The sequence below is a fragment of the Kribbella sp. NPDC026596 genome (genome assembly GCF_040638415.1).
Lineage (GTDB): Bacteria > Actinomycetota > Actinomycetes > Propionibacteriales > Kribbellaceae > Kribbella.
Genome location: NZ_JBEZYF010000058.1, coordinates 1 through 57,305 on the forward strand (window position 1 = coordinate 1; position 57,305 = coordinate 57,305).

The following is a 57,305-nucleotide window of genomic DNA, read 5'->3' on the forward strand; positions in this document are numbered from 1 at the left end:
CGAGCCAGCTGCTCGCGCTCACCACGAGCCAGCTGCTCGCGCTCACCACGAGCCAGCTGCTCGCGCTCACCACGAGCCTGCTGCTCGCGTTCTGCGCGGGGATCGCGCTCACCACGCGCCTGCTCGCGGTCGGCGTAGTACTCCGGCCGCTGCGGCTGATCGCCGTACGGCCGCGGCTGGTCGCCGTACCGCTGCTGCTGGGGTTGCTGCGCCGGCGGTGGCGGTGCGGTTGGCAGGTACGGCGACTTGGGCACGTACGGCTGCTGTGGCACCGGGCCACGCTCGTACGACCGCGGTGCGTTCGGCAGGGACGGAGACGGGTCGAGTCCGAGCCCGTTGGCCCGCTCCCGCCAGTTGTCGTCGCCATAGTCCCCACGACGCTGTTCTTCGGTTGTCCGGTTCTTCGGTCCGGTCCCGTACGGCGACGGCAACTCCTCGTCGTCACCTGGGGTACCGGCCGACAGGAAGTTGTCAACCATGCCTTCATCGTCCCACCGTTGCGGAGGGTGAGCGCCACCGCCTGTGGGTGAGCGATCGCTCACATCGTCGGCGGGCAGGCCGGAGCGGCCGGAGGGTTCCTCGGTGGAACCCCACGGAGTGTCGGTGGAAGGGCGGTACCGCCAGGAGTCGCTCAGTGCTCGGCTGCCTTTCGTGCGTCCTCACGCCACGCGCTGGTGATCGGCAGTCGCCGGTCCCGGCCGAAGGCCTTGTGGGTGATCTTCGGACCCGGAGGATACTGCCGGCGCTTGTACTCCGCACGGTCGACCAGCTGGATCACCTTCGTGACCAGCTCGGTGTCGAACCCGGCGGCGACCAGTTCCGCACTGCCGCGGTCCTGCTCGACGTAGTCGTCCAGCATGTCGTCGAGCAGATCGTACGGCGGCAGCGAGTCGGTGTCCCGCTGTCCGGGGCGCAACTCGGCCGACGGCGGTTTGGCGATCGCGTTCTCCGGGATCGGCGGCTGCTGGCCGCGTTCCTTCGCGTCCGCGTTCCGCCACTTCGCCAGCCGCCAGACCAGCGTCTTCGGGACGTCCTTCAACGGTGCGTAGCCGCCGACCGCGTCGCCGTAGATGGTGGAGTACCCGACGGACAGCTCGGATTTATTGCCGCAGGCAAGCACCAGGTGGCCGTCGGCGTTCGACAGGCCCATCCAGATCACCGCGCGGACCCGGGCCTGCAGGTTCTCCTCGGCCAGGCCGGTCAGGCCGAGCGTGTCCAGGAACGGCTGCACCATCGGCTGGATCGGCACCACCCGGTAGTTGAGCCCGGTCCGCGCCGCCAGCTCGGCGGCATCGTCCTTGGAGTGGTCGCTGGAGTAGACGCTCGGGTTCGAGATGCCGAACACGTTCTCGGGGCCGATCGCGTCGCAGGCGATCGCGGCGACCAGCGACGAGTCGATGCCGCCGGAGAGGCCGAGCAGGACGGACTTGAAGCCGTTCTTCTGGACGTAGTCGCGCAGGCCGGTGACGATCGCGCCGTACATCTCGGCCTCGTCTGCCAGCCGCGGCGCGATCGCGGAGTCCATCGCCTCGAACGGCGCCAGCGCGTCCTCGTGGAGCACGGTGTGGACGATCTCGATGCCCTCGTGGGTGCCTTCCGGCGTACCGGTCGCGGCGGGGAGGTCGAGATCGACGACCATGCTGCCCTGCTCGAACTGTGGGGCTCGGGCGAACACCGTGCCCTCGGCGTCGGCGATCAGCGAGTCGCCGTCGAAGACGAGCTCGTCCTGGCCGCCGATCAGGTTCACGTACGCGAGCGAGCAGCCGGCCTCGCGGGCGCGGCGGCGGACCAGGTCACCGCGGACGTCGTCCTTGTTGGCCTCGTACGGCGAGCTGTTGACGACGAGCAGGAGACCGGCACCGGCGGCCTTGGTGACGGCGACCGGGCCACCGTCCTGCCAGAGGTCCTCGCAGATGACCAGGGCGACATCGATGCCGTGGATCCGGATCACCTGCAGGGTGTTGCCGGGGACGAAGTGCCGGAACTCGTCGAAGACGCCGTAGTTCGGCAGGTGGTGCTTGACCGCGCTGGTGACCACCTGGCCCTGATGGATCACGGCGGCGGAGTTGGTCGGGGAGCCCTTGGGGCGGCCGAGCCGGTCGATCCCCATCGCCGTACCGCTGGCGCGGTCGAGGTAGCCGCAGACCACCACGATGTCGCCGAGGCCCTCGTCGGCCAGTCGCTTCGCCAGGGCCTTGATCTTCGCCTGGGAGGCGTCCACGAAGGACGCCCGCAGCGCCAGGTCCTCCACCGGATAGCCGGTCAGCGCGAGCTCCGGAAACGCCACCACGTGCGCGCCCCGCTCGACCGCGTTGCGGGTCCACGCGACGATCTTGTCCGCGTTCCCGTCAATGTCACCCACGGTCACATTGAGCTGAGCGAGGGCTACCCGAAGCTGAGGCACGGGAGCACATTACTGGTTCGTTGGCTCGAACCCACGCCCGATGTACTTCTTGATCAAATGCAGGTTCCCGCCGACCGGATCCATCGCGTCCACCGTCAGGTGTTCACGAGTCAGCGGCGGGTACTCAGACCGCGTCCGCTCGACGTGATCCCACCCCACCTCATGCCACCCGGGGATGCCCCGGGTGCGTCCTTCGAATCTAGCGACGAAGGTTCTGGGGGCGGGGACTTTCGTTGGATGTGGGTGCCGGGGGCAGCGGATTGACTGGCGGTATGGGTGGACCTACGGGGTTGAGTGAGCGGGCGCTGGGGCCGGACTTGGCTCGGGGGTTCATGTTGTTGTTCATTGCCTTGGCCAACTCGCATTACTTCATCTACGGAGACCGGGTGTTCGGGGGATTCCCGGTCGATGCGGGGCCGGTGGGGATGGTGATCTCGACGTTCGTCGATGGGCGCGCGTTTCCGATGTTCGGGGTGTTGTTCGGGTACGGCGTGGCGCAGATCGTCCGGCGGCAGCGGGAGGACGGGAAGGAGTGGTGGCCGATCCGGAAGCTGTTGTGGCGGCGGAGTCTCGTGCTCGTGGTCCTCGGGTTCCTGCACGCGATGCTGCTCTACATCGGCGACATCCTCGCGGCGTACGGCGTACTCCTCTTCCTCGGCGTGTGGGCGCTGCGCTGGAAGGACCGCTGGCTGTTCATCGTCGCCGCATTGGTGCTCGTACTCACGGCTTTGCCGAGCGATGACTCACTGGCGACCGCGTCCGACGCGGCGGATCCGTCGATGCTGCCCACGGACCTCCTCGGTCAGTTCGGCGATCGCATCGTGGTGCAGCCGTACATCGCCGGACTCGGGTGGATCGGGTTCATCACGCCGTTCCTGATCGGACTCTGGGCCGGCCGGCGACGCATCCTCGAGCGCCCGGCCGAGCACCGCACCTTGCTCACCACGACGGCGATCGTCGGCTTGACCGTCGCCGTGGTCGGCGCGCTCCCTGTCTCACTCGTCGTCGGCGGCATGATCGACCAGCCGAGCGACCACGCGCTCCGCATCCTCGGTCCGCTGCACGACGCCGCAGGTGTCTTCGGCGGCTTCGGGTACGCCGCCTTGATCGTCCTGATCGCACACCGGCTGAGCGATCGCCCGATCACCCGGGCGATCGCCGCCGTCGGCCAGCGGTCGCTGACCTGTTACCTCTCCCAGTCCGTGGTGTGGGCCGTCGTCTTCACGCCGTACCTGCTCGACCTGTCGCGCACGCTCACCACGACCACGACGGCACTGCTCGCCGTCGCGACCTGGCTGGCGACCGTGGTGATGGCCGACCGGATGCGGCGCGCCGGCTACCGCGGACCGTTCGAGCTGCTGATCCGCCGGATCACCTATCAGCCCAGCATCACCGCGGCCACGCGGTCGCGCAGTTCCGGCAGCCGCGCGTAGCGAGTAATCGGTCACGTTCGGGCTCGCGGTGTGGTGGATGACGATGTGGTCGGGTGCGGCGATCACCTGGGTGGCGGACTTGGGCGGGCGCGCCGACCATTCGGTGCGCGTGTAGCAGCGCGGTGCGGGAGCCGCGTGGGCTGCTGTGGTTGGGAGGGCGACGCCACCGAGCAGGACGCCGCCGGCGGCCGCGCCGCGCAGCAGGGTACGCCGGGACGGCAGCGCCGGATTCTGGGCACGTTGGATATTTTCTGGGGCGGTCATACATTGGAAAATTCCCTACCAATAACCCGTCGAAACCGAGGATGGTCTAATGACGGGCGTGACAGATGGTGTGCGGACGGGGGACGTCCGGCTGGGCCGAATCGGCAAGTGTGTCCGGGTCGGTGTAGCGGTCGTCGGGATCGGCCTGCTGATCAACGGATCGGTGCGGGCCTCCGACGACGCCTGGCCGTTCGGGCCGATGTCGCAGTACGCCGGTTCGGTCGCTGACGACGCCTCGATCACGTTCACCCGGATCAGTGCGCAGACAGATGCCGGTACGACGGTCGACGTACCGCTGAACATCGAGGGCGCCGGCGTCGCCCGGGCCGAGATCGAGGTCCGGATCGGCGAGATCGTCAAGGACCCGTCGTTGCTGCAGTCGGTGGCCGACGGGTGGGCGCGGAAGCATCCCGACCGGCCGAAGTACGTGAAACTCGAACTGATCCGGGACACCACGCAGCTGGTCAAGGGCCGGGTCGAGGGCCCGCCGACGTCCGAGGTCCTCGCGACCTGGGAGGTGCGCAAGTGAGCACCGCCCAATCAGACGCCCAGCCCGCCGACCAGGCCATCGCCCGCCGATCCACAGTCGGCCGGGTTGCCGACTGGTTCACCCCGAGGATCGCCGTCGCCCGGATCGCGTGGCTGCGGACGGTGCTCTACCTGTTCGTCATCCTGGACATGCACGCGTTCGTCCGCGACACCCGCGACAAGGGCGAGCACCCCGGCCTGTACCAGCCGCTACTGCTGGCCCGGATGCTCGACCTGCCCAAGCCGTCGGTGGCGAACACGACCACCTTGTACGTCGTCCTGATCGTGTTCTGCCTGATCGGCGCGGCCAACCGGTTGCCGCGGATCGCGGGCTGGGTGGTCGCCCCGGCGTTCACCTGGTGGGTGCTGATCGGGATGAGCGACGGCAAGGTCGATCACGACCATCTCGCCCTCGTCGTCGCGCTCTGGGTGCTGCCGACGGTGGCACCCCGGGGCCGCGGCTGGACGTGGCGCCGGGAGGTTTCGCCGTACGCGGACCAGACGACGTCCGAGGCCGCCGGCTGGGCGATCCGGTGCATCCAGATCTCGGTGATCGCGACCTACTTCCTCTCCGCGATCGCCAAGCTCCGTGGTGCCGGGTGGACGCTCGCCTGGCCGAACAGCGCGATCCTGACCTGGGCGATCGTACGGCGGCCGCACCCGGTCGGGGAGTGGTTGCTGCATCACCCGTGGATGCTGCACGTGATGCAGTGGGTCGGCATCATCGCGGAGTTCTTCTCGCCGGTGATCCTCTGGCTCAAGGGGCGGTGGCAGTTGCTCGGGGCGCTGTTCTTCCTCGGGTTCCACGCGGCGAACACGGCGATCCTGCTGATCCACTTCTTGCCGACCGTGGTCTGCTGGCTCGCGTTCGCACCGCTCGAGCGGGTGGTGCCGTGGTTCCAGCGGCGGCGGGGATCAGAAGGCGGACAGCCCGAAGACCAGGCCGAAGAGAGCCGGCAGGCCAAGGAGCAGGCCGGCGCGTAGCCGGAACCGCCGGCCGCCGGGGCCCGGTGTCCGGACGACCCGGGACAGCACGGCACCGGCGTACCCGAAGACCAGGGCGGCGAGCAGGATCTGCCTGGTCGGCAGGTTGTCGGCGTCGTGGTGGGTCAGCCCGAGCGTGACCAGCCCGGGGCAGCAGAAGGCGAACATGCCGAACCCGAGCTCCGGGATCGGCAGCCAGCGGCGGCCGAGTACGTCCCGCTCGGCGGGCCGCTTGCGCCGGATCGACTGGACGAACCGCGTCGTGCTGAGCAGCAGATCGCTCACACACAGCAGCGCGGCCACGATCAGCGCCACCTGGTAACCGGCGCCGAAGATCGTCTGCACAAGGGAACACGTTAGGCCCTGTGCAAGCTCATGTCCGCCCGAGCACGTAACGTCTGCTTAACAGAGCCAGGGCACACTGTGTGAGGGCTCCCCATAGGTATGCGAGAGGTGGACTGATGGACAAGCAGCAGGAGTTCGTGCTGCGCGCGCTGGAGGAGCGCGACGTGCGCTTCGTGCGGCTCTGGTTCACCGATGTGCTCGGGTTCCTCAAGTCGGTGGCGGTGGCGCCGGCCGAGCTGGAGGGCGCGTTCGCCGAGGGGATCGGGTTCGACGGCTCCGCGATCGAGGGGTTCGCCCGGGTGACCGAGGCGGACATGCTGGCCAAGCCGGACCCGTCGACGTTCCAGATCCTGCCGTGGCGGGGCGAGACGATGGGCACCGCGCGGATGTTCTGCGACATCAACATGCCGGACGGGTCCGCGTCGTTCGCCGACCCGCGGCACGTGCTGAAGCGGACCCTGTCGAAGGCGGCCGACCTGGGCTTCACCTTCTACACCCACCCCGAGATCGAGTTCTACCTGTTCAAGTCGCTGGTCGGCGCCGCCGGTACGACGCCGGAGCCGGTCGACTCCTCCGGGTACTTCGACCACACGCCGCAGGGGATCGGCAACGACTTCCGCCGCGAGGCGATCACGATGCTGGAGTCGATGGGCATCTCGGTCGAGTTCAGCCACCACGAGGGCGGTCCGGGCCAGCAGGAGATCGACCTGCGGTACGCCGACGCGCTGTCGACCGCGGACAACATCATGACGTTCCGGGTGGTCGTGAAGGAGGTCGCGCTGTCGCAGGGCATCTACGCGTCCTTCATGCCCAAGCCGCTGTCGGACCAGCCCGGGTCCGGGATGCACACGCACATGTCGTTGTTCGAGGGTGACCGGAACGCGTTCTTCGAGGGCGGCGCGCAGTACCAGCTGTCCAAGACCGGGCGGGCGTTCATCGCCGGCCTGCTGTACCACGCGGCCGAGATCACCGCAGTGACGAACCAGTGGGTGAACTCGTACAAGCGGCTCGCAGTCGGTGACGAGGCGCCGTCGTTCATCTCCTGGGGGCACAACAACCGGTCCGCGCTGGTCCGGGTGCCGATGTACAAGCCGCACAAGGGGCAGTCGTCGCGGGTCGAGTTCCGGTCGCTGGACTCGGCCGCCAACCCGTATCTGGCGTTCGCGCTGATGCTGGCGGCCGGGCTGAAGGGGATCGAGGAGGGCTACGAGCTGCCGCGCGAGGCGGAGGACGACGTCTGGTCGCTCACCGCCCGCGAGCGCAAGGCCCTCGGCATCAAGCCGCTGCCGAGCAGCCTCGCCGAGGCGATCAGCGCGATGGAAGACAGCGAACTGGTCGCCGAAACCCTCGGCGAACACGTCTTCGACTTCTTCCTCCGCAACAAGCGCGCCGAATGGCAGGACTACCGCCGCCAAGTAACCCCCTTCGAACTGAACAAGCTCCTCCCAGTCCTGTAGGAGCTTCCTTCCGACGGGTGCTCCGCCCGCGGGATGCTCGGGGGTGCCGGTTAGAAAGTGCGATTTGCCGTGTTGTGGCGGTGAATAGTTTCCTGCGGTGTCATCTAGTGGTTGCCGGGGTCGCGTGGGATCAGGGCCATGCGGCGGCTGCTGGTGGTTGCGGGGTTACTGGTTCTGCTGTTTCTGGGTGGAGCCTCGTCGGCTTCGGCTCATGTGATTGCGTCTACCGGCTACTCCGATGTGCACCAGGACGGCAGTCGGGTGACCTGGTTGCTCAGCTTGGAGTACGACGTACTCGCGCGGGCCGTGGATCTCGGTGCGCCGGCGACTGACGACGGTCAGCGGGCGCAGGCGCTGGACAACGCCAAGGACCGGATCGCGGAGTACCTGCACGACCGCGTGGTCGTGTCCGTGGACGGCGCCGCGTGTGAGTCGGCGCTCGAGACGACCGCGGTCGGTGAACGAGCCACCAAGGCGTACGCCGAGCTCGGGCTGGTGTTCGACTGCCCGGGATCGGCCGGCGCGTTCAGCCTGAAGTACGACGTCTTCGACACCGCCGAAGCGGTCGCCGACGATCACACCAACCTGGTCGAGTACACCTTCGGCGACACGTCCGGCCGGACCGTCTTCGACCGGTCGCATCACGACTTCACCGCCGGCGACAACACGATGGCCAGCTCCAGCCTGCAGTTCGGGAAGATGGGCGTCGAGCACATCCTGCTCGGACTCGATCACGTGCTCTTCGTTGTCGCGCTGATCCTCGGTGCCGGCAGCCTGCGCGGCCTGGTCCAGGTGATCTCGATGTTCACCGTGGCGCACAGCGTCACGCTGGTCTCCACGCTGCTCGGCGGGCTCGTCGTACCGGCGGTGATCGTCGAACCGCTGATCGCGCTCTCGATCGCCTTCGTCGCGGTGGAGAACCTGCTCGGCTCCACCCGCCACCAGCTCCCGGTGGTCTTCGGTTTCGGTCTTCTGCACGGGCTCGGCTTCGCCGGGTCGCTGCGGATCACCGACCAGGTCAGTCCGGAACTGCTCGTCTCGCTGCTGAGCTTCAACGTCGGCATCGAGATGGGCCAGGCGTTGCTGCTGCTCGCCGTGTTCCCGCTGGTCCTGATGATTCGCCGGACCCGCGTCGCGGTTCCGGTGGTTCGCTCGGCGACCGGGGTCGTCGCCGCCTTCGGCCTCTACTGGTTCGCAGGAAGGTTCTTCCTGTCATGATCCGCCTGTTCCACAGGTCGAACGATCATTCACCCGCCACGACGAAGTGGCACAAACTCTTGTACGGCGTGACCGGCGGCCTGGCCGTCCTGGTTGTCGCGGTGCCTCTTACCGGCGTGGTCGCGGACGCCGTTGACGGGCCTAGCGCCACCATCACCGGCACGGTCTTCGAGGACCGCGATGCCGACAACCGGATCGACAACGGTGAGGTCGGGATTGCCGGCGTCAGCGTGTCGGACGGTCAGCAGAGTGTCGTCACCGACGCCAACGGTCGCTACACCTTCTCGACGGCCGTCGAGCGTCGGGACGTCGACCTGGTGTTCGTCACCCAGCCGGCCGGCTACTCGGTCGGCACCGACGACAACATGACCCCGAAGTTCTTCCGGAACCTCGGTCAGCTGGCCGACGGCGCCGGCCAAGAGGTCAACTTCGGCCTCCGCAAGGACAAGGCGTCCGCGAGCGGTGGATTCACCTTCGCCAACGTCGCCGACCCGCACGTCAACGCGCAGCTGCCCGAGCAGATCACCGAGATCAACTCGACCCAGCAGAAGCTCGCCTTCATCCAGGTCAGCGGTGACCTGACGAACAACGCCACCGACGCGGAGTTCGACACCTACCAGCGCGGGACCGCGAACTCGAAGGTCCCGGTCTGGCCGGCCGTCGGCAACCACGAGTACGCCGCGGGAGCGACGTACGCCGCTCGGATCAACAACTACCGCAAGCACGTCGGCCCGGAGTGGTACTCGTTCGACTACAGCGACCGGCACTTCCTGGTCCTGGAGAACAACGGCGCCGCGCCGTTCGCCGAGCAGCTGGAGTGGGTCAAGGCCGACCTCGCCCGGAACATGAAGCCTGGCAAGCACCTGGTCGTGCTGACCCACCAGCCGATGAACGTGCCGTTCGGCTCGCCCTCGGTGTACGACGAGTACGGCAAGGTGCTCGAGCAGTACGGCGCCGAGCTGATCCTGGTCGGCCACGAGCACTCCAATGACGTGGAGCCGAAGAGCGACTTCGCCGGCATCGCGAAGCACATCCAGACGGTGTCCAGCTCGTACACGATCGACAACTCGCCCCGCGGGTTCCGCTTCGTGCACATGGACAACAAGGCCTTCGACAACCCGTTCCGGATCTACGGCGCGGAGAAGGACCTGACAGTGGTCTCGCCGGCCCCGGGCACTGCGGTCCCGCTGGACAAGTTCCCGGGGATCCAGGTGAACGCCTACGACACCACCGACAACCCGGTCCGGGTCCGCTATCGACTGGACAACGGCTCATGGTGGTCACTGCAGTCCACCGGCGAGTTCACGTGGTACGCCGACCTGCCGCACGGCACCAAGGCCGGCAAGCACCGCATCGTCGTCGAGGCCGCGGACAAGACCGGCGCGACCTGGACCCGGACGGGGGACTTCACCCTGACCGGCGAGAAGGCGATCCAGCCGATCGCCGGAGCGAACTGGTCGCAGCACCACGGCAACGAATCGCACAGCGGTGTCGCCACCGACGCGATCGCGGCCGGTCAGCGGCTGGCCTGGTCGTACCGCACCAAGCGCACCTTCCTCACCGGTTCGCCGGCGATCGTGGACGGCGTCGTGTACGCCGGAACGCGGGACGAGAACGGTGATGGCAACAGCGCGGTCCACGCGGTCTCGCTGGCCACCGGCAAGAAGCTGTGGAGCTACACCGTGCCGTCGTCGGTGCACGGGAGCGTGGCGGTGTCGGACGGTCTCGTTTACGTCCCGACCCTGCGCGGAACGCTGTTCGCGGTGGACGCGAAGACCGGCCAGCTGAAGTGGCGCCACGACCCTGAGGCCGCGCCGGAAGGCAACAACCAGCGCACCTACGGGTACTACGGCGTGACGGTTGCCGACGGCAAGGTGTTGTTCCCGTACCAGACGCGGTTCGGTGAGGCGGCGGCTGCTTTGCTGCTGGCGCTCGATGCCAAGACGGGCGAGCGGGTCTGGGCCGCACCGATGACCGGTGCCACGATGAGCGACGGCACACCGGCGGTCTCCGACGGACGGGTGTACGTCGGCAACGAGACCGCCGACCGGGTGATCGCGTACGACCTGAAGACCGGCGCGAAGCTGTGGCAGGGCACCGAGTCCCTCGGCGGCTGGCAGGACGGCATCCCGTCCGCGGCCGACGGCAAGGTGTTCATCGGCTCGAACAACGGCATCGTCGCCCGCGACGGTGCGACCGGCGCGACCTTGTGGACCTACACCAGTTCGCACCCGTCGCTGGTGAGCAGTGGCGCGACGCCGGCCGCTGCGGCGATCAAGGGCAACACGGTCTACATGTCCTTCCCGAGTGGCGCGGTCACCGCGCTGAACGCAACCACGGGTGCAGTGATCTGGGACCAGTTGCTGCCGGGTTCGCAGTACCGGGGTGGTTCGTTCACCTCGCCGGCGCTGTCCGGGAACACGCTGTTCGTCGGCGCCAACAGTGGCGGGTTCTACGCGCTCGACGCGCGGACCGGCCAGCCGTTGTGGTCGCAGGACATCGGCACCTGGGTGTCGGCCGGGCCGGCGGTCAGCGGCAACACCGTGGTCGCCGGCGCGTTCGACGGCAACCTGTACGCCTTCACGCCGGGCGGAACGACCGCCAAGCCGTGGCCGCTGGTGGCCGGAACGGTGAAGAACAAGATCACCGGTGCACCCGCGGCGAACAGCACCGTGCTGGTCGTGCAGGACGGTACGGCGGTCGGCCGTACGACGACCGATGCTGCGGGCAACTACCAGGTCGGTTTGTCGCAGGGCGCGGGCAAGTACACCGTCCAGGTCGCGCAGCTCGGCTTCGCGACCGCGGCCAAGGAGATCGAGGCCGGTGACAGCGGCACGTACCAGGCCGACCTCGAGGTGACGCCGGTCAACGTCGACGCGAGTATCGGCAAGCGGCTGCCCAGCGGTCTGGTCGAGGGCGGCGTCGGTGACATCGTGATCGAGAACAAGCACCTCGCGATGGCGATCGCGAAGGTCTTCCAGGACTCGCAGATGGCGCCGTCCACGCCCGGCAAGGTCGTCGACATGGCGATCACCGGACAGCCGGACCAGCTGGACTGGATCAACCTGCCGTACGTGAGCACCACCGAGCCGACCGGCGGCAGCGCGTGGCAGCAGTTGCAGGTGCGATCGACCGACGTACGGATCGTCGAGAACACCGGCGAGAAGGCGGTCGTCCAGGCCACCGGGACCTCGGCGGAGAACCCGAACCTGAAGGTGGTCACGACGTACACCGCGACCGCCGACGAGCAGTTCGTCACCGCGGCGACGACCTTCACCAACGCGACGGGTGCGCCGCTGACGGTGTGGGCCGGCGACGCGCTCGACCACGACGGTGCCGGGTCACGCTCGGCGGTGTCGGGCAACGCGCCGGTCACCACTGGTGGTCCGTTCGCCCAGACGCCGGACGCGAAGCGCTGGATCGGGCAGTCCGGGACCGGCGCGGACAACCAGACCTACGGGCTGGTGTACGGCGCCGACAGCGGAGCGTTCACCGGGTATTCGCAGGCGATCTGGACGATGAGCAAGTTCAAGCTGGATCTGCCCGCCGGTGGCGCACACACCATCACCCGGCGCGTCGTCGCGGTCTCCAACGGGGGCGCGGCGGACAAGTTCGCCGTACTGAACCAGTTCGCCTTCTGATCAACCGATCAGTACTGCGAGCACCCTGACGGGCTGCCGGGGCGAGGCCGCGATCCGGTCGAGCACCGGCAGCCCGTTGCCACCAGGCGTTCAGACCTTGGCCGGCTCCGGAGGTGCGTCGTCCGAGGCGTGCTGTGAGGTCCAGCGGGACGCCGCGGTGGAGTGCCGGTACGGCGCCTCGCCCGGGGCAGGAGGTGTGATAACCGGCAGCGGCGGCTCTTCCCTGGGTGCGATGACCGGGGTGCCGTCGGCGGCGAGGGCGTGCACTTCCTCGACCGTGAGCAGGCCGACCGGGCGGACCCCTTCGGTGATCACCACCATGCAGCCGGGGATCACCTGCTGGGCCCGGTTTCCCTTGCCTGGCACGAGAATCCCCTCGGCCGGCGTCCGCCAGGCTCCCGGCGCGAACCGGCGCAGCGCGATCCCGGCCTGACCGTCCTCCGCCGTCCGCGGCGGCAGGAAAGCGGTGGCTGTGTAGTCGTAGTCGTAGTCCGGCTCAGGCGGCCCGGACACTCGCCCACCCTGCTGGGGCGTCAACCAGACCACCGTGCCCCGCACCGCGAGCGACCCCGTCATCATGACCATGAGAAGCCATCATGCCGATTACTGAGCGAATCCGCTACACGACACCGTGTATTGACCGCAATCATCCCGCGATCTCTTCGCGATCTCATAACACTGAGTATGAGGGGTTCGGCAGAGGTTGAGCCCGGGCGCATCGGGGCGGGGGTGTTTGGGTAGCCTGCAGAGGTGGCTGAGGCTCGGCGGGGTTCGTGGGAAGGTCGGCTGGTTCGGCTCGGTTTCGCGGATCCGCGGCGGGCCGGGGTGATGCTGGAGCAGCTGGACGCGCTCGATGCCCGCAGCCCGATGGTGACCGAGCAGTTGATCGCCAGTTTGTCGGAGTCGGCGGATCCGGATCTCGCGCTGCACGGGCTGTGCGGGATGGCCGAGGCGCTGCATCGGCATCAGTACGACCTCGCCGCTTTCGCGCGCACGCTCGAGGTGGACGACGGTTTCCGGCGCCGGCTGGTGTTCGTGCTCGGCGCGAGTGAGGCGCTCGGCCGGCATCTCGGCGTACATCCGCGGCACTGGTACGACCTGGCGGACCCTGCGCTGGCGGGTGCCCGTCCGTCGGTCGAGGACGTCGCTGCCAAGCTCGCCAAGGCCGTCGACGCCGAGAACCCGGTCGACGCGCTCCGGGTCGAGTACCGGCGGCTCCTGCTCCGGCTGGCCGCGCGCGACCTGGCCGAAGGGCTGCTGGTCGACGAAGTGGCCGCGGTCCTGGCCGACCTGGCCGGGGGAGCGCTCGAGACCGCCCTGCACATCGCCCGCAACGACTACTTCGCCGCTCATCCGGGCGCCGCCGACTGCCGTCTGGCGATCATTGCCATGGGCAAGTGTGGCGGCCGCGAGCTGAACTACGTCAGCGACGTCGACGTACTCTTCGTCGCCGAGCCGCTCGATGGTGAGCCGGAGCTGCCCGCGCTCAAGACTGCGAGCCAGCTAGCCGCCGCAGCGATGCGGATCTGCTCGAACCACACCGGTGAAGGCACGCTCTGGCCGGTCGACGCCGCGCTGCGCCCGGAAGGCAAGTCCGGCCCGCTGGTTCGAACTCTCGACAGTCATCTCGCCTACTACCAGCGCTGGGCCAAGACCTGGGAGTTCCAGGCCCTGCTCAAGGCCCGTCCGGTTGCGGGCGACGCGAAGCTCGGTCAGCAGTACGCCGAGAAGACTGCGGAGCTGGTGTGGTCGGCGGCCGACCGCGAGGGGTTCGTCGGCGACGTCCAGGCGATGCGACGGCGCGTCATCGACCACATCCCCGCGGCCGACATCGATCGCCAGCTCAAACTCGGTCCCGGCGGTCTGCGTGACGTGGAGTTCGCCGTACAACTCCTGCAGCTCGTCCACGGCCGCAGCGACGAAGCGGTCCGCAGCGGTACGACGCTCGTCGCGCTGGAGTCACTTACCACGAACGGGTACGTCGGCCGCACGGATGGCGCCGTACTCGCGGATGCCTATCGGTTCCTGCGGTCGATGGAGCACCGCATCCAGCTGTACAGGCTGCGGCGTACGCATCAGGTCCCCGACGACGAAACGGACCTGCGCCGGCTCGGCCGCTCGCTCGGGTTCACGAAGAACCCGATCACCGAGCTGACCGCCGCCTGGAAGAAGCACGCGCTCGAGGTACGTAGGCTGCACGAGAAACTCTTCTACCGACCGCTCCTCGCAGCCGTCGCGCGGATCCCCGGCCAGGAGGTGCGGCTGACACCCGAAGCCGCGAAGCAGCGGCTGACCGCGCTCGGGTACGCCGATCCCGCTTCCGCACTGCGGCACATCGAGGCACTGTCCGAGGGCGTGTCGAGGCGATCGTCGATCCAGAAGGCACTGCTCCCGGCGATGCTCGGGTGGTTCGCGGAGTCGCCGGATCCGGACGCGGGACTGCTCGCCTTCCGGACGATCTCCGACTCCCTCGGGTCGACGCCGTGGTATCTGCGTCAGCTCCGTGACGAGGGCGCGTCGGCGGAGCGGCTCGCCCACCTGCTCGCGAGCGGCCGGTACGCCGTCGATCTGTTGCAGCGCGCGCCCGAAGCGACCGCGATGCTCGCCGACGAACGCGAGCTCGTGCCACGGACACAGGAGGCCTTGCTGACGGAGATGTCCGCGGCCGCCCGCCGGCAGGACGAGCCCGATGCCGCGGTGGCCGCGATCCGGGCGGTCCGGCGGCGCGAGCTGTTCCGCGTGGCCGCGGCGGATCTGTCCGGGTTGCTCGATGTCGAGGCGGTCGGGCTGGCGCTGACTGTGATCACGGCCGGAACGCTCACGACGGCGTTGGAAGTTGCGCGCCGGACGATTGCCAAGGGACAGCCGGAGCCGACCCGGATGGCGATCGTCGCGATGGGCCGATTCGGCGGCCACGAGCTCGGGTACGGCAGCGACGCAGACGTGATGTTCGTGCACGACCCGAAGCCGGGTGCGGACGAGAAGGCGGCGACCGACTTCGCCACTCAGGCGGCGACCGAGTTCCGGCGGCTGCTGGCATTGCCTGGCGCGGATCCGGCGGTCGCGGTCGATGCCGACCTGCGTCCCGAGGGTCGCCAGGGACCGTTGGTCCGGACGTTGGCGTCGTATGCGTCCTACTACGCGCGTTGGTCGGCGGTGTGGGAGGCGCAGGCATTGCTGCGGGCCGATCCGCTGTGTGGTGACGCGGATCTGTGTCAGTCGTTCCGCGAACTGATCGACCCGTTGCGCTACCCGGCGAACGGGGTCAGCGAGCGCGATGTGATGGAGATCCGCCGGATCAAGGCGCGGGTCGACGCGGAACGGCTGCCGCGCGGCGCCGACCGGGCCACGCACACGAAGCTCGGCCGCGGCGGACTCGCCGACATCGAGTGGACCGTGCAGCTGCTGCAGTTGCGCGAGGCACACCGGGTTCCGAGTCTCCGGACGACGCGCACGCTCGGCGCACTGCAGGCCGGGGTCGAGGCCGACCTGATCGACCCGACCGAGGCGGACATCCTCCGCCGGGCCTGGGAGATGGCCACCCGGATCCGCAACGCGATCATGCTCGTCCGGGCCCGGGCCAGTGACTCGCTGCCCCGTGACCCCCGCGACCTGGCCGCCGTCGCCCAGATCTGCGGTTACCCGCCGGGCGAAACCAGCCGCTTCTCCGACGACTACCTCCGCCTCACCCGCCACGCCTCCAACACCGTCGCCCGCCTGTTCTGGGACGACTAGGTCGTGCCTGGTGGTCCCGCGCCGTAGCGAGCAGGTGCTCGGTGCGGTGCATCGGCGTGCTGGAGCGAAGGTCACGATGCGGATCCATCATGGCCTTTGCTCCAGCACGGCGAGGTGCCGTGCCGAGTGCCGCGCAGTAGGCGCGGGGCCGCCAGGCACGACCTAATAGACTCCGGCTGGTGAATGCTGTGGATCAGGTCCGGCAGGAGGGCGTTTTCAGCCACGTCCGGCGGAGTGTGCGGATGACGGTTGGACAGCAGCGTGTCTGGGAGACGCACTGGTCCGAGCTGGGACGGCGGCTGGAGGAGTTGCCGCCGGGGCAGGTCGACCTCGCCGCCTGGTTCGAGCGGGACGCGCCGACCGTGCTGGAGATCGGGTCGGGGATGGGTGACGCGACGGCTCAGCTCGCGGTGGCGGCGCCGGAGCTGAATCACCTGGCCGCGGAGGTGTATCCGGCCGGGCTCGGCCAGTTGATGTTGTGGGTGGAGAAGTATGACCTCGACAACGTCCGGCTGCTGCACGGCGACGCGCTCGACTTCCTCCGGGACCACGTGGCCCCTGGCACGCTGGCCGGCGTACGCATCTACTTCCCGGACCCGTGGCCGAAGAAGCGGCACCACAAGCGGCGCCTGGTCACACGCGCGTTCGTCGCGCTGGTGGCGTCCCGGCTGCAGCCTGGCGGGACGTTGCACCTGGCCACCGATTGGGCGGACTACGCGGACCGGATGCTCGAGATCTGCGAGGCCGAGCCGCTACTACGCAATCAGTACGACGGCTGGGCCCCGCGACCGGAATGGCGGCCGGTGACCAAGTTCGAGACCCGCGCCCAGGCCGAGGGCCGGGAGTGCCGCGACCTCCTCTTCACGCGGGTGACGCCGAGCGACTCGTGAAGCTCCACTGCCCGGCCGGCACCGTGTAGATCGTGTAGCCGTCCTCGTACGCCGGCTCGCTCACCAGCGGACCAGGTACGGCGGTGACGTCCGAGGCAGCCGCGGACGGTACGTGGACCTCGGCCGTCGTACCGACCGGGACCTGGACCTCCACCGACAGCACCCGGCTCGTCCTCTTCCAGACGACCGACACCCGGCCGCGAATCGTCTCGGTCCGGATGCTCGCGGAGTCCACCTCGCCCCGCGCGTCCGGCCGGACCACGATCCGCTCCCAGCCGGCGTCGACGTTGCGGAGACCGGCGACGTTCTCGAAGATCCATTGAACGACGGTGCCCTGGAAGTAGTGGCTCCGTGAGCGGGAGTCGTCCTCCCACTTCTCCCACATCGTGTCCGCGCCGAGCTCGAACCAGTAGCCCCAGCTCGGATAGGTCCGCTGCAGCGCGACCTTCGTCGCCACCTCGCCGTACCCGTGCGCGGTGAGGACCGGCAGCAGTACGCCGACGCCCAGGCAGCCAGTGTTGAGATGGAAGCCTCGCGCCTCGACGTCGGCGGCCAGGTTGGCGGCGACCCGCTCGACCAGTTCGCCGGGCACCATCCCGGACGCCAGCGGTACGGCGTTCGACGTCTGCCGGTAGTCCGGGTCGTCGGCGGACCGATACCGGCCGGCCTCGCGATCCAGGAACGCACGGTTCAGACCGTCGGCGAGCTCGGTCGCTGCCTTGCGATAGTTGTTGGACTGCCCAATGATGTCGCCGATCTCCGCCGCCGCGAGCAGGGCCCGGTAGAGGTACGCCGTCCCCGTGAGCCGCCGGTCCTCCGGCGCCGGGCCCTTGCCGAAGCCCGGTGGGAGCCAGTCGCCGAGCACGCTGACGGACAGCCCGTCCTCGACCCGGTCGAGCTCCCACGACAGGTAGCGGGTGAGCGGTTCCCAGTGCTCACGCAGCAGCCGGTCATCGCCGTACGAGCGATGCATCTCGCGCAGCAGAAACGGGTAGACCGTCGGCCACTCGGTCGCGGGGGAGAGGTCGGTGAACCCCCAGCCGCTGGACGGGACGATCACCGGCAACTGTCCCGACGCGACCTGGCTGTCCCGGATGTCGCCGAGCCACTTGGTGAAGAACCGGGCCAGGTCGAACGTGGCCAGCATCGTCGGCCCGCCCACCTGCGCGTCACCGGTCCAGCCGTTCTTCTCGTACAACGGCGTGTCGGTCGGGATCCCGTGCAGGTTGCTCAGGATCGTCCGGCGCATCGCCTGGTCGAACTGCTCGTACGACGGCTGCGTCGAGGCGAACCTGGTCACCGTCGGAACGTCGGAGTTGACGACCCGCATCGCCACGTCCGGACGCTCCGCGAGTCCTTCGATCTGGACGTAGCGGAAACCCTTGTAGGAGAAGCGCGGCTCCCAGGTCTCCACGCCCTGGCCGGCGGCGATGTACTCGTCTCGCTGGATCCGGTCGCCCTCGACGTGCCCGTTGACCGCGACCACGTTGCCGTCGGCAACCGTCTCGCCGTGCGTCAGGCTGATCGTCGTACCAGCGGCAGCGGTCACGGTGAGCCTGGTCCAACCGGCCACGGTCCGGCCGAAGTCGGCCAGCCACACCCCGGGGCCGGCCTCGGTGAGCTCGATCGGGTCGACGGTCTCGATCACCCGGATCGGCTCGTGCGCCTGCGCGACCAGCTTGCCCTTCGGTGCGTCGACCACAGTGGCTGCGGACCACGCCGAGGCGTCGAAGGCGGACGTGTCCCAGCCGGGGAGCGCGCGGCGGGCGTCGTACGTCTCGCCGAGGTACAGGGAGTCGGAGAGCGTCGGGCCGCCGGTGATGCGCCAGGTCTCGTCGGTGATCACCTCGGCGGTGCGGCCGTCGTCGTACTCGATCACCAGGCGCGCGATCAGGCGCGGGTCGGCGGTCCAGGGGGTCTGGTGCCAGCGCCAGACGTTCGGGCTCGTCAGACCGAAGAACCCCCGGCCGAGCTCGGCGCCGGCCACGTTGTCGCCGGCGCGCAGCAGGTCGGTGACGTCGTGCGTGGTGTAGAGGACGGTGTGGTCGTAGGCGGTGAAGCCGGGGTCGAGGACCGCGTCACTCACCGCCTGGCCGTTGAGGCGGAGGTCGGCGTACCCGAGGCCGCTCGCGTACAAGCGCGCTCGCCGTACTGTCCCGTCGACCTCGAAGGCCTGGCGCAGGAGCGGAGCGCTGTCGACCGCGCCGCCGATCCAGCGGGCGTCGCCGAACCCCTCGTCGAGGAGAGCGGTCTCGAACCATTCCGGCTCAGCCCACTCGCCGATGCGGTCAAGGCCGTCCCACAGCCGCACGGTCCAGTGGTAGCGCATGCGGGCTGCTGTCGGGCCGTCGTACTCGATGCCGAAGGTCCGCGCCGACGCCACCTTGCCGGAGTCCCACACATCCGCGCTCTCCGGCGTCACCAGCTCCGGCGACGTAGCCACCAGGACCTGGTACGCCGATTGCGCCGCGCCGTACCCCGGAGCCGTGGCGACCCAGCTCAGCCGCGGCCTGGTCACCTCGATACCTAACGGGCGGACGGCGTACTCGGTCTTGAGGGATCGGGCAGTCAGCGGACCACCAGGCGTCCATCCGTCCGGCACGTGCATCAGGCGCTCCTCAAGCTCGTCTCGGCACCCCGAGGACCCTAGGCAGCCGGGTCGGGCGCTTTCAACATTCTGACCAGATCCGGACGATGATCGAAAATGATCGTTTGTCTCACTTCGCGATTTGTCGTCTCACATCGCGAAACCTGAGCATGTTACTCGACTTTGTCCGCTTTCATGGATGCATGCAGGTCACCTCGAACGCTCCCGGCGCCGCGCTCACGCGCCGCCGGCACGTCGACCTGCTGCGCGTGAACTCTTCGGGTTGTTGACCTCGGCGTAGGACCTTCCGCCTTCCGTCCGCGTCTCCTCCCGACCCGTAGGAGCAGCTCCGTGCGTCGTCTCATCCTGATCGCCTTGCTGGGCTCGATCGCCCAGCTCGTCGACGGCACCCTCGGCATGGCGTACGGCGTCACCGCCAGCACCGCCCTGCTGATCACCGGGATCACCCCGGCCGTCGCGTCCGCGTCCGTCCATCTCGCCGAGGTCGGCACCACCCTCGCCTCGGGACTGTCGCACTGGCGGTTCGGCAACGTCGACTGGCGCGTGGTCGCGCTGATCGGGGTGCCGGGTGGGGTCGGCGCGTTCGCCGGCGCGACGTTCCTGTCCAGCCTGTCGACCGAGTCCGCCTCGGTCTGGGTGGCCGGTCTGCTGCTTCTGCTCGGTGTCTACATCCTGGCCCGGTTCGCGACCGGGAAGGTGCGGGCGATCGTGGAGGGCCGGCCGGCTGGCAAGTTCCTCGGCCCGCTAGGTCTGGTGGCCGGGTTCATCGACGCCACCGGTGGTGGCGGCTGGGGTCCGGTCGCGAACTCGGCACTGCTCAGCAGCGGCAAGCTCGCACCCCGGCGCGCGGTCGGCTCGGTGAACGCCGCCGAGTTCATCGTCTCGGTCGCGGCCAGCGTCGGGTTCCTGTTCGGACTCGGCCGGCAGAACCTGCCGTTCAGCATCGTCGGTGCGCTGCTGATCGGCGGCGTTGTCGTGGCGCCGCTGGCGGCCTGGCTGGTGTCCCGGCTCGCCACCCGCTGGCTCGGTGTCGGTGTCGGCCTGGTGCTGATCCTGACCAACGCCCGGACGCTGCTGAACGGCCTCGACGTAGCCACCGCGCCGCGGTACGCCGTGTACGGCGCTCTCGTCCTCGGCTGGGCCGCGGTCGTCTGCTACGGCATCCGGTTCGCCGGCCGCCGCACGGTCGCCGAGGCTGAGCACGTTCTCGACGAGTACAGCCTCGATGACGAGCGTGACCTCGAAACCGTCTCCTGACCTGCTCTTTTTCTTCCGCCCGCGGCCGACCGGCCGCCCGCAACTGAAGGTCTACCTGTGAGCATCTCCAGCTTCCGTCCTGCCCGTCTACTCGTCGCTGCCCTGGCCCTCGCGGTCGCCGCCGCCGGCTGCTCCCGGGCGGACAAGGACGAGACCCCGGCCGCCTCGTCCGACAAGGGCCCGGCCACCGAGCTCCGGCTCGGCTACTTCCCGAACGTCACCCATGCCGCCGCGCTCGTCGGCCTCGGCAAGGGCCTGTTCACCAAGGAGCTCGGCAACACCAAGCTGGTGCCGACCAAGTTCAACGCCGGTCCGGAGGCGGTCGGCGCGCTGCTCGGCGGCTCGCTGGACGCGTCGTTCATCGGCTCCGGTCCCGCGATCAATGCCTACGCGAAGTCGAACGGTGAGGCGGTCCGCCTGATCGCCGGTACGACGTCCGGCGGCGCGCAGCTCGTGGTCAGGTCGACGATCACCAAGCCCGAGGACCTGGTCGGCAAGACCGTCGTCACCCCGCAGCTCGGCAACACCCAGGACGTCTCGCTGAAGAAGTGGCTGGCCGAGAAGAACCTGACCGGCAAGGTCAAGGTGACCAACCTGGAGAACGCCCAGACCCTGGACGCGTTCAAGAAGGGTGACATCGACGCCGCCTGGCTGCCCGAGCCGTGGTCGTCGCGACTCGTTCTGGACGCCGGCGCGAAGGTGCTGCTGGACGAGGCCACGCTCTGGCCGGACGGCAAGTTCCCGACCACGGTGCTGATCGTCCGGACCCAGTTCCTGCAGGAGCACCCGGAGACGGTGAAGGCGCTGCTGAGCGGCCTGGTGGCGTCGATCGACTTCGCCAATACCGACAAGGCGGCGGCCAAGACCGTGGTGAACGCGCAGCTGAAGGAGGCGACCGGCAAGGCACTGAAGCCGAACGTGATCGACCGCGCGTTCGAGAACATCCAGATCACCGCCGACCCGATCGCGTCCACGTTCCCGCAGCTGGCCAAGGACCAGGTCACCGCGGGGATCGCCAAGGCGGCGCCGGCGGTGGCCGGGTTCGCCGACCTCGGCCCGCTGAACGACGTACTCAGCAAAGCAGGCAAGCCGGCCGTCGACGCCGCCGGTCTCGACACCAAGTAAGTCACGCAGCCACCGAGGAGGCAGACCATGACAGTGCTTTCGGCCGGGCCTTCGGCACCGGCAGGGTCATGGGGCCTTGGCTCCCGGCCTTCCGTCGTCGTTCCAGTCGCTTCGCTCCCTCCACTCCTCAGTCCAGGCCGGGAGGCCCCATGACCGCGATAGTTGAGTCTGATCGGACCGTGTCGGACCGTGTGGTGAGTCCGGTGCGGTTCCACCAAGTGGGCAAGGCGTTCGGGACCGGCCGGAAGGCGGTCGTGGCGCTGGACGGCGTCGATCTCGAGGTCGGGGCCGGAGAGTTCGTCTGCCTCCTCGGGGCTTCGGGCTGCGGCAAGACCACGTTGCTCAACCTGGTCGCGGACCTGGACCAGCCGACGAGCGGCCGGATCGAGCTGAACTCGTCGCGGCCGGCCGTCGTCTTCCAGGAGCCGGCGCTGATGCCGTGGCTGACGGCCGCCGGGAATGTCGAGCTGCCCTTGCGGATGGCCGGCGTACCCAAGTCGCAACGGCGTGCGAAGGCTGCCGAGCTGCTGGAGCTGGTCAGGCTGGCCGGGTTGGGCGACAAGCGGCCGCACGAGTTGTCCGGAGGCATGCGGCAGCGGGTTGCGCTGGCCCGGGCGCTCGCGTCGACGACGGACAACACCGGCTCCGGAGCCGGCAAGCCGTCGTTGCTGCTGATGGACGAGCCGTTCTCGGCGCTGGACGCGATCACGCGTGACGTGCTGCAGGGCGAGCTGCTGCGGATCTGGCGAGCCACCGGTACGGCGATCCTGTTCGTCACGCACGACGTCCGCGAGGCCGTGCGGCTCGGGCAGCGCGTCGTACTGCTGTCGTCGCGGCCTGGCCGGGTCGTGCGCGAGTGGGATGCGGAGAACCTGCCCGAGGCCGAGGCGGTCGACGAGATCAACGCCGCACTGCGCAAGGTGATCAGTAGCCATGCCGCAGCCTGAGGTTCTGGAACACGGGTCGGTCGAGGCCGGCCTGGATGCGCTGGACACGCCGGTCATCGCGGCGGAGGGCTCGCGGATTAGGCGTCTCGCTGCGCGAGTGCTGCCACCGATCGGTGCGATCGCACTGTTTGTCGTCGTGTGGCAGCTGTTGTGGGCGGCCGCGTTCTGGCCCGAGTTCAAGCTGCCCGCACCGGCCGACGTGTGGGGGCAGATCTGGCAACTGGTGACGAGCGGCAAGATCCTCGAACTGTTCTGGGTATCGGTGCACCGGGCCGTGATCGGCTTCGCGCTGTCGCTCGTGATCGCCGTACCGCTGGGACTGGCGATCGCCAACATCAAGGTCGTACGCCGGGGGATCGGGCCGCTCGTCTCGGGGCTGCAGAGCCTGCCGTCGGTGGCCTGGGTGCCGGCCGCGATCCTGTGGTTCGGGTTGAACGACCGGGCCATCTACTGGGTCGTGCTGCTCGGCGCGGTGCCGTCGATCGCGAACGGGCTGGTGTCCGGACTGGACCAGGTGCCGCCGATCCTGCCGCGGGTCGGCAAGGCGCTCGGTGCCGGCCGGCTGGGCGGGATCCGGTACATCCTGCTGCCGGCCGCGCTGCCCGGGTTCCTCGGTGGCCTCAAGCAGGGCTGGGCGTTCTCCTGGCGGTCGCTGATGGCCGCCGAACTGATCGCGACCTCGCCCGAGCTCGGTGAGGGCCTCGGCCAGTTCCTGCACAACGGCATGTCGTTGTCCGACATCTCGATGGTGTTCGCCGGCATCATGCTGATCTTCGTGGTCGGAGTCGGCATCGAACTGCTGGTGTTCCGTCCCCTGGAGAACTCGGTGCTGCGGGCGCGCGGACTGACCGCGTCGACCCGCTGAGTTCCGCCGGATCCGGTTACGGGTTGGCTTCGTGGCCGTCGTGCCGCGGGCGTGTTCCCCGATCCGCCGTACTGTTGGAGCGTGGTCCGATTTCTGCCGTTCCTGATCAGCCTGGTGCTCAGCGTGTACGCGCTGTTCTCCTGCATCCAGACGCCCGACGAGGACGTGCCGCACCTGCCCAAGCTGGTGTGGATCGTCCTGATCGTGTTCGTCCCGTTCGTCGGGCCGATCGTCTGGCTGCTCATGTCGCGGACCCAGTCCAGTCGCGCGGACAGCACCGGACGACCGTCGAAGCCGCCTTCCCGCCCCGTCGCCCCCGACGACGATCCGGACTTCCTGAAGTCCCTGGATCGCTACCGGGATCCGCGGACGACGGCCAAGCCGCCGGAGCGTCCGAAGGATGTGACGAAGGACGAGCCGAAGGAGCCGAAGCGGTCCAAGGCCAAGGACAGCGACAAGGCGAAGGACGCGGAGGCACCGACGGAGGAGACTCCGTCAGAGCCCGACGACGGTAAGGCCTGAGCTTTCGCGCAGGCCGCGCCGGCCGGAACGTGTGTGGTTGGGGGCCGCGGTGACTACGCGGACTTTCGGTGCTCGGGGAGGAGGGTGTTGTCGCGCTCGGACTCCGTGGTGCCGCCCCAGACGCCGTACGGCTCTCCGACCGACAGCGCGTGCTGCCGGCACTCGGGCTGGACCGGGCAGGTGCCGCAGAGCGACTTGGCCACCATCTCGCGGGCGCGTTTGCGAACGCCACGCTCCGATTCGGGCGAGAAGAAGAGCTCCGGGTTGACGTCCCGGCAGGCGGCTTGTGACTGCCAGTCCCACAGATCCATGAGCGGGCGGGGCAGGCGAGGCATCCCTCTCGACATGGCAACCTCCTTGACTCACCGTGAGCGCGGACGGGCGCTCGGTGAAAACTATGCTCAACTCACACCGAGTTCAACCCTTGTTGTCTCGAAGTTCGGTCCATTCGTTATCGCGGAGTTCTCTCGCGGCGCCGTCGCAGGCCATGAGCGGCGCTTTTCACGCGGAGAGCGTGTTCACGTCATCACGTGATGTGACATGGGTCACTTAGACAGCCAGGCGCCGAGAACGGCGGCGAGCAGACCGGCTCCGAGGTTGAGTACGACGTTCAGCACCGCCAGGCCACGGCGTCCGGAAGCGGCCAGCGCGGTCGTCTCCGCGGCGAACGTGCTGTACGTCGTGAACGCGCCACAGAACCCGACGCCGGCGAGCACAGCGATCGTCTGATTACCGACGCCGGTGAGCAGTCCGAGCAGCAGGCTGCCGAGAATGTTGACGGTGAAGGTTCCCCACGGCAACGGACTTTGGATCCGGGTGCCGAGCAACAACCGGGCGACCATGTGCTTGTCCACCAGGAACCGCAGGGGAGCGCCGACCGCGGCGCCGAGGGTGACGAGCAGGACGTTCATCGCGACCGCCCGTTCACGCGACCGAGCCGGCCCCACTCGCCCAGAGCCGCCGCCAGCATCGCTGCGACGACCGTGCCGAAGTAGTAGACCAGGGCAACGACCACGTGCCCGTGCAACAGCTTCTCGGTGTCGACCGCGAAGGTCGAGAACGTCGTGAAGCCGCCGAGGATGCCGGTGCCGAGGAACGGCCGCAGCAGCGGATGCGATCGCGGGGTCAGGCGGGCCAGCAGGACGCCGATCGCGAAACAGCCCAGCACGTTCGTCGCGAACGTCGCCCAGGGAAAGTCACCCGGTCCGTGCGGGAACGCCTCGGCCAGCCCGTACCGGGCCAGTGAGCCGATGATCCCGCCGAGCGCCACCACACCCACGACGCGAGGCAGTTCGGAGTCAGCCATTCTCCGTCGGATCGTAGCGGTAGTACTCGTGCCCGCCGTGCGCGGTGCCGGTCTCGCCGGTCAGCGCCCGGATCACCATCGCGTGCGTGACCGCGAGGACCGGTCCGTCGGTGCTGGCGGTGTGCCGGGCGAGCGCCGCCCGGGCGCGCTCGCGGACCCTGGACAGCGGCTCCCACGGTCGCTGGATGCCTTCCGGCCACTCCCCGTCGTACGCCTCGAGCTCGGCCTGAGCAGCCCGTACGTCGGCCATGCTGCGCCACGACCCCGTGTGGTCCGGCAGCCAGTCGCGCAGGTCGTAGTCGACCCGGACGCCGAGAGCCAGGCGATGACCGATGATCGCGGCGCTGTGCAGGGCGCGCGTGAACGGCGAGCTGACCAGGTAGGTCGCCCGTACGCCGCTGAGGATGTCCGCGAGCTCCTGGGCCTGCTTCGCGCCAAGGGCGGTCAGCGGGGCGGAGTCGGCCGCCATCCCGGGCCACCCCCGCGCATCGATCGGCTCATAATCCGGCTCACCATGCCGAATCAGGTAAATCTGCGTCACGGCCATGTTCTACCTGAGATGGCGGGCGGCTGCCCATCCTCGGGCGTGGCTGGGTGGGACCGGATCGGTGAGCGCGGCGGGTGGCCGGACCTGGTGGAGCTCGTCGAAGAGGTGGTCGACACCCGCGGCGGCCTCGGGTTGGGGATCGATCCAGCGCACCTCGGTCGCACCCTGGTGGCCGTGCACCGCGAGTACGGAGTGCAGATCCGGCCAGACCGCGGTCGCGGGATTGTCACCGCGCCACCGCAAAGCCACCGACCCGTCGCTGAACTCACACCCCTCCGCGACCACGCCCGTGCCTGACACCCCACTTGGATCCCGGTACCGAACCAACTCGAAGGTCCGCGGCCTCACCACCTGCTGCACTCCCCGTTTGTCTCGACCCGTCGTTGCAGCCCTCAACGAGTCCGAACCACCTCCGGTTACTGACGAGCAACCGGACGGCGCATGAAGATCCGCTCCGCCGGGTCCAGCCCGAACGCAATCTCCTCGGCCAGAATCTCGGTCAAACCAGGTGTCAGCTCGTCGGTGCGCAGCTCCACGAACCCGAGGCGCGCGTAGTACGGCCCGTTCCACGGCACCGCCCGAAAGGTGCTGAGCGTCAGCGCCGGCATCCCCTGCCCGGCAGCCCACGAGTCCACGTGGTCGATCAGCCGCCGACCGAGCCCGTGGCCCTGGTGGTCCGGATGAACGCTCACCTGCTCGATGTGTGCCGCACCGTCCACGAGCTTGACCAGGACGAACCCGACGACCTGGTCATCGGCGTCGGTCAGCACCCAGAGGCGGCCGGCCTGACGGAAGTGTTCGAAGACCTGGAGGGACGGCGGTGGGTGCTCCGCGACGTCGGTCATGCCGAGGTTCGCGAAGAGGACGCCGGCGGCCATCTCGAGGTGCTGGAGGAGCGGGAGCTCGTCGGGGCGCGCCGTACGGATGTTCACCGGGTGAGACAACCATGACCAGGGCTCGGATGCCATCGGATTCCGTCCGGGTGCTATCGTCGTACTCGTGAAGCGCAGCTATTGGCGATTTTTTGAGTGGCCGGCCCTGGTGCCGGGCAGCTCAGCCGATCGCTGACGCCCAACCGAACACTCCAGAGCCGGCTCGAAGGCAAGGACATCCGTCCTTGCCTTTTCTCGTTCTCAGCCGGCGCCTGCGACCATCCGCGGCCGTCCGGCGGAAAGGTCTCAGTCCCATGAACACCCTGCCGAAACCGAGCGAACAGACCGCCGTCGTCGATCGGCGGATCGAGAAGACGGTCCCGCTGATCACGCCGCTCGCGTTGCACGACGAACTGCCGCTGAACGACACCCTGGCCCGGACCGTGGTCGACGGTCGCCAGGCGGCGGCCGACGTACTGAACGGCGTCGACGACCGCCTGCTGGTCGTCGTCGGCCCGTGCTCGGTGCACGACGCCAAGGCGGCCCTCGAGTACGCCGAGCGCCTCCGACCGGTCGCCGAGCGACTCTCCGACGGTCTGCTCGTGGTGATGCGCGTGTACTTCGAGAAGCCGCGCTCGACCCTGGGCTGGAAGGGCCTGATCAACGACCCGGGCTTGGACGGCTCCGGTGACGTGAACCGCGGTCTGCGCACCGCACGGCAGTTGCTCTTGCAGGTGACCGAGCTGGGCCTCCCGGTCGGCTGTGAGTTCCTCGACCCGATCACGCCGCAGTACATCGCCGACACCGTCGGATGGGGTGCGATCGGCGCGCGGACAGTCGAGAGCCAGGTACACCGTCAGCTGTCGTCCGGTCTGTCGATGCCGATCGGGATGAAGAACCGCCCCGACGGCTCGATCGGCACGGCGGTCGATGCGATCAAGGCAGCCGCCGTACCGCATGTGTTCACCGGTATCGACCACGACGGCGCTCCCGCGATCCAGCACACCCGCGGCAACCCGGACTGCCACCTGGTACTGCGCGGATCCGACAGCGGACCCAACTACGACGCGGAGTCCGTGGCCGGCGCTGTCGAACTCCTGCGCAAGGCTGGTCTGCCCGAGCGAGTAGTCATCGACGCGAGCCACGGCAACAGCCGCAAGGACCACCGCCGGCAGCCGGTGGTGGCCGAGGAGATCGGCGCGCAGGTCGCGGCGGGCAATCGCGCGATCGTCGGCGTAATGCTCGAGTCCTTCCTGCAGGAGGGCCGCCAAGAGCTCGACCCGACCCGCGAACTGACCTACGGGCAGTCGATCACCGACGCGTGCCTGGGCTGGGAAATCACCGAGACGGTGCTCGAAAAGTTGCGGGACGCCGCGGTCGCCCGACGCGGCTAGCTGTTCATCTGGAGGTCTCACAGCGGCTACAGGGCGACCCTAGGGTCCCGACCATGACTGTGTTGATGCCACGCCTCCGGCGCGGCGGGTCACGGGGCTGGAACTCCCGCCCTTCCCTCGTCGCTCCAGTCGCTTCGCTCCCTCCGCTCCTCAGTCCAGGGCGGGAGGTCCCATGACCGGGATCTCCCGGCGCCTGGTGCTCGGTTCGGCGGTGGGTGGGGCAGCGGTCTCGCGGCTCCCACCCTCGCTGCACACCGCGATGGCGCAACCTGTGCGGCGCGGTGGTCTGCGAGCGATCGAGCACGTCATCGTGCTGATGCAGGAGAACCGCTCGTTCGACCACTACTACGGCACCCTCCGCGGGGTCCGCGGGTACGGCGACCGGCAGCCGCTGCGACTGCGTGACGGCAAGAGCGTCTTCCACCAGCCGAAGACCGGGAGCGGCGAGGTGCTGCCGTTCTCGATCCGCAAGGCGGCCGCCGACGCGGGCCGCAACCCCGACGACATCCAGTACCTCGGCGCGCTGGCCCACGGCTACAAGGACGCCACCCAAGCCTGGGCCAACGGCTGGCACGACGACTGGGTCCAGGCCAAGACGCCGGCCACCATGACCCACTACGAGCGCCGCGACATCCCGTTGCAGTACGAGCTCGCCGAGACCTTCACGATCTGCGACGCGTACCACTGTTCGGTCAACGGCTCGACGAACCCGAACCGCAACTACCTGTGGTCCGGCACCACCGGCTACGAGCCCGGTACGACGCAGCGCGCGGTGACGAACGCGGCGTACTCCTACGACCACGCGGGCTACGACTGGACGTCGTACCCGGAACGGCTGGAGAAGGCCGGGGTGTCCTGGCAGATCTACCAGGAGTGGGACAACTTCACCGACAACGCGGTCGAGTACTTCACGACCTTCAAGGAGCTCGGGCACCGGATCCTGGCATCGGTGCCGGGTGGTTACCGGACCACGGAGGAGTTCTACGACAAGCTCTTCGCGAAGACGCCGGCCGAGCAGGCCGAGGCGCTGCAGCAGCTGAAGGCGGCGGTCGAGAAGCTGCCGGCCAAGGACCAGAAGCTGTTCCGCAAGGCGATGTACCGGTCCGAGCCGGAGTCGCTGATCCCGCGGCTCCGCGCCGACATCAAGGCCGGGACGCTGCCCCAGGTGAGCTGGCTCGTGCCGTCTGCAGTCGACTCCGAGCACCCGGGATCGTCAACGCCGGTGGGCAGCGCGAACCTCGTCTACGAGCTGCTCGACGCGATCGCCGCGGACCCGGAGACCTGGTCCAAGACCGCGCTGTTCATCAACTTCGACGAGAACGACGGGTACTTCGACCACGTCCCGCCGCCGGTCGCACCGCGGCCCGACTCGGGTGCGGGCGACGACTGGTACGCCGGCCAGCCGATCGGACTCGGCCCCCGCGTGCCGATGACGGTGGTGTCGCCGTGGTCGATCGGCGGGCACGTGAACTCGCAGGTGTTCGACCACACCTCGGTGATCCGCTTCCTCGAGCAGTGGACCGGCGTCCGCGAGCCGAACATCAGCACGTGGCGGCGGACCGCGTGTGGCGACCTCACGTCGGCGTTCGACTTCCAGCGTTCGTACCGGCAGCCGTCGGTCGACAAGCCCGGCCCGGTGCCGGCTCCGATCGCGCGCTGGAAGCCGACGCCTCCGGTCGACCAGGCGGTGCCGCAGCAGGAGCCGGGCCGCCGGCCGGCTCGCGCGATCCCTTACCAGCCGTCGGTTTCCGGGCTCGTTGCTGATGGCAAGCTGATGTTGGCTTTCAGCAACGATGCGGCGGAGGCGGCGCACTTCGCGATCTACCCGTACGGCGGTGAGCTGCCGGCGCCCGCGCATCTCGACGTCCGGCGGTCCCAGGTCGAGGAGATCGCGGTCGACGGCCCGTTCGAGCTGGCGGTGCAGGGACCGAACCGGTTCTGGGTCGAGCTGGCCGGCTCGGTCGACGGTGCGGCCGCCGGGCTCGACGTCCGCGCGGACCGGCACGGCGACTCGCTCGAACTCGAGCTGGTCAACACCTCGCGCAAGCCGCTCACCCTCAAGGTGAAGGCCCGCGGGTACGGCAGCAAGACGTCCGTGGTCGAGCTGCGTGGCAAGCAGACCCGGACACTGCCCTGGCCGACCGACGACGGCTGGTACGACGTCGAGGTTACAGTCGTCGAGGACACGACGTACCGCCGCCGCCTCACCGGCCACCTGGAAACCGGCAAGCCGAGCATCACCGGCTGACAGCAAGGTCCGAAGAAGCGAGGGCCAGAGCCCTCGCTCCTTCGGACGCAAGCGTGGCGTCAGTCGAGGGGGCTGTCATCCTCCAGGGTCGCCGCACCGGTCATGATCGCCACGCCCTCGCTCATGGTGTGGCTGGCCGGTGTGATGACCCCGGCGCACCGGCCGAGCCGCTGGATGTGAATCCTGTCGGCGACGTCCCACACGTGCGGCATGTTGTGGCTGATCAGGATAACCGGCAGCCCTCGCTGGCGCAGCCCCTTGATCAACTCCAGTACCTGGTTGGACTCCTTCACCCCGAGAGCAGCGGTGGGCTCGTCGAGCACCACCACCTTGCTGCCGAACGCGGCGGCCCGTGCGACCGCCACGGCCTGACGCTGTCCTCCGGACAAGGTCTCGACCGGTTGCTGGATGTTCTGGATGGTCTGGATGCCGAGATCCCGGACGGCGCCGGCCGCGCGTCTGCGCATGCCGCCGTGGTCAAGCATCCGGAAGACCGAGCCGAGGATCCCGGGCCGTCGTTCCTCGCGGCCCAGATACAGGTTGCTGGCGATGTCGAGTGCCGGCGCGACCGCCAGAGTCTGGTACACGGTCTCGATGCCGGCCGCGCGAGCGTCCTGAGGGCGCCGGAAGGTCACCGGCTCGTTCTCCAGCATCAGTTCACCCGCGTCGGGCACGAGCGCGCCGGTCAGGCACTTGATCATCGTGGACTTGCCGGCGCCGTTGTCGCCGATGATCGCGAGCACCTCCCCGGCGTGCAGGTCCAGGTCGACACCGTCCAGCCCGATGACCCGCCCGAACGTCTTGACCAGCCCTCGTGCCGACAGCACCGGGATCTTGACCCGGGTGTCCTGGACTTTGCCGATGACCGCTGTCATGAGCGCACCCTCCTGATCCACTGGTCGACCGAGACCGCCACGATGACGAGGACCCCGACGGCCAGCAGCCGGTACTGCGCGTCGACTCCGGCCAGCGAGAGCCCGACGGTGAACGCCTGCACGATCAGTGCTCCGAGCAACGTTCCGAGCAGGCCGCCCCGGCCGCCGAACAGGCTGGTCCCGCCGATGACGACGGCGGTGATGCTGTCGAGGTTGGCGTCGACGATCGCGTTCGGGCTGGCGGCCCCGGCCCGGCCGATCAGGACCCAGCCGGCGATGCCGTAGATGACCCCCGCCACGGCGTACACGCTGAACAGGACCCGCCCGGACCGTACGCCGCTGAGCCGTGAGGCCTCCGGTTCGTCACCGACGGCGTAGACGTGGCGGCCCCAGGCGGTCTGGCTGAGTGCGTAGCCGACGACGAGGTAGAGAGCGCCGACGATGACGACCCCGGTCGTGATCCTGAAGCTCCCGATCGAGAAGCCTTCGCCGGTCCAGTTGAGCAGTGCCGGCAGGCGGTTGTTCTGGATGCTCTGACCGCTGGAGTAGAGCAGCGCGATCGCCGTGAAGATGCTCAGCGTGCCGAGCGTCACGATGAACGGTGGCAGGCCGACCCGGGTCACCAGGAACCCGTTCAACGCGCCGGCGGCCAGGCCGAGAATGATCCCGGCCCCCAGTGCGAGCCAAGCCGGCCAGCCGTTCTCCGCCGCCAGGGTCGCCATCACCATGGTGGACAGGATGGTGATGGCGCCCACGGACAGGTCGATGCCCGCGGTCAGAATGACCAGCGTCTGGCCGACTGCGAGGGCGGCCACGACGGCGGTTTGCTGGACCAGCAGTGACAGCGCCGCCGGATTCGCGAACCGGCTGTTGACGAGGGTGAAGCACACCACCGTGAGCACCAGGATGATCGCCGGACTGAGCGCCGGCCGCTGGTGGAGCAGGTGCTGCACCCGTTGCCCCAAGGTGTGCTCACGACGGGCCAGTTCCTGCGCCGCGGCTCCGGGGGTGGTGCTCTGAACGGTCATGTCGTCACTCCTGGACGGAAGAGCTCAGTTCTCAGCCCCAGCACAACGAGGTTCCCTTCGTGGTGTCGATGCTCGTGACCCCGTCGCTGGTCTTGTCGGTCACCAGAGCCACCCCCGTGTTGAAGAAGTCGAGACCCTCGGTGGTCTTCGGCTTGTCACCGCCCCGAGCGATCTTGGCGATCGCCTCGACGCCGAGAGCAGCCATCTTCAGCGGGTACTGCTGGGACGTCGCCCCGATGACACCGTCCTTCACCGACTTCACGCCGGCGCAACCGCCGTCGACCGAGACGATCAGCACGTCCTTGGCCTTGCCGGCCGCCTTCAAGGCGTTGTACGCGCCGACGGCCGCGGGCTCGTTGATGGTGTAGACCACGTTGATGTTCGAGTTCTTGGTGAGGCAGTTCTCCATCGCCGACCGGCCGCCGTCCTCGGCGCCTTGAGTGGGTTCGTTGCAGGCGATGGTGTAGCTCCCGCCGCCGTACGACCCGGTCTTGTCCTCGTCGCCGTTCTTCTTGGCGTCCTTCACGTCGACCCCGAGACCGGTGAGGAAGCCCTGGTCACGGTTGTAGTCGACCGAGACAACCTTGTCGTTGAACAGATCGAGCATGGCGATCGTGGCGGGCTTGCCGGCCAGCTGCTTGCCGGTCCACTGACCGATCAGCTTGCCGGCCTCGAAGTTGTCCGTCGCGAACGTAATGTCGACGGTGTCGGCCGGATCCGGCGGAGTGTCCAGGGCGATGACGAACAGCCCCGCGTCACGGGCCTTCTTGATCGCCGAGTTGACACCAGGTCCGTTCGGCGTGATCAGGATGCCCTTCTGACCCTTGGCGATGGCGTTCTCGATGGCCTGGACCTGCCCCTGCTCGTCGCCGTCGGCCTTGCCGGACGCCACCGTCAGGTCGACGTCGTTCTTCGTGGCGTCCTCCTTCGCGCCTTTCTGCATGGCTACGAAGAACGGGTTCGTGGAGTCCTTGGTGATGAGCGACACGCCGACCTTCTCGGTCGAAGAGGCCGCGTCATCGCTGCCGGATCCGCCGCAGGCCGCGGCGGCCAGCAGGCCTGTCAGTCCGGCCGCGACGGCGCCGAAGCGCGCCGTACGAGCGAAGAAGCGCATGGTGGATCCCTCCGGGAAACGATTCAAGGTTTGTGCTTACGTCAACGTTGACGTAAGCAGGAGACACCTCCTAGGCCTTGTGGTCAAGGCTTCAGTCGGAAAGACTCGGTTCATGGGACAACGATGACGCAGTCTGGTGCCGACGGCGCGAGACCGAGCCGGTCGACGATGAAGGACGTCGCCCGGCTGGCCGGCGTGAGCGTCAAGACCGTGTCGAGAGTGATCAACGCGGAGCCCGGAGCGGGGGAGGCGGTGCGGCGGCGGGTGCTCGATGCCGCCGATCGGCTCGACTACCGGCACAATCTCGGCGCCAGCACGCTGCGGCGCAAAGACGGCCGGTCCGGCATCGTCGGAGCCCTGCTCCAAGATGTCGGTAACAGTTTCTCGGCCGGCCTCCTGCGCGCGCTCGAGGACGCGCTCCGGGGCGCGGGCCTGTCGGTCCTGGCCGCGAGCCTCGACGAGGAACCCGAGCGAGAACGCGGCATCGTCTCCGACCTGGTCGCCCGGCGGGCCGATGGCCTCGTACTGATGCCGGCGTCGCGGCGGCACGAGTACCTGATCAGTGAGTACCGGGCCGGTCTTCCACTCGTCTTCGTGGACCGCGCACCACACGGCCTGGACTGCGACTCCGTCACTGTCGACAACCACGGCGGTGCGAAGGTCGCGACCGCTCATCTCGTGGCCGGTGGACACCGCCGGATCGCGATGCTGAGCGACCTGCGCGACATCGAGACGGCCGTGCAGCGCCGAGCGGGATACCGCGCCGCGATCGAGGAGTCAGGGATCGCCTTCGATCCCGCGTTGCTCGTGCACAGCGTCCGCAGCGAGCACGAGGCCGCTGAGGTCGTGACGCGGTTGGTCGAGCTGGCCGACCCGCCGACCGCGATCCTTGCCGGACGCAACATCATTACCATCGGATCCGTCCGTGCCCTGCGGGCCGCGGGACTGATCCACCAGGTCGCTCTCGTCGGCTTCGACGACTTCCCGATGGCGGACCTGGTGGAACCGGCGCTCACCGTCGTACGTCAAGACGTTCGGCGGATCGGTGCCGAGGTGGGCCGGATCCTGCTCGACCGCCTGGGCGGATCCAGTGCCCCGCCCCAGCATGTCGTCCTCGACCCCACCCTGGTCATCCGCGGCAGCGGCGAGATCCCACCACCGCGGCCGGCTCGGACCTGATCAGGGTCCTCTGTGTCAGCGGGCGATGGCCGCCGTACTTGCTTTGGTGACGGTGATCAGGTCGGTGGGGGACAGACCGATGTCGAGACCGCGGCGGCCGCCGGAGACGTAGACCGTGGCGTGCTCGGTGGCGGTGCTGTCGACGACCGTGGTCAGGGGGCGCTTCTGGCCGATCGGGCTGATGCCGCCGACGACGTACCCGGTGGTGCGTTCGGCGGCGGCCGGGTCGGCCATCACCGCCTTCTTGCCGCCGGCCGCGGCCGCGATCGCCTTCAGATCCAGTTGTTTGTCCACCGGTACGACGCCGACCGTGAGCTTGCCGTCGACCTCGACCAGCAGCGTCTTGAACACCTGCTCCGGCGCCAGCCCCAACGCCTCGGCGGCCTCCAGCCCGTACGACTTCGCGCCCGGGACGTGGTCGTACGCGTGCGTCGTGAACGCGATCTTCGCCTTCGTCAACGCCACCGTCGCCGGCGTCCCAGCCACCTTCTTGCCCTTAGCCACCACCCGAGCTTATGCCCGCTGGCACCAGCCGCACGCAGCAGTGGCCGGGGGTCGGGACGAGGCGGGCTTCGTACGGGATGTCGAGGGTGCTGACCAGGCCGGCCAGCAGGTGCAGGTTCATACCGCAGACCAGCTGAGGCTGCTCCTTGGCGATGCGCTGGAACGGACAGTTGGCGAGCGCGATGCCGCCCTTGTCCGGACGGGGTTCGAAGCCATGGGCGGCCAGGATCTCGGTGAGCGGAGCTTCGCCCGCCGCGCGCCCGATTGCTTCGCCGTACTCACGGGCTCGACGGTTGACCGCCTCGCGGGGTGATGTCCCGGTCGACTCGGCGTCCTCGACGGCGCCGGCCAGGAGGCGGGCGGCGACGGCGTACTGCCGCTCGGGGAGGCTGATCTCGATCTCGCGCTCGGAGCGGTGGTAGAGCTTCGCGGGGCGGCCGGCGCCGGGGCCGGTGCGACCGGTGCGGCGCTCGAAGCAGGTTGCGAGCAGACCTTCCTCGGTCAGCTTGTCCAGGTGGAACGCGGCCGTCGTCCGCGGCACCCCGAGGGCGGTGGCCGCGTCGTCCCGGCTGACCGGCTCCGGCTGCGCGACGACGTACTCGTAGAGGCGGCGTCGGGTCGGTTCCTCCAGCACGGCGACCGCCTGCACGCGTGCGTCCCAGGAGTTGTCCACGGAATGATTCTATCGACAACATCGGTTGGAGTAACAGTATGATGGCCCTTCGTTGAACTTTCAGGGAGTGAGTAGATGGCGATCTCGGCCGATTTCGAGTCCGTCCCCCTTCACATCGTCCCCGGACGTGCGGAGATCGATCTACCCGCCGCCCAGCGCGCGGTCGCGGATCTGCTGAAAGCCCTCGGGCGGGACCCGCACAGCACGCACCTGGCCGACACCCCGCGCCGCGTCGCGTCGGCGTACGCGGAGATGCTCACGCCGCGCGAGTTCGAGCTGACCACGTTCCCCAACGACGAGGGGTACGACGAACTCGTGCTGGCCAAGGACATCCCGGTGCAGTCGTTGTGCGAGCACCACCTGCTGCCGTTCCAGGGCGTCGCCCACGTCGGGTATCTGCCGGGGGAGCGGATCCTCGGCCTGTCGAAGCTGGCCCGCGTGGTGGAGCTGTTCGCCCGTGACTTCCAGGTGCAGGAGCGGCTGACCAAGCAGGTCGCCGACTGGCTGCAGGATCACCTCGACCCGAAGGGCGTCGGCGTGGTGATCGAGGCCGAGCACCAGTGCATGTCGTTGCGCGGCGTCCGCGCCGTCGGCTCGCGCACGGTCACGTCGGCCCTGCACGGCACCCTGCGCGAGAACCCCAGCTCGCGTCAGGAGTTCTTCGCCCTGACCGGCCTCACCCCGTAGCTCCGGCGGTCGGGCGAAGCGTTCCTCAGACGGAGGCGACCGCCGTCGGTGGGTGGAGATGGGTGTGCCGGCCGGTGGCCAGGATGTGCGCCACCTCGCCCGGGAGGAGGTCGGTGCCGGGAACCGTTTCCATCTCGGAGACGTCGATCCAGCGCACGACGGTGGCTCCGCGGTGGCCGTGAACGGCGAGGATGGAGTCGAGGTCCGGCCAGACCGCCGTGGACGGGTTCGGGCCGTGCCAGCGGAGGGCGACCGAGCCGTCGGTGAAGACACAGCCTTCGGCGACGATGCCCGTTCCGGAGACGCCACTGATGTCGGTGTAACGAACGAGTTCGAATGTCTGGGGTTTCACCGGCTGACCTCGCCGGAACTGTGGTGGCCGAGTCGGCCTGAGGGAGCTGCCATGGTCCTTTCCCCGTGGTCGGCGTGGATGGGCGCTCGCCACAAACCGGGGACAATACGGACTGTCAGCGGGGAAAGACGGTCTGTAGCGACTCAACTTCTCACAACAAGTTAGATCCAAACTGCTTGAACGCGCCAGAGCACCGGCAGCGTGTCTCAATCCCCGGCCGTCTGGTACCCCGGAATCTGCCGGCAAATCATCGTAATTCGGTGCGTTCTGAACGCGCGGCGTGATCGAATACGGCAGTGTTCCTGACATTTGCCACCGATCTGGCCGGAGTCGACGCTCCCGCGAGCGATTTCGGGTTCCTGCTGCACAAGAACCCGGCGCGACCGCAGGCGGTCGAAATTACCGGCGGGTTGGCGCATGTCTTCTATCCGGAGGCAACAGACCAACGTTGTACGGCGGCGGTTCTGCTCGAGATCGACCCGATCGCGCTGGTCCGGTCCGGGCGCGGGAAGGCGGCCGAGGGATTCACGCTCGGGCAGTACGTGAACGACCGCCCCTACGCCGCCTCCAGCCTGCTCGCAGTGGCCCTCGGCAAGCTGTTCCGGACGGCGATGAACGGGCGCTGCGACGCCCGCCCGGAGCTCGCGGCCCGCGCGATCCCGCTCGAGATCCACGTTCCGGCGCTCCCCTGCAGTGGCGGCGCCGAGTTGGCCGAGCAGCTGTTCGCCCCGCTCGGCTGGACTGTCGACGCGCGCCCGGTGCCGCTCGATCCGGAGATCCCCGACTGGGGTTTCTCCCGGTATGTCGACCTGCGGCTGAGCGGTGTACTCCGACTGGCGGACGCACTCAATCACCTTTATGTGCTGCTGCCCGTACTCGACGACGCGAAGCACTACTGGGTCGCCTCTGACGAGGTCGACAAGCTCGTCCGCGCCGGCGAGGGCTGGCTCGGCGCGCATCCCTTCAAGGACCTGATTTCACACCGCTATCTCGCCCACCGCCGATACCTGGCCGACACCGCCTTGGAGCGTCTCGCCGAGGCGGACGGCGTGGAGCTGGTGGAGGAGACGCCGGTCGAAGGTTCGGTGTCGCTCGCGGACGAACGTCGTACGACGGTTGCCGGCGTACTGCGGGAGCTCGGGGCGCGGCGGATCGCGGACCTCGGCTGCGGTGAGGGCGCGCTCGTCGGCGAACTGCTGAAGGACCCGATGATCGGTGAGGTGATCGCGACGGACGTGTCGGCGCGGGCGCTCATCGCGGCCAAACGACGTCTGCACTATGACGACCTGCCCGATCGCCGGCGCGAGCGGCTCCGCTTCCTGCAGTCGTCGGTGACGTACGCCGACCAACGCCTCGCCGGCCTGGACGCGGCCGTCCTGATGGAGGTCGTCGAACACGTCGACCCGCCCCGCCTGCCCGCGCTGGCTCGATCCGTCTTCCAGACCGCCCGCCCCGGAGCCGTCATCGTCACCACCCCCAACAGCGAGTACAACGTGCGTTTCCCCTCCCTCGCCGCCGGCCGCTACCGCCACCCCGACCACCGCTTCGAATGGACCCGCGAGGAATTCCGAACCTGGGCAGTCGGTGTGGCGGACCGATACGCCTATACCGTCGAGTTCCGTCCCGTCGGTCCGGACGATCCCGAGGTCGGTCCGCCTACCCAGCTCGCGCTCTTCCGCCTGCGTGAGGAGGCTCGATGACGATCATCGACCTACCGAAACTGTGTTTGGTGGTTTTGGTGGGGGCTAGTGGGTCGGGGAAGTCGACGTTTGCCCGGAAGCACTTCAAACCGACCGAGGTGATTTCGAGCGACTTCTGCCGGGGGCTGGTTTCTGATGACGAGAACGATCAGGCGGCCACCAAAGACGCGTTCGAAGTACTGCACTTCATCGCGGGGAAGCGCCTCGCGGCCGGCCGGCTGACGGTGATCGACGCGACCAACGTGCAACCGGAGGCGCGCAAGGAACTGGTGAATCTCGCTCGAGAGCACGACGTCCTGCCGGTCGCGATCGTCCTGGACCCGCCGGAGCGCGTGTGTGTCGAGCGGAACGAGCAGCGAGCCGATCGGCAGTTCGGGGCGAAGGTGATCGTCCGCCAGCGCTCGCAGCTCAAGCGCGGTCTGCGGAGCCTGAAGCGCGAGGGCTTCCGGACCGTGCACGTGCTCGGCAGCGTCGAGGAGATCGATGCCGTCAGCATCGAGCGCACCCGGCTGTTCAACGACCGCACCGACGAGACCGGCCCGTTCGACATCATCGGCGACATCCACGGCTGCCGCGCCGAGCTCGAGCAACTCCTGACCGACCTCGGCTACGCGTTCACCCGTGACGACGCCGGCCGGCCGATCGACGCCATACACCCGGATCGTCGCGCCGTCTTCGTCGGTGACCTGGTCGACCGCGGCCCGGACACGCCTGGCGTGCTGCGCCTGGTGATGGGAATGGTTGCTAACGGCCACGCTTTGTGTGTCCCCGGCAACCACGAGGACAAGTTGCTCAAGGCCCTCAGAGGCCGGAACGTGAAGATCAGCCACGGCCTGGAAACAACGCTGGAACAGCTGTCCGACGAGCCGCCCGAGTTCCGCGACGCCGTCGAGCACTTCATCGACGGCCTGATCTCGCACTACGTCTTCGACGGCGGCAAGCTCGTCGTCTCGCACGCCGGCCTGGTCGAGCGGATGCACGGTCGCGCGTCCGGTCGCGTCCGATCCTTCTGCCTGTACGGCGAAACGACGGGCGAGACCGACGAGTTCGGCCTGCCGGTCCGCTACCCGTGGGCGAACGAGTACCGCGGTCGCGCGACGGTCGTCTACGGCCACACCCCGACGCCGGAGCCGGAGTGGATCAACAACACGATCTGCCTCGACACCGGCTGTGTGTTCGGCGGCGCACTCACCGCACTGCGGTACCCCGAGCGCGAGCTGGTCTCGGTCCAGGCCGCCCGCGAGTACTACGCCCCGGCGAAACCGTTGCACGTGGCAACCGCACCGACACGCGAACCGGACGTCCTCGAGCTGACCGACGTGACCGGCCGCCGGGTGATCGAGACCTCGGCCCACGGGCGGCTCAGCATCCGGGCCGAGCAGGCCGGCGCGGCGCTGGAGGTGATGAGCCGGTTCGCGATCGATCCGCGGTTCGTGCTCTACCTGCCGCCGACGATGAGCCCGGTCTCGACCTCACCGGAGCCAGGCTTGCTGGAGCACCCGCGGCAGGCCTTCGAGACGTATCGGGCGCAGGGCGTCACCGAGCTGGTGTGCGAGGAGAAGCACATGGGTTCGCGCGCCGTGGTGTTGCTGACCCGGAACGACGATATGGCCGGGAAGCGCTTCGGCCTGGCTGGTCGCGGTGCGATTCACACGCGGACGGGCCGCTCCTTCTTCGACGGCGTGCTGACGGACGAGCTGCTGCTCCGACTGCGCGCGGTCGCCGAGGAGGCAGGCGCCTTCGACGAGCTCGACACGTCGTGGCTGCTGCTCGACGCGGAGCTCCTGCCATGGAGCGCGAAGGCTGAAGAGCTGCTCCGGAACCAGTACGCCGCCGTCGGCGCGGCCGCGCGTACGTCGTTGCCGGCCGCAACCGCGGCGCTGCAGTCGGCCGTCGCGGCCGGACTCGATGTCGGCGAGTTGCTGGCCGCGACAGAACGCCGTACGTCGAATGCCGCGAAGTTCACCGACGCGTACCGGCGCTACTGCTGGCCGACGGACGGGCTCGAGGGGGTGCGCGTCGCGCCGTTCCAGGTGCTGGCGTCGGAAGGGGCGACGTACCAGGACCGGCCGCATGTCTGGCACCTCGGGATCGCGGACCGGATGGTTGCCGCTGGGCCGGGGCTGATCACGCCGACCAGGCGACTGTTCGTGGACCCGGCGAACTGGGAGGCCGGGATCGCGTGGTGGGAGGAGCTGACCGGTGCCGGTGGTGAGGGCATGGTCGTGAAGCCGGCGGCGAACCTGACGCGGACGCCGAAGGGGCTGGCGCAGCCGGGGCTGAAGGTGCGCGGGCAGGAGTACCTGCGGCTCATCTACGGTCCGGATTACACCGAGCCCGCCAACTTCGAGCGGCTGCGCGACCGCAACCTCGGTCACAAGCGCTCACTCGCGCTCCGTGAGTACGCACTCGGCCTGGAGTCGATGGAACGCGCCGCCCGCGGCGAGCCGCTGTGGCGCATCCACGAATGCGTCTTCGCGGTCCTCGCCCTCGAGTCGGAGCCGATCGACCCCCGCCTCTGAGGCGGTCAGCTCCGCGGGCAGCAGGGCTCGCCGGAGGGCCGCGGGGCGGGAGTTGTCTCCGGTCGGTAAACGTCTTTCGGAATCGCTTGGCAAGGCGTGGGGGAGCGCCTTAAGGTCAGTGCAATGTCACACGGTACTGAGCAGAGGACGGCGTTCGTGGTGGAGGTTGAGCTGACCGGAGGGCTGCTGGGCGCCTGGCAGCAGCGGAATCGGGCGGCTACGATCCCGCACTCGATCGCGGAGTTGCGGAAGGCGGGCAACCTGGAGAACCTGCGCCGGCTGGCCGATCCGTCGGTCGGGCCGTACCGCGGGCGGTATCCGTTCCTCGACACCGACCTGTACAAGACCCTCGAGGGGCTCGCCTACGAGGTCGGCCGCGACGACGCGCCGGCGGGAGCGCGGGAGTTCTTCGACGAGGTCGTCGGGTTGCTCGAGCAAGCCCAGGCCGAGGACGGCTACCTGAACTCGTACTTCCAGGACCCCGACCAGCCGAAGCAGCCGTGGTCGGACCTCGGCTGGGGCCACGAGCTGTACAACCTCGGCCACCTCATCCAGGCGGCCGTCGCGGCGAATCGCCAACTGTCTGATGGTCGACTGTTGACAATCGCCCGCCGGTTCGCGGACCTCGTCGTCCAGCGGTACGGCGTGGACGGCGAGGAGGTCGTCGACGGGCATCCCGAGGTCGAGATGGCGCTGGTTGAGCTTTATCGAGAAACGGGTCGTGACGAGTACCTGACGCAGGCGCGGCTGTTCGTCGATCGCCGCGGGCAGGGGAAGCTCAAGCACACGATCTTCCCGGCCGAGTACTTCCAGGACAACGCGCCATTCCGCGAGCTTCCGTCGGTCACGGGGCACGCCGTACGGATGGCCTATCTGGCGGCCGGGGCCGCGGACGTGCATCTCGAGACCGGCGATCCGACGCTGCTAGCGGCGCTGGAGCGGCTCTGGGACGACATGGTCGCGACGAAGCTCTACCTGACCGGCGGGTTGGGCAGCCGGCACTCCGACGAGGCCATCGGTGATCGGTACGAGTTGCCGTCCGAGCGTGCGTACGCCGAGACGTGTGCGGCGATCGCGACCATGCAATGGGCGTGGCGGATGTTCCTCGCGACCGGGAAAGCGTCGTACCTCGATGTGTTCGAGACCGTGCTCTACAACGCTTACGCTGTTGGGCTTTCGGCCGAGGGTACGGCGTTCTTCTACGACAACCCGTTGCAGCGGCGACCGGATCACGAGCAGCGTTCGGGGGCCGAGAGCGGTGGTGATCCGCTTCGTCGGCCGTGGTTCGGCTGCCCGTGCTGCCCGCCGAACATCATCCGCTGGATGTCCGAACTCCAGGACCACGTCGCCGCCGTCCGCGACGACACCCTGTACGTCGGCCTGTACGCCGACGCCCGCATCACCACCGGCGATCTCGAGGTCACCGTCACCACCGACTACCCGTGGGACGGCCAGGTGACGATCACGATCCAGCAAGGACCGGAAACCGAGCAGGCGATCGCCCTACGCATTCCGTCGTGGGTGGTTGGCGCTCAGGTGGATGGCTCGGTGGTGGACGCTGGGTGGGCGGTCGTCAGGCGAATGTTTGTTGCTGGAGAAACCATTCAGTTGACGTTGCCGATGGCACCTAGAGCGCATGGGTCGCATCCGTATTTGGATGCCACCCGGGGAGCGATTGCCGTTGCTCGCGGGCCGCTTGTCTACTGCGTCGAGCAGCAGGACGTCGCGGCGCCGGTGGACGATCTGTTGCTCTCGGCAACAGAAGTCCAGAACGCGGCGGCGCGGCGGTCGAACGACCATGTCGTGCTCGAGTTGCCGGTCGGTGTCGCGCCGGCGCCGCCGAAAGAGCTTTATCCCTTGATCACCGAGCAACCGCAGGTCGCTCGAGCAGGCGAGGTGCCGGCGACGTTCGTGCCGTACTTCCTCTGGGGGAACCGTCAGGCCCTGGCCATGCGTGTATGGCTGCGCGCCGCGAACTGAAAGAAGGAAAATGAAGAGAACGACCATGCTGGTGGGGCTCGTGGCGTCCGGTGCGCTGGCGCTCAGCGCCTGCGGCGGCGGCACGACCGGGGCCAGCGGCGACGCGGCCGGGCCGGGCGGCAAGGCGGCCCAGGGCGGCACCGTCCAGGTGCTTCAGAACGCGGCCTACTCCCACCTGGATCCGGCCCGCGGCTTCGACGGTGGCGTGAACAACTTCTACCGGCTGATCTACCGGACCCTGACCACCCAGGGCGCCGCGCCCGGTGCCGACGGCACCAAGATCGTGCCCGACCTGGCGACCGACACCGGGAAGCCGTCCGACGGCGGCAAGACCTGGACGTTCACCCTGAAGGACGGTCTGTTCTTCGAGACCGGTGCGCCGATCACCAGCGCGGACGTGAAGTGGGGTGTCGAGCGTGCTTGGGACCCGGAGCTCGGCATCGGTTCGCCGTACGCGAAGCAGCTGATCGAGGCACCGGCGACGTACCAAGGCCCGTACAAGACCGGTGACCTGCCGACGATCGAGACACCGGACGCGAAGACGATCGTGTTCCACCTGAAGAAGCCGTTCGCCGACTTCAGCAGTGTGGTCGCGCAGAACACCTTCACCCCGGTCCCGAAGGGCCGGGGCGCGGGCAACCAGCTGGACAGCAAGCCGATCGCCTCCGGCCCGTACAAGATCTCCGAGTACAAGCCCGGCGCGTCGCTGACGCTCGTCCGCAACGACAAGTGGGACAAGAACACCGACTCGATCCGCAAGGCGAACCCAGACGGCTACCACTGGACGTTCGGGCTCGACCCGGCCACGATCGACGAGCGGATGATCGCCGGCCAGGGCACCGACACCGACGCGATCGCCGGCACCATCCAGGCCGCGACAGTGGCCCGGATCCAGACCCCACAGCTCAAGCAGCGCACGCTGACGGGTCTGGCCGGCTGTACGACGTACATGGGCCTGAACACCACGAAGAAGCCGTTCAACGACGTCAAGGTCCGGCAGGCGATCAACCTGGCGGTCAACAAGGAAACCGTCCGGAACGCCGTCGGCGGGTCGACGCTGGCCGACATCGCGACCAGCATCCAGCCGCCGACCGTGGCCGGCCGGGTGGACTACGACCCGTACCCGAGCCCGGACCACAAGGGTGACGCGGCGGCGGCCCAGAAGCTGCTCTCCGAGGCCGGGCAGACCGCGGGCTTCACGATGACGCTGGACATCATGTCCACGCCGAAGATGCAGGCGATGGCGGTCGCGGTCCAGCAGGCGCTGGAGCCGCTGAAGATCACCGTGAAGATCAACACCATCGACACCTCGACGTACTACGAGGTGATCGGGACGCCGTCGCAGCAGCACGACGCTGCGATCACCGGCTGGTGCCCGGACTGGCCGTCCGGTGCGACCTTCCTGCCGCCGCTGTTCGACGGCCGCAACATCGCGCCGAAGGGCAACTCGAACCTGGCCCAGCTGAACGACCCGGGCGTGAACGCGAAGATCGACGAGATCGCCAAGCTGACCGACGTGACCGCGGCCAACGCGGCGTACGGCGACCTGGACAAGCAGATCATGGCGCTCGCGCCGGTCGTTCCGCTGCTGTACGAGAAGGTGCTGATGCTGGTCGGCAGCAACGTCGCCGGCGCGTACCTGCACGACGGCTTCTCCGGTGGGATCGACCTGGTCTCGGTCGGCGTCGCGGACGCCGGGAAGTAGCCGATGACAACGACCCTCGCCGGAAAAACTGGCACCGTGCTCGACGTCGAGGAGGTGGGGACCCCGGCAGCGGCCGGTGGTCCCCCGACGTCGACCCGGCGGATCCTGACCAGGATCACCCAGGACAGAGGCGCCGTACTCTGCCTGCTGTTCCTGGCGATCGTGGTCCTGATGGCGGTGGCCGCGCCGCTGATCACCAAGCTGAGCGGCTGGGGGCCGTACCAGTTCGACTCCGCGGCGATCAACTCCGACCTGGGCGGCGTACCGCGCGGCGCGCTCGGCGGGATCAGCGGGAACCACTGGTTCGGCGTCGAGCCGCAGAACGGCCGTGACCTGTTCGCCCGGATCGTGTACGGCGCTCGCGTCTCCATCACGATCTCGTTGTCGGCGACCGTCCTGACCGGGATCCTCGGGGTCGTGCTCGGCCTGCTCGCCGGGTTCTACCGCGGCTGGGTCGACCAGGTGATCTCGCGGCTGATGGACTTCCTGATGGCGTTCCCGGCGCTGATCTTCATGATCGCGATCCTGTCCTCGCTGCCGGCCGGGAACCGCCCGGTCCTGCTGGTCGTGGTGATCAGCGCGTTCGGCTGGCCGTACCTGGCCCGGGTGATCCGCGCGCAGACGATGACGCTGGCGAACCGCGAGTTCGTCGAGGCGGCGCGGGCGTCCGGGGCGCAGGATTCCGCGGTGGTGTTCCAGGAGATCCTGCCGAACCTGCGCGGTTCGATCATCGTGATGACGACGCTGGCGATCCCGGGCTACATCGGCACCGAGGCAGGGCTGTCCTTCCTCGGCGTCGGTGTCTCCCCGCCGACCGCGTCGTGGGGCCAGATGATCGCGAGCTCGGTCAGCTGGTACTCGGTCGACCCGATGTTCTTCGCGATCCCGGGCGCTTTCCTGTTCCTCACCGTGCTGTCGCTGACCGTCCTCGGCGACAAGATCCGCTCGGTGATCGACCAGGGGGAGGCCGCGTGATTCGCTATGTTCTCGGGCGGCTTGGCGGGGTCGTGGTCATCCTGCTGGCGGTCTGCCTGTTCACCTACCTGATCTTCTTCAAGCTCTCGCCGGATCCCGCGGTGATGATCTGCGGCAAGACCTGTACGCCGGACCGGATCAACTCGATTCGCGACGTACTCGGTCTCAACCAGCCGATCCTGAGCCAGTTCTGGGAGTTCCTGCGGGGCATCTTCGCCGGCCGTGAGTACGGCTCGGTGCACTGCCCGGCGCCTTGTCTCGGGTACAGCTTCCAGACCAACGAGTCGGTGTGGAGCATGATCACCGCCCGGCTGCCGGTCAGTGTCACGGTCGCTGTCGGCGCCGCCGTACTGTGGTTGCTCGCCGGCGTGATCGGCGGCCTGGTCAGCGCGATCAAGCAGGACACGTGGTGGGATCGCACCGCGATGGCGCTCGCGCTGGGTGGGGTGAGCGTGCCGAACTACGTACTCGCGCTTGTGCTCCAGTACGTCCTGGTCGTGAAGCTGCAGATACTGCCGTTCCCATCGGCACCGGCGTTCGCGGACAATCCCGTGCTCTGGTTCGAGTCGTACCTGATGCCGTGGACCGTCCTGGCCGTCGGCTACGCCTGTCTGTACGCGCGGTTGACCCGGAGCAACGTGATCGACACCTTGTCGGAGAACTACTTCCGGACCGCACGAGCCAAGGGCTTGAGCCGGCCACTGATCCTGCGCCGGCACGCGCTGCGGCCGGCACTGACCCCGATCACCACGATCTTCGGGATGGACTTCGCCGGCCTGCTCGGCGGTGCACTGATCACCGAGACCGTGTTCGGGCTGAACGGGATCGGCAAGATGGCGGCCGACTCGATCGCGAAGAACGACCAGCCGGTGATCATGGCGGTCACCCTGCTGGCCGCGTTCTTCGTTGTCATCGGCAACGTCGTGGTCGACCTCGTCTACACCGCGCTGGACCCACGAGTGAGGGTGACGACAGCATGACGGATGAGCTGTTCGTGGTGGAGAACCTGACGGTCACGCTGCCGACCGGACGTGGTCCGGTGGACGTGGTGAAGAACGTGTCGTTCACCGTCGGCCGGGACGACACGCTCGGGATCGTCGGTGAGTCCGGGTCAGGTAAGTCGATGACGGCGCTCGCCGTCCTCGGGCTGCTGCCGCCCGGAGCGCGGACGTCCGGCAGCATCCGGTTGGACGGCACCGAGCTGCTCGGGCGGTCGGAGCGAGACCTGCGCTCGGTGCGCGGGAACGCGATCTCGATCGTGTTCCAGGATCCGTTGTCGTCGCTGAATCCCTACTACACCGTGGGATTGCAGATCGAGGAGATGTACCGGGCGCATCGCGGTGGTTCGCGTCGCGCCGCCCGGCAAGTCGCGATCGAGGCGCTCGACCGGGTCCGGATTCCCGATCCAGGCCGGCGGATCGACCACTACCCGCACCAGTTCTCCGGTGGCATGAGGCAACGAGTCATGATCGCGATGGCCTTGTGCTGCTCGCCGTCGCTGCTGATCGCGGACGAGCCGACGACGGCACTCGACGTCACCGTCCAGGCGCAGATCCTGGAGCTGCTGGCCGAGCTGCAGTCGACCACCGGGACCGGGATGATCTTCATCACCCACGACCTGGCGGTGATCAGCTCGATCGCGCAGCGGGTGCTGGTGATGTGTGCGGGTGATCCGGTCGAGTACGGCACGGCCGAGCAGGTGTTCTCGGATCCGCGGCACGAGTACACGCGCACGCTGCTGGACGCCGTACCGAGGATCGACGACGAGGTGACGGCATGACGCTGCTTGAAGTGCGTGGGGTGACGAAGGAGTTCGTCACCCGCGGCGAAGGGGCGATGGCCCGCAAGTCCACGTTCACCGCGGTCGACGACGTCAGCTTCGAGGTCGAGCTGGGCGAGACACTCGCGATCGTGGGGGAGTCGGGCAGCGGGAAGTCGACCACCGCGCGGATCGCGGCCCGCCTGCTGGAGCCGACCAGCGGTACGGTCGTGTTCGACGGGCAGGACGTGACCCGGGCGACCGGCAGGGACCTGGCCACGTTCCGGAACAACGTGCAGGTGGTGTTCCAGGACCCGTTCTCGTCGCTGAACCCGCGGTACACGATCGAACGGATCGTCACCGCACCGCTGACCTACCAAGGGATCGCGCCTCCCGGCGGTCGGCGGGCCTGCGCCCAGGAGCTGATGGCGCGGGTCGGGCTGAACCCGGACCACTGCCAGCGGTATCCGGCGCAGTTCTCCGGTGGCCAGGCGCAGCGGATCGGCATCGCCCGGGCGCTCGCGGTGAACCCGAAGTTGGTGATCTGCGACGAGGCTGTGTCCGCGCTCGACGTGTCGATCCAGGCGCAGGTGCTGGAGTTGCTGATGCGGCTGCAGCGGGAGAGCGGGTTCAGCTACATCTTCATCGCTCACGACTTGGCCGTGGTCCGGCAGATCTCGCAGCGGGTCGCGGTGATGAACCAGGGCAGAATCGTGGAGCTGGGATCGCGCGACCAGGTGTTCGGCGATCCCCGCGACGACTACACGAAGACGCTGCTGGCTGCCGTACCGCGGATCAACCCGGAATGGGACGCACGGCGCCGGCGTAAGGAGGCCCCATGACTGTATTGATGCCACGCCTCCGGCGCGGCGGGTCATGGGGCTGGAACTCCCGGCCTTCCCTCGTCGCTCCAGTCGCTTCGCTCCCTCCGCTCCTCAGTCCAGGCCGGGAGGCCCCATGACCAGCTACACGATTCCTGGGATGTACGTGCGCGAGCACACGGTCGAGGTGCCGCTGGACTGGTCCGGCGCCGGCTCCGGGACGATCACTGTGTTCGCGCGCGAACTTGTCGATCCGATGCGCAAGGACGACGACCTGCCGTGCCTGCTGTTCCTGCAAGGCGGGCCGGGCGGGAAGGGGCCGCGGCCGGTCGAGCCGTCGGGGTGGATCGGGCAGGCGCTGAAGACCTACCGGGTGATCCTGATGGACCAGCGCGGGACCGGTCGCAGTACGCCGGTCTCCGGGCGGCGGATGGCGTCGTTGAGTGCCGAGGAGGGTGCTGACTATCTGGCGTGCTTCCGGGCCGACTCGATCGTGGCCGATGCCGAGCATTTGCGGACGACTGTGTTCGGTGGGCGCAGGTGGTCGACGTTGGGGCAGAGCTATGGCGGGTTCCTCACGCTGACGTATCTGTCCAAGGCCCCTGAAGGGTTGACGGCCTGCTACGTGACCGGCGGGCTGGCCTCGATCGATCCTTCGGCGGCCGAGGTCTACCGTCGCACCTATCCACGGGTGGTTGCGAAGAACCGCGAGTTCTATCGGCGCTATCCGCACAATGTGGAGCGGGTCGGCCGGATCGCGGACCGGCTTGCGACGTCCGACGTACGGCTGCCGGATGGCGACCGGCTGACGGTACGGCGGTTCCAGTCACTCGGGATCGACTTCGGAATGAAGCCCGGCTACGAGCGGATCCACTGGCTGATCGACGAGGCCTTCGACGGGGACGAGCTGTCCGACACGTTCCTCGGCCAGGTGCTGGGGTTGTCGTCGTACAGCGGCGGGCCGTTGTTCGCGGCGCTGCAGGAGAGCATCTACGGGTCCGGGGACGGCGCGACGGGATGGGCGGCCGAGGTGGAGCGGGCGCTGCGGCCCGAGTTCGCCGAGGACGCGCGGCCGCTGCTGTTCACCGGCGAGATGATGTACCCCTGGATGTTCGCGGAGATCCGCGGGCTGCGGCCGTTCCAGGGTGCGGTCGAGGTGCTGGCGCGGCGCCCGCGGTGGTCGGAGTTGTACGACCTCGAGCGGCTGGCGGCGAACGACGTACCGGTGGCCGCCGCGGTCTACTACGACGACATGTACGTCGACTCCGGGCTGCAGCTGGACACCGCGAACCGGGTCGGCAACGTGCAGGCGTGGGTGACGAACGAGTACGAGCACGACGGACTCGGTGCGGAACGGGTGTTCGCCCGGCTGACCGAGCTGGTGCGATCCGTCGGGGGTGGCGTACCCGTCGATTGAGGGCGGGTGCTTCACAATGGGCGGCGACCAGGGAGGTGAATCGATGGCGGCTGACTCGATCGGGCTGCCGAGCGTACGGCGGCTGGCACAGCGGGAGAACCTGCGGGACAGCGTCGCCAACGCGCTGCGGGCGGCGGTGATCTCCGGCGAGCTGGTGCCGGGGGAGGTGTACTCGGCGCCGATGCTCGGCGCGCGGTTCGGTGTGTCCGCGACGCCGGTGCGCGAGGCGATGCTCGACCTGGTCCGCGAGGGCCTGGTGATCTCCCTGCGGAACAAGGGTTTCCGGGTCACCGAGATGTCCGACGACGATCTCGACAACCTCGCCGCGCTGCGGCAGCTGATCGAGCCGCCGACGATCCGGGACGTCGTACCGGCGATTCCGGCGTCGGACTTTCCGCGGTTGCGCGCGTTGGCGGAGGCCATCGTGGTGGCGGCGGAAGCGGGTGATCTGATCGCCTACATCGAGGCGGACCGGGTGTTCCACGTCACGCTGCTCGCGTACTCCGGCAACCAGAAGCTGGTCGACGTGGTGTCGGACCTGCGGTCGCAGACGCGGCTGCTCGGTCTCACACCACTCGTCGAGAGCGGCCGCCTCGGCCAGTCAGCAGCCGAGCACCACGAACTGATGGACCTGGTCGAGGCAGGCGACGCCGAAGGCGCCGAACAGCTGATGCGCCGCCACATCGGCCACGTCCGCGGCCTCTGGGCCCGCTCTCAGAGCACCTGACCCTTGACGGCCTTTGCGGCGGTTGCGGCGGCGGGGGAGCCGTAGGTGGCGGAGAGGCGGTCCAGGAAGGTGGACTGGTCCAGTGTGTACTCCTGGGTGCCGACTGTCTCCAGGACCGTGGTTGCCAGGGTGCAGCCGAGGTGGGCTGCGGCCTCGTGGTCCAGGCCGGCCGCACGGCCGGTCAGGTAGCCGGCGCGGAACGCGTCGCCGCCGCCGGTCGGGTCGACCAGGCCGGGCGCCGGAACCGCGGGGACCTTGACCAGGATGCCGTCGGCGTTCTCGATCACCACGCCGTCGCCGCCGTGCGTGGTGATCCGGACGCCGACCCGCTCGAGGATCTCGTTGTGGCTCCAGCCGGTCTTCTGCACCATCAGACCGGCTTCGTACTCGTTGCTGAACAGGTACGCCGCCCCGTCGATCAGCCGGCGGATATCGGCGCCGTCCATCCGCGCCATCTGCTGCGACGGGTCGGCCGCCACCGCGATCCGGTGCTGCTTGGCCAGCTCGGTGTGCTTGAGCATGCCGTCCGGGTCGTCCGCACCGATCAGCACCAGGTCGATCCCGCCGGCCGCCGCGTGGATCGCGCCCAGGTCGAGCTCCCGTGCCTGCGCCATCGCGCCGGTGTAGAAGGAGGCGATCTGGTTCGCGTCCAGGTCCGTCGTACAGGTGAACCGGGCGGTGTGTACGTTCTCACACACGCGCACGTGCGACACGTCCACGCCGGCCGTCGTCAGCGCCGCGCCGTACTCGGCGAAATCGGCCCCGACCGAGCCGACCAGCAGTGACGGGTGCCCGAGCTGGGCCATGCCGTAGCAGATGTTCGCGGCCACGCCGCCGCGGTGGACGACGAGCTCGTCGACCAGGAAGGACAGGGAGACCTTGTGCATCTGTTCCTCGAGGAACTGGTCCTTGAACCGGCCCGGGAACGTCATCAGGATGTCGGTCGCGATCGATCCGGCGACGGCGATGCGCATGCGGGGTGCTCCCTCGGGTGGGGTGGGTGTGCGGCGTGCGGACAACCCATAGAGACTACAGGCGACCGATCTAATACATGGAGGGCGGGAATTCATGGGTAGCCAGGTGCAGGTGACCGAGGAATTGCACGACTACATGGTCGCGCACGGCATGCCGCTGGACGAGATCGCGACCGACCTGGTGGCGGAGACCCGGCAGCTCGGCGGCGTGTCCGGGATGCTGACCACGTCCGACCAGGCCGGGCTGCTGACCACCCTGACCCGGCTGATCTCGGCGCGGCGGGCGGTCGAGATCGGTACCTTCACCGGGTTCTCCGCGCTGGCGATCTCCCGCGGGCTGCCCGACGACGGGCAGCTGATCTGCCTCGACGCGAGCGAGGAGTGGACCTCGATCGGCCGCCGGTACTGGGAGCGGGCCGGGGTCGCGAAGAAGATCGAGCTGCGGATCGGTGACGGGCACGAGCTGGCGGCGGCCCTCGACGGGTCGTTCGACCTCGCCTTCGTGGACGCCGACAAGCCGGGGTACATCGACTACTTCGAGCGTCTGCTGCCGCTGATCCGGCCGAACGGCGTACTGCTGTTCGACAACACGCTGGCCGGCGGCCGGGTGGTCGACGCGGACGGTCCGGCCGACCGCAAGGAGTTCAACGCGCACATCGCGAAGGACGACCGGGTCGACGTGACCATGCTCGGCATCGGCGACGGACTGACCCTGGCACGCAAGAAGTGAGCCCGGGGTCGAGCAAGGCCGCGGTTCGGTTGAGCGTGAAGGAGTTGCAGCACAAGTACGGCGACCGCCCGGTGATCGAAGGCCTGACCTTCAGCCTCGCCGCCGGTCAGGCGATCGCGCTGGTCGGCCCGAACGGCGCCGGCAAGACGACCGTGCTCAAGTGCATCGTGGGCTCGGCGGAACGGGCGGCGGGCACGATCCTGCTCGACGGCCTGCCGATCGACGAACGCGCCGAGGCGGTCCGGCGCGATGTCGCCACGCTGCTCGACGAGCTCGACTTCTTCCCGGACCTGACCGCGGCCGAACACCTCGACCTGCTCGCTCGTGCGCACGGCAACCCGACTCCGGAAGATCTCGTCGACACGATCCTCGACGACATCGGGCTGCTGACGGCCGCCGATCAGCTGCCGGGCTCGCTGTCGTCCGGTCAGCGCCGTCGCCTCGCGTTGGCGACGGCGCTGGTCCGCCCGCGCAAGCTGATGGTGCTCGACGAGCCCGAGGCCAGGCTCGATGTGGGCGGCGTTCAGTGGCTGTCCGACCGCCTGATCGAGGAGAAGAAGTCGGGTACGTCGATCCTCTTCGCCAGCCATGACCCATCCCTCGTCGAAGCCGTCGCCGACTCCGTCGTCACCCTCACCCCGCTGCCATGAGCTCAGCGGAAGGACCGGTCGTCTTCGACCCGGCGGACTTCGGTGCGATCCCGACATCGCGTGCGCTCCGGCAATGGATGCGGACGACGCGGCGGCGACGCGCGGACCGGCCGTTCTCGCAGATCTTCGAGGACATCTATCTGGTGCTGTTCACGCTGGCCATGGTCGGCGCGTGCGGTGGCAACGTCATCCGGCACCTGAACGCCAACGTCGCCCAGTGCACGTCGTTCACGTGTGGCGAGTTGTCGCACTGGATGCCGTGGGTCGTGGTGCCTTTGCTGCTGGCAACCACGATCCGGGTGCTCCTGAGTGTCGGCCCGGTCTCCGCGTCACGCGCCACCGGCTTCTGGTTGCTCGCCACGCCCGTGAATCGGGCTGCTTTGCTGCGGCCGACGTACCGGCTGGTGATGGGCGTCGTTGCGGTGGTCGGGTTCGTTGCGTCGTTGATCGTGTGGGCGCTGGTGGGCTTGATGTGGTTCGACGTACTCGAGGCGTCGGCGCTGGTCGGAGCGCTGCTCGTTTGTACGGCGACTGTGACGGTGTGGGTCCAGCAGACGGCCGGGCGGTCGCGGTGGGCGCTGCGGGTCGCGGACCTGCTGTTGCTGGCGGCCGCGGTGCCGGCCGTGATCCTCGCTTTGCAAGGCGGCTCCCCGCAGGGCGCCGCTGAGACGCTCGTCATCACCTCGGCTTTCACCGGCTCCGATCCTGCCCCGCTCCTCGTCTTCGGACAGGTGTCCGCGCCGGGGCTGCTTGACCCGGCGCAGACGCGGCTGCTGGTGATCTTCGCCGTCGTACTGCTCTTGTGCGTGGCGTTGGTGATCGTCACCTCACAGACGCTCGACAAGCTCAATCGGACGACTGTGATCGCGGGTGGGGAGCTGCTGGCCGGTCTCGCGGGTGCCGCGAGCAGTCTGGATATCAGCATGCTGGCGGACGTGGTGGCCGGCCGGCACTGGCGGTTGAAGGGACGGGCGCACACGCGGCGCGGTCGAGGTGCGAACGGTGCTGCTCTGGTGCATCGGGAGTTCCTGCGGATCCTGCGGTGGCCGCGGCGACTCGTCATCGGGTTCGCGCTGCTCGTCGTACCGTATGCGGTGGCGGGCGCGGGGTTCGACGTACTGGTGCCTGTCGCCGCTGGGTTCGCCGGGTTTGTCGCCGTACGTCCGCTGATGGACGGGTTGCGTTCGGTCTGCCGCTCGACCGGGCTGGTCCGTGCGCTCGGCATGGATCTTCGCGAGCTCCGCGTCATCATGGCGGTCGTTCCCGGCCTCTTCGCGGCACTGTGGGCCCTCCTCGCCCTGCCCGCGATCGGCAACGGCCCAGCCGCCTTCGCCGTCGCCGCCGGCATGCTCTCCGGCGCTGTCCGCCAGGCATCCGCGCGGCCCCCGTCGTACTCCGGTCCGCTGGTCGCCTCACCAATGGGCGCCATCCCACCCGGCCTCTTCTCCCAACCCATGCGCGGTTTCGACCTGCTGTTGGTCTGCCTGGCCCCAGTCCTCCTGGGAATCAGCTCCACCTGGGTCCTGGCCGTCCCCGCCTTCGTCCTCGCGGTCATGTTCTCCATCCGCCCCAAGACCGCCTGAGACTCCTTCGCGGTTCGCCGTGTCAGGGGTGGTGTCAGGGCTGGTGTCAGGGCGGTGACTGGGCCGCGTCAGGGCGCTCGGTGATTGTTGTCGACATGAGCAAGGCCAAGCCGGGCTCACCAGACACGCACATCACACGAGGAGATTTGTCATGCCTGTTTTCGCTTCGCCGGAGCCGATTACTGCCACCCTGACCACCGCGGGAGCTCAGGTGCGGGTCTCCGCGAGTGAGCGGTCGGACACCGTCGTACTGGTCGAGCCCATCAACAGCGCGAGCAAGTCGGACGTGAAGGTGGCCGAGAACACCAAGGTCGACTTCTCCGCCGGCGAACTGTCGATCAAGACCACCAAGTCGGGCGACAAGAACGGGTCGGTCGCCATCACGATCGAGCTGCCGGTCGGATCCAAGCTGGTCCTGAACACGGCCTGGACCGACGTACACGCCGAGGGCCGGCTCGGCGACTGCGAGCTGAACACGGCATCGGGTCAGGTCCAGCTCGACCACATCGGCGGGACCGCCGCCATCGAGAACGGCGCGGCCGGGGTACGGATCTGTGAGGTCGAGGGCGTCGTCAGGTACGAGGGCTCGAACGGTCGGATCTGGATCGGTCACGCCCTGTCCGACGTCGAGCTCAACGGTGCGGGCGGCAGCTTCGACATCGACCGTGCCGAGGGCAGCGTCATCGCCAAGGCGGGTAACTGCCCGATCCGGATTGGCCGGATCACGCGCGGCCAGGCCGAGCTGATGAACGCCTCCGGCGGCATCGAGGTCGGCATCAGCGAGGGCACCGCCGCCGAGGTGGACGCCAAGAGCACGAAGGGCGCGGTGCGCAACTCCCTGCCCGCCCAGGACGGCCTTGAAGACAACGTCAAGCTCTACGCCCGCACGCGCCTCGACGACATCGTCATTCACCCCGCGACTGTCTGAACACCTACCCACAATTCACTGCCCGGAGGCAGACCGAAATGTTCCACCGCATCGGGCGCGCCGTCGTCCGTCACCCCATCTGGACGATCGTCGCGTGGATCTTCATCGCGGCCGCCGTCGTCGCCACCGCCCCCAGCCTCCCGTCGAGCAGTGACGAGAGCAGCTTCCTCCCCAAGAGCTACGAGTCGATCCAGGCCGCCGACCTCCAGCAGAGCGCGTTCCCCAGCGCCTTCACGCCCTCCGCGCTCGTCCTGTACGGGCGTTCCGACGGCGGCAAGCTCACCGAGGCGGACCTGAAGGACGCAGCGCGGATCACCACCGAACTCGGCGCGAAGAAGATCGATCAGGTCCAGCAGGTCGTTCCCGGTCCGGCGTCGAAGGACGGCCGCTACGTACTGGGTCTGGTCTCGATGGACACCAACAACGCCGGCCAGCCGCAACAGCTGGACGCCGCGAAGACGCTGCGCGCCGACGCCAAGGCGCTGACGAAGGGCACGCAGCTCGACGCCAAGCTCGGCGGTTCGGCGGCGCAGGGTCTCGACCAGCAGGCCTCGTCCAGCCGCGCCAACGCGCTGACGTTCGCCGGCACCTTCGCGATCATCCTGATCACGCTGCTGATCATCTTCCGCTCGCCGATTCTCGCAGTACTGCCGCTGCTCGTCCTGATCGCCCTGGTGTCCTCGACGGCGAATGCGCTGATCGCCGACGCCACCAAGCTCTTCGGACTCCAGGCGAACAGCTCGATCTCGTCGCTGCTGATCGTCGTACTGCTGGGGGTCGGTACCGACTACTACCTGTTCCTGATGTTCCGGTACCGCGAGCGGCTGCGAGCCGGCGACGAGCCCAAGGAGGCCATGATCAACGCGGTCGGCCGGGTCGGCGAGGCGATCGCCTCCGCGGCCGGTGCGGTCATGATCTCGTTCCTCGCGCTCGTACTGTCGACGCTCGGCTTCCTCAAGCAAATGGGCCCGGCGCTCGCCATCACCGTCGCGGTGACGCTGGTCGCCGCACTGACACTGTTCCCGGCGATCTGCTCGCTGATCCCGCCGCGCGCCCTGTTCTGGCCGTCGAAGGCGTGGCGCAAGGAGCCCGCGAACGCGCGGTTCGCGGCGCTCGGCCGCGGAGTGCAGCGTCGCCCGGCTCTCTTCGCCTGCGTCTCGGGCGTGGTCATGGTCGCGCTGGCGCTCGGTACGCTCGGCTTCAAGGCCACCTTCGACCTGGCGTCCGGCTCGATGCCGAAGACCGAGGAGTCGATGGTCGTCCAGACCGAGATGCAGAACGCCTACTCGGCCGGCGCCGCCGAACCGACCTCCGTCTTCGTCACCTCGACCGGCGACGGCCGCGTCGACACGGCGGCACTACCGGCGTACGAGCGGAAGCTCGAAGCGATCCCCGGTGTCGCCGACGTCCAACCCGCCGCGATCAGCAAGGACGGCAAGACCGCCAACTTCACGGTCACGCTGAAGTACGGGTCGGCGACCGACCAGGCGATCAGCGCGGTTGGCGACGTACGCGAGGTTGCACACGCCGACGCCCCACCTGGTACGAAGGCCCTCGTCGGCGGCATGTCGTCGATCTACAAGGACATCGACGCCGCGGTCGACCACGACTACCGCACGGTCTTCCCGCTCGCCGCGTTGCTCATCATGGTCATCCTCGGACTGCTACTGCGCAGTGTGGTGGCTCCCTGGTACCTGATGGCCTCGGTCGGGCTGGGCTTCGGTGCCACGCTCGGCGCGACGGTCCTGATCTTCCAGAAGGGGCAGGGGCACTCGGGGCTGATGTTCATGCTCCCGGTGATCATGTACCTGTTCGTGGTTGCCATCGGCACC

51 protein-coding genes (1 of these 51 running past the window's edge) are annotated in these 57,305 nt (G+C 68.6%); 32 read left to right on the top strand and 19 right to left on the bottom strand.

The genetic code is table 11. The features are described 5' to 3' along the window. The 3 genes from AB0E63_RS34690 to AB0E63_RS34700 form a co-directional block, all read right to left on the bottom strand. Window positions 1-479, bottom strand: a 479-nt coding sequence (locus AB0E63_RS34690; RefSeq protein WP_360375571.1) for a hypothetical protein, incomplete at its 3' end; no start/stop codon positions are given. A 152-nt stretch (window positions 480-631) separates the two neighbouring features. Then, window positions 632-2,404 (bottom strand): NAD+ synthase, encoded by a 1,773-nt coding sequence (locus tag AB0E63_RS34695; RefSeq protein WP_360375573.1) that lies wholly within the window; start codon window positions 2,402-2,404, stop codon window positions 632-634. Between the two features lie 9 nt (window positions 2,405-2,413). Then, window positions 2,414-2,563 (bottom strand): hypothetical protein, encoded by a 150-nt coding sequence (locus tag AB0E63_RS34700; protein ID WP_360375575.1) that lies wholly within the window; start codon window positions 2,561-2,563, stop codon window positions 2,414-2,416. Between the two features lie 113 nt (window positions 2,564-2,676). On the opposite strand from AB0E63_RS34700, the gene AB0E63_RS34705 reads away from it, so the two are divergent. From AB0E63_RS34705 to AB0E63_RS34715, 3 genes are all read left to right on the top strand, one after another. Then, window positions 2,677-3,837, top strand: a complete 1,161-nt coding sequence (locus AB0E63_RS34705; protein ID WP_360375577.1) for a DUF418 domain-containing protein — start codon at window positions 2,677-2,679, stop codon at window positions 3,835-3,837. A gap of 322 nt (window positions 3,838-4,159) precedes the next feature. After that, window positions 4,160-4,630, top strand: a complete 471-nt coding sequence (locus AB0E63_RS34710; protein ID WP_360375579.1) for a hypothetical protein — start codon at window positions 4,160-4,162, stop codon at window positions 4,628-4,630. Then, the gene (locus tag AB0E63_RS34715) at window positions 4,627-5,613 is read left to right on the top strand and encodes an HTTM domain-containing protein (RefSeq protein WP_360375581.1); all 987 of its coding nucleotides are present in this window, start codon (window positions 4,627-4,629) and stop codon (window positions 5,611-5,613) included. The genes AB0E63_RS34710 and AB0E63_RS34715 overlap by 4 nt, the downstream gene beginning before the upstream one ends. Here the strand turns inward: AB0E63_RS34715 and AB0E63_RS34720 are convergent. Next, window positions 5,545-5,958, bottom strand: coding sequence for a hypothetical protein (locus AB0E63_RS34720; RefSeq protein ID WP_360375583.1), 414 nt, complete (start codon window positions 5,956-5,958; stop codon window positions 5,545-5,547). The two genes, AB0E63_RS34715 and AB0E63_RS34720, sit on opposite strands and share 69 nt — an antisense overlap. 116 nt (window positions 5,959-6,074) lie before the next feature. On the opposite strand from AB0E63_RS34720, the gene glnA reads away from it, so the two are divergent. From glnA to AB0E63_RS34735, 3 genes are all read left to right on the top strand, one after another. Then, window positions 6,075-7,415, top strand: coding sequence for a type I glutamate--ammonia ligase (gene glnA / locus AB0E63_RS34725; protein ID WP_360375585.1), 1,341 nt, complete (start codon window positions 6,075-6,077; stop codon window positions 7,413-7,415). 138 nt (window positions 7,416-7,553) lie between these two features. Then, the gene (locus AB0E63_RS34730) at window positions 7,554-8,633 is read left to right on the top strand and encodes a HupE/UreJ family protein (RefSeq protein WP_360375587.1); all 1,080 of its coding nucleotides are present in this window, start codon (window positions 7,554-7,556) and stop codon (window positions 8,631-8,633) included. Continuing rightward, window positions 8,630-12,274 (top strand): PQQ-binding-like beta-propeller repeat protein, encoded by a 3,645-nt coding sequence (locus tag AB0E63_RS34735; RefSeq protein ID WP_360375589.1) that lies wholly within the window; start codon window positions 8,630-8,632, stop codon window positions 12,272-12,274. The genes AB0E63_RS34730 and AB0E63_RS34735 overlap by 4 nt, the downstream gene beginning before the upstream one ends. Before the next feature lie 90 nt (window positions 12,275-12,364). Here the strand turns inward: AB0E63_RS34735 and AB0E63_RS34740 are convergent, their stop codons facing one another. Continuing rightward, window positions 12,365-12,859, bottom strand: a complete 495-nt coding sequence (locus AB0E63_RS34740; protein WP_360375591.1) for a hypothetical protein — start codon at window positions 12,857-12,859, stop codon at window positions 12,365-12,367. Between the two features lie 165 nt (window positions 12,860-13,024). Between AB0E63_RS34740 and AB0E63_RS34745 the strand changes: the two genes are divergently transcribed. Beyond that, window positions 13,025-16,009 (top strand): bifunctional [glutamine synthetase] adenylyltransferase/[glutamine synthetase]-adenylyl-L-tyrosine phosphorylase, encoded by a 2,985-nt coding sequence (locus AB0E63_RS34745; protein ID WP_360375593.1) that lies wholly within the window; start codon window positions 13,025-13,027, stop codon window positions 16,007-16,009. Between the two features lie 179 nt (window positions 16,010-16,188). Beyond that, on the top strand, window positions 16,189-16,899 hold the full coding sequence (gene trmB / locus AB0E63_RS34750; RefSeq protein ID WP_360375595.1) for a tRNA (guanosine(46)-N7)-methyltransferase TrmB: 711 nt from the start codon (window positions 16,189-16,191) through the stop codon (window positions 16,897-16,899). Here the strand turns inward: trmB and AB0E63_RS34755 are convergent. Further along, the gene (locus AB0E63_RS34755) at window positions 16,871-19,507 is read right to left on the bottom strand and encodes a family 78 glycoside hydrolase catalytic domain (protein WP_360375597.1); all 2,637 of its coding nucleotides are present in this window, start codon (window positions 19,505-19,507) and stop codon (window positions 16,871-16,873) included. The two genes, trmB and AB0E63_RS34755, sit on opposite strands and share 29 nt — an antisense overlap. A 330-nt stretch (window positions 19,508-19,837) precedes the next feature. Between AB0E63_RS34755 and AB0E63_RS34760 the strand changes: the two genes are divergently transcribed. From AB0E63_RS34760 to AB0E63_RS34780, 5 genes are all read left to right on the top strand, one after another. Beyond that, window positions 19,838-20,764 carry a sulfite exporter TauE/SafE family protein gene (locus AB0E63_RS34760; protein WP_360375599.1) on the top strand — a complete coding sequence of 309 codons (927 nt, stop codon included), beginning with the start codon at window positions 19,838-19,840 and terminating at the stop codon, window positions 20,762-20,764. A gap of 57 nt (window positions 20,765-20,821) precedes the next feature. Then, complete coding sequence (locus AB0E63_RS34765) at window positions 20,822-21,889, top strand: ABC transporter substrate-binding protein (protein WP_360375601.1); 1,068 nt, start codon at window positions 20,822-20,824, stop codon at window positions 21,887-21,889. A gap of 149 nt (window positions 21,890-22,038) precedes the next feature. After that, window positions 22,039-22,836 carry an ABC transporter ATP-binding protein gene (locus AB0E63_RS34770; protein ID WP_360375603.1) on the top strand — a complete coding sequence of 266 codons (798 nt, stop codon included), beginning with the start codon at window positions 22,039-22,041 and terminating at the stop codon, window positions 22,834-22,836. Next, entirely contained in the window at window positions 22,823-23,701 is an 879-nt protein-coding gene (locus AB0E63_RS34775; protein WP_360375605.1) for an ABC transporter permease, read from the top strand. Before AB0E63_RS34770 ends, AB0E63_RS34775 begins: the two co-directional genes overlap by 14 nt. Window positions 23,702-23,782: 81 nt before the next feature. After that, window positions 23,783-24,223 (top strand): PLD nuclease N-terminal domain-containing protein, encoded by a 441-nt coding sequence (locus tag AB0E63_RS34780; protein WP_360375607.1) that lies wholly within the window; start codon window positions 23,783-23,785, stop codon window positions 24,221-24,223. A gap of 53 nt (window positions 24,224-24,276) precedes the next feature. Here AB0E63_RS34780 and AB0E63_RS34785 read toward each other — a convergent pair whose 3' ends face one another. From AB0E63_RS34785 to AB0E63_RS34810, 6 genes are all read right to left on the bottom strand, one after another. Beyond that, on the bottom strand, window positions 24,277-24,570 hold the full coding sequence (locus tag AB0E63_RS34785; protein WP_131350551.1) for a WhiB family transcriptional regulator: 294 nt from the start codon (window positions 24,568-24,570) through the stop codon (window positions 24,277-24,279). A 198-nt stretch (window positions 24,571-24,768) separates the two neighbouring features. Further along, a complete protein-coding gene (crcB, locus tag AB0E63_RS34790) occupies window positions 24,769-25,134 on the bottom strand; it encodes a fluoride efflux transporter CrcB (RefSeq protein ID WP_360375609.1) in 366 nt (121 codons plus the stop codon). Beyond that, window positions 25,131-25,529: a fluoride efflux transporter CrcB gene (gene crcB, locus AB0E63_RS34795; protein ID WP_360375611.1), complete on the bottom strand. Its 399-nt coding sequence runs from the start codon at window positions 25,527-25,529 to the stop codon at window positions 25,131-25,133. Before crcB (AB0E63_RS34795) ends, crcB (AB0E63_RS34790) begins: the two co-directional genes overlap by 4 nt. Then, the gene (locus tag AB0E63_RS34800) at window positions 25,522-26,070 is read right to left on the bottom strand and encodes a histidine phosphatase family protein (protein ID WP_360375613.1); all 549 of its coding nucleotides are present in this window, start codon (window positions 26,068-26,070) and stop codon (window positions 25,522-25,524) included. Before AB0E63_RS34800 ends, crcB (AB0E63_RS34795) begins: the two co-directional genes overlap by 8 nt. Window positions 26,071-26,079: 9 nt before the next feature. Beyond that, window positions 26,080-26,427 carry a hypothetical protein gene (locus AB0E63_RS34805; protein ID WP_360375615.1) on the bottom strand — a complete coding sequence of 116 codons (348 nt, stop codon included), beginning with the start codon at window positions 26,425-26,427 and terminating at the stop codon, window positions 26,080-26,082. 65 nt (window positions 26,428-26,492) lie between these two features. Beyond that, complete coding sequence (locus AB0E63_RS34810; RefSeq protein ID WP_360375617.1) at window positions 26,493-27,008, bottom strand: GNAT family N-acetyltransferase; 516 nt, start codon at window positions 27,006-27,008, stop codon at window positions 26,493-26,495. A gap of 254 nt (window positions 27,009-27,262) precedes the next feature. On the opposite strand from AB0E63_RS34810, the gene AB0E63_RS34815 reads away from it, so the two are divergent. Then, window positions 27,263-28,342 carry a 3-deoxy-7-phosphoheptulonate synthase gene (locus tag AB0E63_RS34815; RefSeq protein ID WP_360375619.1) on the top strand — a complete coding sequence of 360 codons (1,080 nt, stop codon included), beginning with the start codon at window positions 27,263-27,265 and terminating at the stop codon, window positions 28,340-28,342. Window positions 28,343-28,514: 172 nt separating this feature from the next. Further along, entirely contained in the window at window positions 28,515-30,590 is a 2,076-nt protein-coding gene (locus AB0E63_RS34820) for a phosphocholine-specific phospholipase C (protein ID WP_360375621.1), read from the top strand. A 59-nt stretch (window positions 30,591-30,649) separates the two neighbouring features. Here the strand turns inward: AB0E63_RS34820 and AB0E63_RS34825 are convergent, their stop codons facing one another. The 3 genes from AB0E63_RS34825 to AB0E63_RS34835 are packed head-to-tail and all read right to left on the bottom strand — an operon-like array spanning window position 30,650 to window position 33,607. Then, complete coding sequence (locus tag AB0E63_RS34825) at window positions 30,650-31,465, bottom strand: ATP-binding cassette domain-containing protein (RefSeq protein ID WP_360375623.1); 816 nt, start codon at window positions 31,463-31,465, stop codon at window positions 30,650-30,652. Beyond that, complete coding sequence (locus AB0E63_RS34830) at window positions 31,462-32,493, bottom strand: ABC transporter permease (RefSeq protein WP_360375625.1); 1,032 nt, start codon at window positions 32,491-32,493, stop codon at window positions 31,462-31,464. Before AB0E63_RS34830 ends, AB0E63_RS34825 begins: the two co-directional genes overlap by 4 nt. 31 nt (window positions 32,494-32,524) lie before the next feature. Continuing rightward, window positions 32,525-33,607, bottom strand: coding sequence for a substrate-binding domain-containing protein (locus AB0E63_RS34835; protein WP_360375626.1), 1,083 nt, complete (start codon window positions 33,605-33,607; stop codon window positions 32,525-32,527). Window positions 33,608-33,730: 123 nt separating this feature from the next. Between AB0E63_RS34835 and AB0E63_RS34840 the strand changes: the two genes are divergently transcribed. Further along, window positions 33,731-34,786 carry a LacI family DNA-binding transcriptional regulator gene (locus AB0E63_RS34840; RefSeq protein ID WP_360375628.1) on the top strand — a complete coding sequence of 352 codons (1,056 nt, stop codon included), beginning with the start codon at window positions 33,731-33,733 and terminating at the stop codon, window positions 34,784-34,786. Window positions 34,787-34,801: 15 nt separating this feature from the next. On the opposite strand, the gene ybaK is transcribed toward AB0E63_RS34840, so the two are convergent. Further along, window positions 34,802-35,290 (bottom strand): Cys-tRNA(Pro) deacylase, encoded by a 489-nt coding sequence (gene ybaK, locus AB0E63_RS34845; protein WP_360375630.1) that lies wholly within the window; start codon window positions 35,288-35,290, stop codon window positions 34,802-34,804. After that, window positions 35,283-35,963 carry a helix-turn-helix domain-containing protein gene (locus AB0E63_RS34850; RefSeq protein WP_360375632.1) on the bottom strand — a complete coding sequence of 227 codons (681 nt, stop codon included), beginning with the start codon at window positions 35,961-35,963 and terminating at the stop codon, window positions 35,283-35,285. Before AB0E63_RS34850 ends, ybaK begins: the two co-directional genes overlap by 8 nt. Before the next feature lie 75 nt (window positions 35,964-36,038). Between AB0E63_RS34850 and folE the strand changes: the two genes are divergently transcribed. Beyond that, window positions 36,039-36,650: a GTP cyclohydrolase I FolE gene (folE, locus tag AB0E63_RS34855; protein ID WP_360375634.1), complete on the top strand. Its 612-nt coding sequence runs from the start codon at window positions 36,039-36,041 to the stop codon at window positions 36,648-36,650. 25 nt (window positions 36,651-36,675) lie between these two features. Here the strand turns inward: folE and AB0E63_RS34860 are convergent, their stop codons facing one another. After that, a complete protein-coding gene (locus AB0E63_RS34860; protein WP_360375636.1) occupies window positions 36,676-37,002 on the bottom strand; it encodes a hypothetical protein in 327 nt (108 codons plus the stop codon). 296 nt (window positions 37,003-37,298) lie between these two features. Here AB0E63_RS34860 and AB0E63_RS34865 point away from each other — a divergent pair, with 296 nt between their 5' ends. The 10 genes from AB0E63_RS34865 (at window position 37,299) to AB0E63_RS34910 (ending at window position 50,608) form a co-directional block, all read left to right on the top strand. Next, window positions 37,299-38,702 (top strand): 3' terminal RNA ribose 2'-O-methyltransferase Hen1, encoded by a 1,404-nt coding sequence (locus AB0E63_RS34865; protein ID WP_360375638.1) that lies wholly within the window; start codon window positions 37,299-37,301, stop codon window positions 38,700-38,702. Next, window positions 38,699-41,224, top strand: a complete 2,526-nt coding sequence (locus AB0E63_RS34870; RefSeq protein ID WP_360375640.1) for a polynucleotide kinase-phosphatase — start codon at window positions 38,699-38,701, stop codon at window positions 41,222-41,224. The genes AB0E63_RS34865 and AB0E63_RS34870 overlap by 4 nt, the downstream gene beginning before the upstream one ends. 123 nt (window positions 41,225-41,347) lie before the next feature. Beyond that, entirely contained in the window at window positions 41,348-43,204 is a 1,857-nt protein-coding gene (locus AB0E63_RS34875; protein WP_360375642.1) for a beta-L-arabinofuranosidase domain-containing protein, read from the top strand. A 10-nt stretch (window positions 43,205-43,214) separates the two neighbouring features. Continuing rightward, window positions 43,215-44,909: an ABC transporter substrate-binding protein gene (locus AB0E63_RS34880; RefSeq protein WP_360375644.1), complete on the top strand. Its 1,695-nt coding sequence runs from the start codon at window positions 43,215-43,217 to the stop codon at window positions 44,907-44,909. A 3-nt stretch (window positions 44,910-44,912) separates the two neighbouring features. Further along, on the top strand, window positions 44,913-45,884 hold the full coding sequence (locus tag AB0E63_RS34885; protein WP_360375646.1) for an ABC transporter permease: 972 nt from the start codon (window positions 44,913-44,915) through the stop codon (window positions 45,882-45,884). Then, entirely contained in the window at window positions 45,881-46,864 is a 984-nt protein-coding gene (locus AB0E63_RS34890) for an ABC transporter permease (protein ID WP_360375648.1), read from the top strand. Before AB0E63_RS34885 ends, AB0E63_RS34890 begins: the two co-directional genes overlap by 4 nt. Next, window positions 46,861-47,664, top strand: a complete 804-nt coding sequence (locus tag AB0E63_RS34895) for an ABC transporter ATP-binding protein (RefSeq protein ID WP_360375650.1) — start codon at window positions 46,861-46,863, stop codon at window positions 47,662-47,664. The genes AB0E63_RS34890 and AB0E63_RS34895 overlap by 4 nt, the downstream gene beginning before the upstream one ends. Beyond that, window positions 47,661-48,485: an ATP-binding cassette domain-containing protein gene (locus AB0E63_RS34900; RefSeq protein ID WP_360375652.1), complete on the top strand. Its 825-nt coding sequence runs from the start codon at window positions 47,661-47,663 to the stop codon at window positions 48,483-48,485. The genes AB0E63_RS34895 and AB0E63_RS34900 overlap by 4 nt, the downstream gene beginning before the upstream one ends. 115 nt (window positions 48,486-48,600) lie before the next feature. Beyond that, window positions 48,601-49,881, top strand: a complete 1,281-nt coding sequence (locus AB0E63_RS34905; protein ID WP_360375654.1) for an alpha/beta fold hydrolase — start codon at window positions 48,601-48,603, stop codon at window positions 49,879-49,881. A gap of 43 nt (window positions 49,882-49,924) precedes the next feature. Then, window positions 49,925-50,608, top strand: a complete 684-nt coding sequence (locus AB0E63_RS34910; RefSeq protein ID WP_360375656.1) for a GntR family transcriptional regulator — start codon at window positions 49,925-49,927, stop codon at window positions 50,606-50,608. Here the strand turns inward: AB0E63_RS34910 and AB0E63_RS34915 are convergent. After that, window positions 50,596-51,582: a carbohydrate kinase family protein gene (locus tag AB0E63_RS34915; protein ID WP_360375658.1), complete on the bottom strand. Its 987-nt coding sequence runs from the start codon at window positions 51,580-51,582 to the stop codon at window positions 50,596-50,598. The two genes, AB0E63_RS34910 and AB0E63_RS34915, sit on opposite strands and share 13 nt — an antisense overlap. 94 nt (window positions 51,583-51,676) lie before the next feature. On the opposite strand from AB0E63_RS34915, the gene AB0E63_RS34920 reads away from it, so the two are divergent. From AB0E63_RS34920 to AB0E63_RS34940, 5 genes are all read left to right on the top strand, one after another. After that, on the top strand, window positions 51,677-52,312 hold the full coding sequence (locus tag AB0E63_RS34920; protein WP_360375660.1) for a class I SAM-dependent methyltransferase: 636 nt from the start codon (window positions 51,677-51,679) through the stop codon (window positions 52,310-52,312). Next, window positions 52,309-52,962, top strand: coding sequence for an ABC transporter ATP-binding protein (locus tag AB0E63_RS34925; protein WP_360375662.1), 654 nt, complete (start codon window positions 52,309-52,311; stop codon window positions 52,960-52,962). Before AB0E63_RS34920 ends, AB0E63_RS34925 begins: the two co-directional genes overlap by 4 nt. Further along, on the top strand, window positions 52,959-54,545 hold the full coding sequence (locus tag AB0E63_RS34930) for a DUF6297 family protein (RefSeq protein WP_360375664.1): 1,587 nt from the start codon (window positions 52,959-52,961) through the stop codon (window positions 54,543-54,545). Before AB0E63_RS34925 ends, AB0E63_RS34930 begins: the two co-directional genes overlap by 4 nt. Before the next feature lie 151 nt (window positions 54,546-54,696). Beyond that, window positions 54,697-55,473: a DUF4097 family beta strand repeat-containing protein gene (locus tag AB0E63_RS34935; RefSeq protein WP_360375666.1), complete on the top strand. Its 777-nt coding sequence runs from the start codon at window positions 54,697-54,699 to the stop codon at window positions 55,471-55,473. A gap of 38 nt (window positions 55,474-55,511) precedes the next feature. Continuing rightward, a protein-coding gene (locus tag AB0E63_RS34940) for an MMPL family transporter (protein ID WP_360375668.1) crosses the window boundary here: on the top strand, window positions 55,512-57,305 show its 5' portion. The gene runs 363 nt beyond the window's last position; only the first 1,794 of its 2,157 coding nucleotides appear in the window; it begins with the start codon at window positions 55,512-55,514; the stop codon falls past the right edge of the window.

Excerpts from the sequence above, each read along its gene's own strand:
- AB0E63_RS34705 (WP_360375577.1), top strand. The coding sequence starts at position 2,677 with ATGGGTGGACCTACGGGGTTGAGTGAGCGGGCGCTGGGGCCGGACTTG.
- glnA (WP_360375585.1), top strand. The coding sequence starts at position 6,075 with ATGGACAAGCAGCAGGAGTTCGTGCTGCGCGCGCTGGAGGAGCGCGAC.
- AB0E63_RS34730 (WP_360375587.1), top strand. The coding sequence starts at position 7,554 with ATGCGGCGGCTGCTGGTGGTTGCGGGGTTACTGGTTCTGCTGTTTCTG.
- AB0E63_RS34735 (WP_360375589.1), top strand. The coding sequence starts at position 8,630 with ATGATCCGCCTGTTCCACAGGTCGAACGATCATTCACCCGCCACGACG.
- AB0E63_RS34740 (WP_360375591.1), bottom strand. The coding sequence starts at position 12,859 with ATGGTCATGATGACGGGGTCGCTCGCGGTGCGGGGCACGGTGGTCTGG.
- AB0E63_RS34755 (WP_360375597.1), bottom strand. The coding sequence starts at position 19,507 with ATGCACGTGCCGGACGGATGGACGCCTGGTGGTCCGCTGACTGCCCGA.
- AB0E63_RS34770 (WP_360375603.1), top strand. The coding sequence starts at position 22,039 with ATGACCGCGATAGTTGAGTCTGATCGGACCGTGTCGGACCGTGTGGTG.
- AB0E63_RS34775 (WP_360375605.1), top strand. The coding sequence starts at position 22,823 with ATGCCGCAGCCTGAGGTTCTGGAACACGGGTCGGTCGAGGCCGGCCTG.
- AB0E63_RS34785 (WP_131350551.1), bottom strand. The coding sequence starts at position 24,570 with ATGTCGAGAGGGATGCCTCGCCTGCCCCGCCCGCTCATGGATCTGTGG.
- crcB (WP_360375609.1), bottom strand. The coding sequence starts at position 25,134 with ATGAACGTCCTGCTCGTCACCCTCGGCGCCGCGGTCGGCGCTCCCCTG.
- crcB (WP_360375611.1), bottom strand. The coding sequence starts at position 25,529 with ATGGCTGACTCCGAACTGCCTCGCGTCGTGGGTGTGGTGGCGCTCGGC.
- AB0E63_RS34815 (WP_360375619.1), top strand. The coding sequence starts at position 27,263 with ATGAACACCCTGCCGAAACCGAGCGAACAGACCGCCGTCGTCGATCGG.
- AB0E63_RS34820 (WP_360375621.1), top strand. The coding sequence starts at position 28,515 with ATGACCGGGATCTCCCGGCGCCTGGTGCTCGGTTCGGCGGTGGGTGGG.
- AB0E63_RS34825 (WP_360375623.1), bottom strand. The coding sequence starts at position 31,465 with ATGACAGCGGTCATCGGCAAAGTCCAGGACACCCGGGTCAAGATCCCG.
- AB0E63_RS34830 (WP_360375625.1), bottom strand. The coding sequence starts at position 32,493 with ATGACCGTTCAGAGCACCACCCCCGGAGCCGCGGCGCAGGAACTGGCC.
- AB0E63_RS34835 (WP_360375626.1), bottom strand. The coding sequence starts at position 33,607 with ATGCGCTTCTTCGCTCGTACGGCGCGCTTCGGCGCCGTCGCGGCCGGA.
- AB0E63_RS34840 (WP_360375628.1), top strand. The coding sequence starts at position 33,731 with ATGACGCAGTCTGGTGCCGACGGCGCGAGACCGAGCCGGTCGACGATG.
- folE (WP_360375634.1), top strand. The coding sequence starts at position 36,039 with ATGGCGATCTCGGCCGATTTCGAGTCCGTCCCCCTTCACATCGTCCCC.
- AB0E63_RS34870 (WP_360375640.1), top strand. The coding sequence starts at position 38,699 with ATGACGATCATCGACCTACCGAAACTGTGTTTGGTGGTTTTGGTGGGG.
- AB0E63_RS34875 (WP_360375642.1), top strand. The coding sequence starts at position 41,348 with ATGTCACACGGTACTGAGCAGAGGACGGCGTTCGTGGTGGAGGTTGAG.
- AB0E63_RS34880 (WP_360375644.1), top strand. The coding sequence starts at position 43,215 with ATGAAGAGAACGACCATGCTGGTGGGGCTCGTGGCGTCCGGTGCGCTG.
- AB0E63_RS34885 (WP_360375646.1), top strand. The coding sequence starts at position 44,913 with ATGACAACGACCCTCGCCGGAAAAACTGGCACCGTGCTCGACGTCGAG.
- AB0E63_RS34895 (WP_360375650.1), top strand. The coding sequence starts at position 46,861 with ATGACGGATGAGCTGTTCGTGGTGGAGAACCTGACGGTCACGCTGCCG.
- AB0E63_RS34900 (WP_360375652.1), top strand. The coding sequence starts at position 47,661 with ATGACGCTGCTTGAAGTGCGTGGGGTGACGAAGGAGTTCGTCACCCGC.
- AB0E63_RS34905 (WP_360375654.1), top strand. The coding sequence starts at position 48,601 with ATGACCAGCTACACGATTCCTGGGATGTACGTGCGCGAGCACACGGTC.
- AB0E63_RS34910 (WP_360375656.1), top strand. The coding sequence starts at position 49,925 with ATGGCGGCTGACTCGATCGGGCTGCCGAGCGTACGGCGGCTGGCACAG.
- AB0E63_RS34915 (WP_360375658.1), bottom strand. The coding sequence starts at position 51,582 with ATGCGCATCGCCGTCGCCGGATCGATCGCGACCGACATCCTGATGACG.
- AB0E63_RS34920 (WP_360375660.1), top strand. The coding sequence starts at position 51,677 with ATGGGTAGCCAGGTGCAGGTGACCGAGGAATTGCACGACTACATGGTC.
- AB0E63_RS34930 (WP_360375664.1), top strand. The coding sequence starts at position 52,959 with ATGAGCTCAGCGGAAGGACCGGTCGTCTTCGACCCGGCGGACTTCGGT.
- AB0E63_RS34935 (WP_360375666.1), top strand. The coding sequence starts at position 54,697 with ATGCCTGTTTTCGCTTCGCCGGAGCCGATTACTGCCACCCTGACCACC.